This is a genomic window from Nostoc sp. 'Peltigera membranacea cyanobiont' 213, from assembly GCF_002245975.1.
In the GTDB taxonomy this organism is placed as follows: domain Bacteria; phylum Cyanobacteriota; class Cyanobacteriia; order Cyanobacteriales; family Nostocaceae; genus Nostoc.
On sequence record NZ_NOLI01000050.1, the window covers coordinates 1 to 48,590 of the forward strand.

General features: G+C 41.6%; 46 protein-coding genes and 1 pseudogene. 27 read left to right on the plus strand and 20 right to left on the minus strand.

All coding sequences use genetic code 11. The annotated features are described in order from the left end of the window. Positions 1–27: 27 nt before the first annotated feature. Entirely contained in the window at positions 28–402 is a 375-nt protein-coding gene (locus CDG77_RS15615; protein WP_094330308.1) for a hypothetical protein, read from the minus strand. Between the two features lie 198 nt (positions 403–600). Here CDG77_RS15615 and CDG77_RS15620 point away from each other — a divergent pair, with 198 nt between their 5' ends. Further along, a complete protein-coding gene (locus CDG77_RS15620) occupies positions 601–1,443 on the plus strand; it encodes a hypothetical protein (protein ID WP_094330267.1) in 843 nt (280 codons plus the stop codon). 34 nt (positions 1,444–1,477) lie between these two features. Here the strand turns inward: CDG77_RS15620 and CDG77_RS15625 are convergent, their stop codons facing one another. Then, positions 1,478–1,738 (minus strand): hypothetical protein, encoded by a 261-nt coding sequence (locus CDG77_RS15625; protein ID WP_143857035.1) that lies wholly within the window; start codon positions 1,736–1,738, stop codon positions 1,478–1,480. A 221-nt stretch (positions 1,739–1,959) separates the two neighbouring features. On the opposite strand from CDG77_RS15625, the gene CDG77_RS38545 reads away from it, so the two are divergent. Both CDG77_RS38545 and clpB read left to right on the plus strand, forming a co-directional pair. Next, entirely contained in the window at positions 1,960–2,094 is a 135-nt protein-coding gene (locus CDG77_RS38545) for a hypothetical protein (protein WP_262985159.1), read from the plus strand. Positions 2,095–2,209: 115 nt separating this feature from the next. After that, complete coding sequence (clpB, locus tag CDG77_RS15630; protein ID WP_094330269.1) at positions 2,210–4,828, plus strand: ATP-dependent chaperone ClpB; 2,619 nt, start codon at positions 2,210–2,212, stop codon at positions 4,826–4,828. A 152-nt stretch (positions 4,829–4,980) separates the two neighbouring features. On the opposite strand, the gene CDG77_RS15635 is transcribed toward clpB, so the two are convergent. Continuing rightward, the gene (locus tag CDG77_RS15635; RefSeq protein ID WP_094330270.1) at positions 4,981–5,535 is read right to left on the minus strand and encodes an SRPBCC family protein; all 555 of its coding nucleotides are present in this window, start codon (positions 5,533–5,535) and stop codon (positions 4,981–4,983) included. Positions 5,536–5,955: 420 nt separating this feature from the next. On the opposite strand from CDG77_RS15635, the gene CDG77_RS15640 reads away from it, so the two are divergent. The 7 genes from CDG77_RS15640 (at position 5,956) to lpxD (ending at position 11,937) form a co-directional block, all read left to right on the plus strand. After that, positions 5,956–6,150 carry a hypothetical protein gene (locus tag CDG77_RS15640; protein WP_012410758.1) on the plus strand — a complete coding sequence of 65 codons (195 nt, stop codon included), beginning with the start codon at positions 5,956–5,958 and terminating at the stop codon, positions 6,148–6,150. Positions 6,151–6,291: 141 nt separating this feature from the next. After that, positions 6,292–6,456, plus strand: coding sequence for a rubredoxin (gene rd / locus CDG77_RS15645; protein WP_094330271.1), 165 nt, complete (start codon positions 6,292–6,294; stop codon positions 6,454–6,456). Between the two features lie 49 nt (positions 6,457–6,505). Beyond that, positions 6,506–7,744, plus strand: a complete 1,239-nt coding sequence (locus CDG77_RS15650; protein ID WP_094330272.1) for an NAD(P)/FAD-dependent oxidoreductase — start codon at positions 6,506–6,508, stop codon at positions 7,742–7,744. 115 nt (positions 7,745–7,859) lie between these two features. Further along, complete coding sequence (locus CDG77_RS15655) at positions 7,860–8,489, plus strand: hypothetical protein (RefSeq protein ID WP_094330273.1); 630 nt, start codon at positions 7,860–7,862, stop codon at positions 8,487–8,489. Between the two features lie 15 nt (positions 8,490–8,504). Next, entirely contained in the window at positions 8,505–9,308 is an 804-nt protein-coding gene (locus tag CDG77_RS15660; protein WP_094330274.1) for a hypothetical protein, read from the plus strand. A 351-nt stretch (positions 9,309–9,659) separates the two neighbouring features. Beyond that, the gene (locus CDG77_RS15665; RefSeq protein WP_094330275.1) at positions 9,660–10,751 is read left to right on the plus strand and encodes a hypothetical protein; all 1,092 of its coding nucleotides are present in this window, start codon (positions 9,660–9,662) and stop codon (positions 10,749–10,751) included. A 133-nt stretch (positions 10,752–10,884) separates the two neighbouring features. After that, positions 10,885–11,937, plus strand: a complete 1,053-nt coding sequence (lpxD, locus tag CDG77_RS15670) for a UDP-3-O-(3-hydroxymyristoyl)glucosamine N-acyltransferase (RefSeq protein WP_094330276.1) — start codon at positions 10,885–10,887, stop codon at positions 11,935–11,937. Positions 11,938–12,047: 110 nt separating this feature from the next. Here lpxD and CDG77_RS15675 read toward each other — a convergent pair whose 3' ends face one another. Next, positions 12,048–17,489, minus strand: a complete 5,442-nt coding sequence (locus CDG77_RS15675) for a trifunctional serine/threonine-protein kinase/ATP-binding protein/sensor histidine kinase (protein ID WP_094330277.1) — start codon at positions 17,487–17,489, stop codon at positions 12,048–12,050. A 625-nt stretch (positions 17,490–18,114) separates the two neighbouring features. Here CDG77_RS15675 and CDG77_RS15680 point away from each other — a divergent pair. From CDG77_RS15680 to CDG77_RS39105, 3 genes and pseudogenes are all read left to right on the plus strand, one after another. Then, positions 18,115–18,312 (plus strand): hypothetical protein, encoded by a 198-nt coding sequence (locus CDG77_RS15680; protein ID WP_094330278.1) that lies wholly within the window; start codon positions 18,115–18,117, stop codon positions 18,310–18,312. A 23-nt stretch (positions 18,313–18,335) separates the two neighbouring features. Beyond that, the gene (locus tag CDG77_RS15685) at positions 18,336–19,997 is read left to right on the plus strand and encodes a PRC-barrel domain-containing protein (RefSeq protein ID WP_094330279.1); all 1,662 of its coding nucleotides are present in this window, start codon (positions 18,336–18,338) and stop codon (positions 19,995–19,997) included. 103 nt (positions 19,998–20,100) lie between these two features. After that, a pseudogene (locus tag CDG77_RS39105) lies at positions 20,101–20,217 on the plus strand (CHASE2 domain-containing protein); the annotation flags it as partial. Between the two features lie 89 nt (positions 20,218–20,306). On the opposite strand, the gene CDG77_RS36540 reads toward CDG77_RS39105, so the two are convergent. From CDG77_RS36540 to CDG77_RS15705, 4 genes are all read right to left on the minus strand, one after another. Further along, a complete protein-coding gene (locus tag CDG77_RS36540; RefSeq protein ID WP_190233984.1) occupies positions 20,307–20,465 on the minus strand; it encodes a hypothetical protein in 159 nt (52 codons plus the stop codon). Between the two features lie 467 nt (positions 20,466–20,932). After that, on the minus strand, positions 20,933–22,462 hold the full coding sequence (locus CDG77_RS15695) for an efflux RND transporter periplasmic adaptor subunit (protein ID WP_094330281.1): 1,530 nt from the start codon (positions 22,460–22,462) through the stop codon (positions 20,933–20,935). A gap of 68 nt (positions 22,463–22,530) precedes the next feature. After that, complete coding sequence (locus CDG77_RS15700) at positions 22,531–22,881, minus strand: hypothetical protein (protein WP_094330282.1); 351 nt, start codon at positions 22,879–22,881, stop codon at positions 22,531–22,533. A 443-nt stretch (positions 22,882–23,324) separates the two neighbouring features. Then, positions 23,325–24,236, minus strand: coding sequence for a CoB--CoM heterodisulfide reductase iron-sulfur subunit B family protein (locus CDG77_RS15705; RefSeq protein WP_094330283.1), 912 nt, complete (start codon positions 24,234–24,236; stop codon positions 23,325–23,327). 420 nt (positions 24,237–24,656) lie between these two features. Here CDG77_RS15705 and acpP point away from each other — a divergent pair, with 420 nt between their 5' ends. Next, the gene (gene acpP, locus CDG77_RS15710) at positions 24,657–24,911 is read left to right on the plus strand and encodes an acyl carrier protein (protein WP_094330284.1); all 255 of its coding nucleotides are present in this window, start codon (positions 24,657–24,659) and stop codon (positions 24,909–24,911) included. Here acpP and CDG77_RS35500 read toward each other — a convergent pair. Continuing rightward, positions 24,908–25,135: a hypothetical protein gene (locus CDG77_RS35500; protein WP_143857037.1), complete on the minus strand. Its 228-nt coding sequence runs from the start codon at positions 25,133–25,135 to the stop codon at positions 24,908–24,910. The two genes, acpP and CDG77_RS35500, sit on opposite strands and share 4 nt — an antisense overlap. 72 nt (positions 25,136–25,207) lie before the next feature. Between CDG77_RS35500 and fabF the strand changes: the two genes are divergently transcribed. The 6 genes from fabF (at position 25,208) to CDG77_RS15740 (ending at position 31,245) form a co-directional block, all read left to right on the plus strand. Then, positions 25,208–26,458, plus strand: coding sequence for a beta-ketoacyl-ACP synthase II (fabF, locus tag CDG77_RS15715; protein WP_094330285.1), 1,251 nt, complete (start codon positions 25,208–25,210; stop codon positions 26,456–26,458). 251 nt (positions 26,459–26,709) lie between these two features. After that, positions 26,710–28,737: a transketolase gene (tkt, locus tag CDG77_RS15720; RefSeq protein WP_094330286.1), complete on the plus strand. Its 2,028-nt coding sequence runs from the start codon at positions 26,710–26,712 to the stop codon at positions 28,735–28,737. A 401-nt stretch (positions 28,738–29,138) separates the two neighbouring features. Continuing rightward, positions 29,139–29,432 carry a hypothetical protein gene (locus tag CDG77_RS15725; RefSeq protein WP_094330287.1) on the plus strand — a complete coding sequence of 98 codons (294 nt, stop codon included), beginning with the start codon at positions 29,139–29,141 and terminating at the stop codon, positions 29,430–29,432. 5 nt (positions 29,433–29,437) lie between these two features. Then, positions 29,438–29,848: a PIN domain-containing protein gene (locus CDG77_RS15730; RefSeq protein ID WP_094330288.1), complete on the plus strand. Its 411-nt coding sequence runs from the start codon at positions 29,438–29,440 to the stop codon at positions 29,846–29,848. A gap of 16 nt (positions 29,849–29,864) precedes the next feature. Next, on the plus strand, positions 29,865–30,401 hold the full coding sequence (locus tag CDG77_RS15735; RefSeq protein WP_094330289.1) for a hypothetical protein: 537 nt from the start codon (positions 29,865–29,867) through the stop codon (positions 30,399–30,401). A 439-nt stretch (positions 30,402–30,840) separates the two neighbouring features. Continuing rightward, complete coding sequence (locus CDG77_RS15740; RefSeq protein ID WP_094330290.1) at positions 30,841–31,245, plus strand: hypothetical protein; 405 nt, start codon at positions 30,841–30,843, stop codon at positions 31,243–31,245. 210 nt (positions 31,246–31,455) lie between these two features. Here the strand turns inward: CDG77_RS15740 and CDG77_RS37630 are convergent, their stop codons facing one another. Both CDG77_RS37630 and CDG77_RS15750 read right to left on the minus strand, forming a co-directional pair. Beyond that, a complete protein-coding gene (locus tag CDG77_RS37630) occupies positions 31,456–31,647 on the minus strand; it encodes a hypothetical protein (RefSeq protein ID WP_094330291.1) in 192 nt (63 codons plus the stop codon). Between the two features lie 373 nt (positions 31,648–32,020). Beyond that, complete coding sequence (locus tag CDG77_RS15750) at positions 32,021–32,626, minus strand: DUF3318 domain-containing protein (RefSeq protein WP_094330292.1); 606 nt, start codon at positions 32,624–32,626, stop codon at positions 32,021–32,023. Between the two features lie 271 nt (positions 32,627–32,897). Between CDG77_RS15750 and CDG77_RS15755 the strand changes: the two genes are divergently transcribed. Beyond that, positions 32,898–33,158, plus strand: a complete 261-nt coding sequence (locus CDG77_RS15755) for a hypothetical protein (RefSeq protein ID WP_094330293.1) — start codon at positions 32,898–32,900, stop codon at positions 33,156–33,158. A gap of 75 nt (positions 33,159–33,233) precedes the next feature. Here the strand turns inward: CDG77_RS15755 and CDG77_RS15760 are convergent, their stop codons facing one another. The 5 genes from CDG77_RS15760 to CDG77_RS15780 form a co-directional block, all read right to left on the minus strand. After that, complete coding sequence (locus CDG77_RS15760) at positions 33,234–34,901, minus strand: iron uptake porin (RefSeq protein ID WP_094330294.1); 1,668 nt, start codon at positions 34,899–34,901, stop codon at positions 33,234–33,236. A gap of 128 nt (positions 34,902–35,029) precedes the next feature. After that, positions 35,030–35,665 carry a Crp/Fnr family transcriptional regulator gene (locus CDG77_RS15765; protein ID WP_094330295.1) on the minus strand — a complete coding sequence of 212 codons (636 nt, stop codon included), beginning with the start codon at positions 35,663–35,665 and terminating at the stop codon, positions 35,030–35,032. Between the two features lie 414 nt (positions 35,666–36,079). Beyond that, positions 36,080–36,748: a phosphate signaling complex protein PhoU gene (phoU, locus tag CDG77_RS15770; protein ID WP_094330296.1), complete on the minus strand. Its 669-nt coding sequence runs from the start codon at positions 36,746–36,748 to the stop codon at positions 36,080–36,082. Positions 36,749–36,776: 28 nt separating this feature from the next. Continuing rightward, positions 36,777–38,096, minus strand: coding sequence for a sensor histidine kinase (locus tag CDG77_RS15775; RefSeq protein ID WP_094330297.1), 1,320 nt, complete (start codon positions 38,094–38,096; stop codon positions 36,777–36,779). 53 nt (positions 38,097–38,149) lie between these two features. Continuing rightward, positions 38,150–38,902, minus strand: coding sequence for a winged helix-turn-helix domain-containing protein (locus CDG77_RS15780; RefSeq protein WP_094330298.1), 753 nt, complete (start codon positions 38,900–38,902; stop codon positions 38,150–38,152). Positions 38,903–39,366: 464 nt separating this feature from the next. Here CDG77_RS15780 and CDG77_RS15785 point away from each other — a divergent pair, with 464 nt between their 5' ends. Both CDG77_RS15785 and CDG77_RS15790 read left to right on the plus strand, forming a co-directional pair. Continuing rightward, positions 39,367–40,350: a hypothetical protein gene (locus CDG77_RS15785; protein ID WP_094330299.1), complete on the plus strand. Its 984-nt coding sequence runs from the start codon at positions 39,367–39,369 to the stop codon at positions 40,348–40,350. Between the two features lie 53 nt (positions 40,351–40,403). Next, positions 40,404–41,483: a hypothetical protein gene (locus CDG77_RS15790; protein ID WP_094330300.1), complete on the plus strand. Its 1,080-nt coding sequence runs from the start codon at positions 40,404–40,406 to the stop codon at positions 41,481–41,483. Between the two features lie 291 nt (positions 41,484–41,774). Here CDG77_RS15790 and hisA read toward each other — a convergent pair whose 3' ends face one another. The 3 genes from hisA to CDG77_RS15805 form a co-directional block, all read right to left on the minus strand. Further along, entirely contained in the window at positions 41,775–42,548 is a 774-nt protein-coding gene (hisA, locus tag CDG77_RS15795; RefSeq protein WP_094330301.1) for a 1-(5-phosphoribosyl)-5-[(5-phosphoribosylamino)methylideneamino]imidazole-4-carboxamide isomerase, read from the minus strand. Positions 42,549–42,669: 121 nt separating this feature from the next. Further along, the gene (locus CDG77_RS15800) at positions 42,670–42,966 is read right to left on the minus strand and encodes a DUF3593 domain-containing protein (RefSeq protein WP_094330302.1); all 297 of its coding nucleotides are present in this window, start codon (positions 42,964–42,966) and stop codon (positions 42,670–42,672) included. Continuing rightward, a complete protein-coding gene (locus CDG77_RS15805; protein WP_094330303.1) occupies positions 42,963–43,298 on the minus strand; it encodes a DUF2499 domain-containing protein in 336 nt (111 codons plus the stop codon). Before CDG77_RS15805 ends, CDG77_RS15800 begins: the two co-directional genes overlap by 4 nt. 186 nt (positions 43,299–43,484) lie before the next feature. On the opposite strand from CDG77_RS15805, the gene csaB reads away from it, so the two are divergent. Continuing rightward, positions 43,485–44,531 (plus strand): polysaccharide pyruvyl transferase CsaB, encoded by a 1,047-nt coding sequence (csaB, locus tag CDG77_RS15810; RefSeq protein WP_094330309.1) that lies wholly within the window; start codon positions 43,485–43,487, stop codon positions 44,529–44,531. A gap of 46 nt (positions 44,532–44,577) precedes the next feature. Next, entirely contained in the window at positions 44,578–45,207 is a 630-nt protein-coding gene (locus tag CDG77_RS15815; protein ID WP_094330304.1) for a hypothetical protein, read from the plus strand. A 4-nt stretch (positions 45,208–45,211) separates the two neighbouring features. Here the strand turns inward: CDG77_RS15815 and pgeF are convergent, their stop codons facing one another. Further along, positions 45,212–45,997, minus strand: coding sequence for a peptidoglycan editing factor PgeF (gene pgeF / locus CDG77_RS15820; RefSeq protein ID WP_094330305.1), 786 nt, complete (start codon positions 45,995–45,997; stop codon positions 45,212–45,214). A gap of 77 nt (positions 45,998–46,074) precedes the next feature. On the opposite strand from pgeF, the gene CDG77_RS15825 reads away from it, so the two are divergent. Together CDG77_RS15825 and CDG77_RS15830 are read left to right on the plus strand one after the other, a co-directional pair. Then, entirely contained in the window at positions 46,075–46,911 is an 837-nt protein-coding gene (locus CDG77_RS15825) for a biotin--[acetyl-CoA-carboxylase] ligase (RefSeq protein ID WP_094330306.1), read from the plus strand. Positions 46,912–47,001: 90 nt separating this feature from the next. Then, on the plus strand, positions 47,002–48,561 hold the full coding sequence (locus CDG77_RS15830) for a M23 family metallopeptidase (protein WP_094330307.1): 1,560 nt from the start codon (positions 47,002–47,004) through the stop codon (positions 48,559–48,561). Positions 48,562–48,590: the final 29 nt, after the last annotated feature.

The following is a 48,590-nucleotide window of genomic DNA, read 5'->3' on the forward strand; positions in this document are numbered from 1 at the left end:
CCCCAGTCCCCAGTCCCCAGTCCCCAGCTAAGATGTAACTAAATCCCCATTACGGGTAAACTTCTGGCAATGCAACTCACTATCTTGCTGGACGCATAGGGAAAACCATCTGATATGACTCCAGCAGGTGTTGATGTTGTTGGTAATTTTGCGCTTTTTTTTAGAAAGGCGTTGTCTTACAACTTCATTGGGGCAAAGAATTTCTAACGTACCCGTACCATCTTCGTAATTGACGATGCGAAATAGACAGTCTTGTAAGATAGCACGGCTGCTGCTGTCGAAGAAGCGCTTAAATCGCTGTAGCTTTTCGCCCTCAGTCATTTGGCTGATGGGTTTTATTTTCAAGAAATCTTCATCCTCAATGTCAAAGTCATCATCTTCAAAGTCGTAGGGGTCAATCATTTTCAGCATCCACTAGGCGACCTGGGATTATGGTAACTCTGTGTGGGGGTAGGGAAGGTTTATGCAGATGACTGTGCCAACAATTATTTAGATATATCTCAGTGAGATTCTGTAAAGTACACCTGTTGTTGTTTATATAGGCTTTATACTGTAATTAAAGGTATACTGACCACCTCTTTTAGATGCCAATCAACAGCTATGGCGTTTAATTTACCAAAAATTCCCAACTGGGTAAAAATAGTTATCAGTTTTTTAGCGTCTTTATCGCTTGCGGCTTTTAGTGGTGTTATTGGCAACCAAGCAGATAAAGTTTTTTCAGAAAAGCTATTGCCTTTAATTAACGAGCCACTACCTGTCAGACTATGGGTTTTGGTTTTAGCTTTATTAATTGCTTTGTTGCCGCTTTCATTGACTGCAATACATTATCATAAAGCGCATCAAATCGCAATCAAGCTTAACGAACTGGATGAATCTTTACTATTACTTTTGCCTAAGTTAGATGTAAATCCAAACATTAATGAATCACTCAAGCGGCTATTAGAGCAATTTATTGAAAAAACGCTTAATATCATGCAACTTCTAGATGGCTGTGGTATCGCCATTTATGCACCAGACCTTAGCGATCCAGATTTTTTAACTACTTGGTGTCAATCACATTCACCAAATGAGTATGGAAATAAAGTACGTTTTTATGTTGGTAAAGACCCTAATCAAAATCGGGGGTGTGCGGGTTGTACTTTCATTGACAAAAAACGACGGGTTGTACACTTATCACGCATAAATAATATGTGGCACGCTGACGATCCGCAATACATTTTTAGCAAGGATAGAACTGGCCGCATTTTAGATTATGTGACATTGATTACCATACCAATTATCGGAGGTACGGATAGTTTAGGTGTTTTGTGTCTCTACAGCAGAGATGTGACAACTTTTAATTCTAAAGCCACGCAAGAGTTACTATTCGTAATTGCTAATCGTCTAGCAGGAGTTATGCTAATAGCACGTAATTACCAAGTACAACATTCAATTACTAATTAAAACTATAGTTTCAGTACATAGACATAGATAGATGCTATCTGAGTTTAATTAAGTCTTGGTCTTTGTTTTGCCGCCAAGGAGATGCCAAAAAACGCCATAGCTTTGGTATAAGCTTATCTTTACTAGCTAATTCAAGGGTAACTGAACCATAATCTGTACCATACTTACGTTCAGCTTCTTGAAATTGGCTGAGGCTTTTCTTCCCGCGCATATAGTCTTTGGATTCTCTCATTAAAAGAGATTGGCGTTCTTCGGCTGTTAAACTTATAGGAAAATCTTCCACTTTTTTCATCACTATTAAATAACGATATACAATTTTACTGGTTTATATTTAGCTTTTACGCGTTTGTTGACAAGAATATTTTCATTAGAGATCCAAGTATTATACCTTCATTTTACTCAATCGCTCGATAAAATTAGCTATAACTCCCAAGAAACTCATTATATTCATTGTGCTAGCACTCTAGCAACAGAAATGTAGTGAATATCAGCAATAAGTTAATTTAAATTAAATTTATGATGATTATAGTGAAACAAGCTAGGATGCTCAGGGCAATTGCTTTGGTGTATCTTAAACTAGGAAAATTGTTTGTAGACCAACCAATAAACGGCAGAAAAACCAGCAAGGGCGGTAATACTACTACTCTATAAAGATGTGAAGACCGATCCAGCAATGAGCTTACTTTTTTTAGAATGTCTTTATGAGAGACTGTTCGTCTCTCTGTGCCTTGTACGCCTAGAGTGGTTTTTCTAAAAGTCTCCCTATATGCAACCTACTAATCCTAACCAATTTACAGAAAAAGCCTGGGAAGCGATCGCCCATACCCCCGATATTGTTAAACAATATCAACAACAGCAAATTGAAAGCGAACACCTGATGAAAGCGCTGCTAGAACAAGATGGTCTAGCAACAGGGATTCTCACCAAAGCGGGTGTTAACCTCCAAAAACTGCGCGATCGCACCGAACAATTTTTTCAACGTCAGCCGAAAGTATCTGGTAATAGTACCTCAGTATACTTGGGACGTAGCTTAGATACACTGCTAGATCGAGCAGACGTGTATCGCAAGGAGTTTCAAGATGAATATATTTCAATTGAACACTTATTGCTGGGTTATGCCAAAGATGACCGTTTTGGCAAAGCTTTATTCCAAGAGTTTGCTTTAGACGAAGGCAAACTCAAAAATATTATTAAACAAGTTCGTGGGAGTCAAAAAGTGACCGATCAAAATCCAGAAGGCAAATACGAAGCACTGGAAAAATACGGGCGCGATCTTACAGAAGCTGCGCGTAAAGGTCAACTTGACCCAGTGATTGGGCGAGATGATGAGATTCGCCGCACTGTGCAAATTCTCTCTCGCCGCACCAAGAATAACCCTGTGCTAATTGGTGAACCGGGTGTTGGTAAAACTGCGATCGCAGAAGGATTAGCCCAACGCATTATCGCAGGTGATGTACCTCAATCTCTCAAAGACCGCAAGCTGATTTCTTTAGATATGGGTGCTTTGATTGCAGGGGCAAAATTCCGGGGTGAATTTGAAGAACGCCTAAAAGCAGTATTAAAAGAAGTTACTGAATCTGGCGGCAATATTGTTTTATTTATTGATGAAATTCACACTGTTGTCGGCGCTGGTGCAACTCAAGGCGCGATGGATGCAGGTAACTTATTAAAACCGATGTTGGCGCGGGGCGAATTGCGCTGTATTGGCGCGACAACTCTGGATGAATACCGCAAACACATCGAAAAGGATGCCGCACTAGAAAGACGCTTCCAGCAAGTTTATGTCGATCAGCCTAGTGTAGAAGATAGTATTTCGATTTTGCGCGGGTTGAGAGAACGTTATGAAAACCACCACGGGGTGAAGATTTCTGATAGTGCTTTGGTTGCAGCCGCCGTGTTGTCGAGTCGATATATTAGCGATCGCTTCCTCCCTGATAAAGCCATTGATTTGGTAGACGAAGCCGCCGCGAGATTGAAAATGGAGATCACCTCCAAACCAGAAGAACTCGACGAAATCGATCGCAAGATTCTGCAATTGGAAATGGAGAAGCTATCGCTGCAAAAAGAAAGCGATGCCGCTTCTCGCGAACGTTTAGAAAGATTGGAAAAAGAAATTGCCGATCTCAAAGAAGAACAAAGAACTCTGAATACTCAATGGCAGTCTGAAAAAGATATCATTGACAAAATTCAGTCTGTCAAAAAAGAAATTGAACGGGTCAACTTAGAAATTCAGCAAGCAGAACGCGATTACGACCTTAACCGGGCTGCGGAGTTGAAATATGGTAATTTAACCAGCTTGCATCGCCAATTGGAAGCAGTAGAAGCTGAGTTAGCAAGCGCCCAAAGAAGTGGTAAATCACTATTACGGGAAGAAGTTACAGAAGGTGATATTGCTGAAATTATTTCTAAATGGACAGGAATTCCGATCAGCAAGTTGGTGGAATCTGAGAAAGAGAAACTGCTGCATTTAGAAGATGAACTGCACCACCGCGTCATTGGACAAGAAGAAGCAGTCACAGCCGTAGCTGATGCAATTCAGCGATCGCGGGCTGGACTAGCCGATCCCAATCGTCCCATCGCCAGCTTTGTTTTCCTTGGGCCGACAGGTGTGGGTAAAACCGAGTTGGCAAAAGCGCTGGCGGGCTATATGTTCGATAGCGAAGATGCGCTGGTGCGAATCGATATGTCGGAGTACATGGAGAAACACGCTGTCTCCCGCTTAATCGGTGCGCCTCCGGGATACGTGGGTTATGAAGAAGGCGGACAACTTACAGAAGCGATTCGCCGCCGTCCTTACTCTGTGATTCTCTTCGACGAAATCGAGAAAGCACACCCCGATGTTTTCAATATTTTCTTGCAAATTCTTGATGATGGTCGGGTTACTGATGCCCAAGGTCATAAGGTGGACTTCAAGAACGCTATTATCATCATGACTAGCAACATCGGTTCGCAATACATTCTGGATGTCGCTGGGGATAACGCCCACTACGACGAAATGCGCCGTCGGGTAATGGAAGCGATGCGGAATAGTTTCCGTCCAGAATTCCTGAATCGGATTGATGAAATCATCATCTTCCACGGTTTAGATAAGAAGGAATTGCGGCAGATTGTGCTATTACAAGTGCAAAGATTGCGGCAAAGATTGGGCGATCGCAAAATATCCCTCAAACTCTCGGATATCGCACTTGACTTTTTAGCTGAAGTAGGGTATGACCCAGTGTATGGGGCGCGTCCACTGAAGCGGGCGATTCAGCGCGAGTTAGAAACTCAAATTGCCAAAGCTATTTTGCGCGGTGAATTCAACAACGGCGACACCATCTTTGTAGATGTGCAAAATGAGCGTCTTTCTTTTAGTCGCTTACCTGTTGAGGTATTTAGCAGCTAATTCAGTGTGAGTTTGTAGGGGGCATTGTATATTTGTGGGATGGGCATCTTGCCCGTCCCTTGTATTTCTGGGCGGGCAGGATGCCCACTCCACAAGAATCATCTCTTGATTCAGCAATACCCACTTTTCAAATAATAGAACTACACTACTTCCTACTGCTTACAAATCACTTGTCGCATTTTCCGCATATTTGCAGGTAATTCTAAGTTCATTGCTTGTTGAATAAAAATTGATGGAATCGGAATCAGAGGTGTAGCTTGGACAGTATAAGCAAGCAAGGTGCCGTTACCGCAATCTTGGAGTTCTAAATTGGCGTTAAAATCCTCAAAAGTCCCTTTTACCATGCGAAACTGGATTTGTTGCCCCAGCACTTCTACAACGTTGAGGTAAATTTCCACTTGAGCGGTAAAAAAGAAAAAGGCTTTTTGTGCTGCTTGATATAAACGTTTGACTTCACCTTTGTGTGATATCTCGCTTTTAGTGATATCAGGAAAATATTGCACCCACCGGGGATAATCAGTTAATTGCTGCCAAACTTGCGATCGCACCATCGGCAAATACATCCAAGCTGTCACCGCGCCACCACAGGTTTTGTGCGATCGCGTTTCTACCAAAATTTCACCCTGTACCAGCAACTTTTGCTTGTCTTGACTCCAAGCCATACCTGAACCTTCAATAATTGAATCTGATATATAAGACGCAGACATAATGATTTTAGTTACTCCTCAACTCACCCACCTAAATCGAGTTAAAACTACAAGTCATAAAACTTGATTTCGATCTAACCCATTAAATTTTAGTTCCAGTGTAATGCCTATCCTTTCCGGAAAGGGTGAGATTTTGGTAATTATTTCAGTTTTTTTACTGTAAAACCTGTAGTTCCGATCGCAATTAACACAATAAATACTTAAGTAGGATTGATAATAGCAGTATTATAAATGAAAAACTAAGTTCTTAACAGCTAAAATGGCATAAACACTATTTAATATCAAGCGTCTTACCCCAAAATCTGGATAGGATATCTCTATTTTTAAGTGTTATTTCTGATGAAACTATAACTTCATCATAACTTCATATCTGATGGTAAATATCAAGTGTAATTTCTATTGAGTTGAGAGGAAAATTAGGTGAGTCAATCTTCTTTAAATCGTAGATTAATCCAGATTTTTGGTATCCTTCTTGGTGTTAGCGTAGCAGTATGGGTACTGAGAGGCTTTGGTATTCTTACTTTTATTCCAGGTGGAATTATTTTGCTACTGCTACTAGGGGCGATCGCAATCGGGATTATCAGCTACGCCCAAAGGACTTGGTGGCGTTTGTAATCTGATTTTTTATAATCTGGGAAATTTCCCCCAAAGGTAAACGTATACTCTGGTTTAAGAATTGTAGCGTAGCTATTTTTACTCACTGCCAGAAGTATTTAATAGGGAAGTAATGCCAAAAATTTACCAGAGGATAGGGACATGGCAAAGTATATATGTACCGTTTGCAGCTATGAATACGATCCAGAATTAGGCGATCCAGATAGCGATATAGCGCCGGGAACAGCTTTTGAAGATATACCAGAAGATTGGTCATGTCCTACTTGTGGTGCCACAAAAGATCAATTTGAACTAGTTGAAGAGTGAAGATAACAGCTAGCCTAGTAAAGTACGTGCTATTGAGAAATTTTAGAACTTGCTACCGTTACGAATTGTAGTTATTGGGGGTGGGGCTGCGGGATTTTTTGGCGCGATCGCTTGTGCTAAAGCCAATCCTGATGCCCAAGTTACTTTACTCGAAGCCAGTCGTCAACCACTGGCGAAAGTGCTAATTTCTGGTGGGGGACGCTGCAACGTGACTCACGCTTGCTTTGAGCCGGAGGAGTTAGTCCAAAATTACCCCAGAGGTGCAAAAGCTTTGCGGGGTGCTTTGACTCGCTTTGGCCCTCAAGATACAGTAGCTTGGTTTGCTACTGGTGGAGTCTATCTAAAAACTGAAGCTGATGGCCGGATGTTTCCTGTCACCAATACTTCAGAAACCATTGTGGAATGTCTAATAAAAGCGGTGGCGAAATCTGGGGTCAAACTCCGGATCGGTACACATGTAACTTCAGTGAACCGAACCGCAGCAGATGGGGAGTTTGATGTTCTTCTGAAATCGGGAGAGACGATTAAATGCGATCGCCTACTGCTTGCCACTGGTAGCAGCATTGTCGGTTATAAAATTGTCCAAGAGTTAGGCCATCAAATTGAACCGCCAGTCCCCTCGTTATTTACCTTCAACATTCTCGATCAAAAGTTGCGGGAGTTAGCTGGAGTTAGCGTTAACCCTGTCCAATTACGGTTATCTGCGGGCGGAAAATCCCAATTACAACAAACTGGGCCATTGCTAATTACCCACTGGGGTTTGAGTGGCCCGGCTGTTTTGAAGCTTTCTGCTTGGGGTGCGAGAGTTCTGCACGAAAGCCGCTATCAAGCCAAATTATCGATTAATTGGCTACCCCTGATGCAACAAGAAGAAGTCCGAGAAAAAGTTTTAGCAGTTAAAGATGAATGGGGTAAGAAAGCGATCGCATTACATCGCGGCGTCGATCTACCCCATCGTCTCTGGCAATATATCATTGCCCGTGCAGGCATTACCACAGAAGACCGTTGGGCAGAAATATCTAGTAAAACCTTAAATCAACTGGTGCAAGAACTTACACAGGGACAATATTTAATCAACGGTAAAGGAGCCTTTAAAGAAGAATTTGTTACCTGTGGCGGCGTCAAGCTCAAAGAAGTCAACTTCAAGACAATGGAAAGTCGGTTAGTTCCTGGTCTTTATTTTGCCGGAGAAATCTTAGATATTGATGGCGTTACCGGTGGGTTTAACTTCCAAAGTGCTTGGACAACTGGATATTTAGCAGGGATAGCAATGGCGACTAGCGATTAGTCCCGCTACAGGAATTATGACAGTTTAAGAGAGTTAGTAGTAAGCACTTTAGTGCTTAGAATATAATGACTTTAGTGCTTACTACTACTAACTTATCAATTGATAGAGGATAGTCATGAATCAAACAGAGTATCTAATTCTTGAGTTTGCCATAAAATTTTCTCCAACCTTGACGCAAGTGGCACAAGAGGAAAATCTATTTTATTCTGACGTAGTAAATGCTGCTCATCACCTGTTTCAGAACGGTGATATCTTAGCATCTTTATACTCTCGTGAAGATCCAGAAAAAGAGGAAATTTCTAATGTAGTTTTAACTTGTGATGAAATTAAGGCTAACTTAAATGGAGAACTACCAGCTGATTACTATTTAACTCCACAAGGAGGAGCTAAGTGGGAAGAACTTGCTCATCCTAATTGGAATCAGTTTGTCAGGATGTTTTTTTCTGATAATAGCGGTGAAATAATAGGTAATCAGCGACAAATGATAGAGACATTACTTGCTATAGACTGTTTTATGGATCATAAACATATTCCTGGTTCAGAAGTTTGGGAGGTGTTTGAACCTTGGGAAGCAACCTATTGGAAAACCTTAGAAAAGGGTTATTCAGTCTGTTATCAACAAGAATATAGTTATTCGTATTTAGATGAAACGTATACTCCTATCGATTGGCTTGAATCCTATGAACAAGCAAGTAGATGGTACGGAAAAATGACAAAATGGTATACAGTACCTTTGTTTGAATAATATATTTAAATCCAAATGCGCTCACTAATTTACAAGTGTCAACCTATTAAATTCATTCCTCTTGAATCTGGTTTGCTTGAGTCAGAAGAAGAATATTGTAATGGCCAACAAGATTATGAAAATCTAGACATAGCCATTATTAGTACTTGGGCAAGCTGGAAATTACCAGGAGGAAGATTAGAAGCTTTTACAAAAGACCGCTTAAAAGCTTTTCAGGAATTGCTTGACCAAGCTGAGAGGATAATCGGATTTAATAGTATCATTCTCGATGACCCACTTTGTCAAGCTAATGGAATTAACGTCAATACAAATTATGATTTACTACGTGAGATTCTAGGAGAAGTTATTAGTCTCGAACTATACACAGAATACAAAGATTATTTTCAAGGTAAAGATATATTAGCTAAATATCCTATTGTAGCTAAGTATACCTTAGAAGCTTTAGTTCAGATGAATTTGGGTGAAAATCAATTAGCAACTTATGAGTCAGATTCAGTACTTTGGCAACTTGGAGAACAGGAAAAAGTAATTAATAATTGCCTGCATCAGGTTTGGCTAATCAAGAAGCTTTATGATTTGCATACTCAGGATAGACTTTTTGATCCTGTATTTGGTAGACCCGTAAGTCGGAAATTTCCCATTCCAGTTCCTACTAAAAGTATTTATCAAAAGTTGATTGCCTTTGGACTTGGTGCCTTATTTCGTAAAGATGGGAATTATGCTTATTTGAGGAAATTTTCAGATTACGAGCATTATGCCCTCCTCTGTCGTCATATTTCGCAACCCAACACATATCCTGTCAAAGATGAGAAATGTTGAAGACAAAATTTTAGGTAATTCAGTAGCCGAGCAAGCGCTCTCTTAATTATTGTATATTATTAATCATTTCAAAACTCGAACTTTCTAGAAGATAAATAATCTACGTCTTAATTATCTGGCTAGTACAAAGTGGCAAAAGTCTACTCTTAAAACTTGTTACCAAGAACGTCTCCGTGTTAGCCTCACCACATTTACCAATTCTTTATAAATAAGCGATCGCTATTAGCTATATTTACTTATCAAAATTCATACTAATTATCTAGCATTTCTCACCTTGCCACTCCACATTCACACCAGCCACCCTAGAGAAGGCAAATTTTTCAGGGTGTATTAGTTTTTCCTAGATAATGTATGAACACTGATAAAAATACTGCGTCTGAAATTACGTTGCAAGGTAGCCAGTATATGCTACATGGCTTTCCAGTGCTTGGTATTCCTGATGATGAGCGTGCTGTAAAATACTTCAGTCTCAATCCATTTCTACCAAATGCCCAGAATCGTTGTCCGATTGAGTGTGCTTATTGTGTCTGTCATCAAGACCGTGACTGGCACCATTATCCCCAAAACTTTCAGGATGTCTTAGCTCCGATTGACCTCCTTGATATTTTGCTAGATCGCATTTTTGCTACTCAGGAGGGACAAAAGGGCTTTCCGATTTCACTATGCGACTACTCCGATCCCTTTATTCCAGCCCATCGAGAACGTGTACTGTCAATTCTAGATGCACTGATTGAGCGTAAAGCAGCCAACATAGTCTACATCACTACTAAAGTTCATCCTGGCCAATCTTTTCTGGAGCGCCTAAAAACAACTCTAGAGCAACCTCATTCCCTTCGAGTCACTGTCTTTGTAAGTTTACCTCCTTTGAAACCAGGTTATGAGCAAGCCTCAATTCAGAGTCGGGTACAGTTGCTGCAAGATTTAGTCAAACTTGGCATTCCGTGTTGTTGGTATCTACGTCCACTGGTTGAACAGTGGTTTGATGAAGCTTTAATGTGGCAATTAGCACGCACGCTACTGCCCCATATCTCCCATCATGTTATTCTGTCTGGGCTTGTGATGTCTGAAGAGATTGAAGCGAGTCTGTTAAAACAGGAATTAATCGTTCCAGAATGGGATCGTACACAACCAGGACGTAAGGAATACTTGTCATTGGAGTTCGAGTCAAAACTGCGCTCAATTCTCAGCACTGTTGCTAGCGAGCAAAATACTTCTCTCGGCCCGGTGATGGGACATCGGCTATGCGGTACTAACGGCAATCATGCTTATGGCTGCTTGATTTGCGCCAAACAAAACCGTTATTGCCAACTTTTTCAACTTCATCACTATGGTGAGACGATCGCTGCTGAAGATAATCAACGCCTCAAGACGCTACTGAAACAAGATTCGCTGAAAGTAGGCTCATCTTTACAACGAGAGCCATCAACAGAAGAATGTCGGTGAAGTCCTCTAACCTGAAGCGAAGTTAGGTATGGTCTGATTACCTTGCCACTATGTGTCTACAAAATTGGTCTATTGGAGCATAAAGAGGGAAAATTATCTTGCCATTGTAGATCAATTTTGAACACATCCAACAATGAAATTCAGCGAAATTATCCGCCAATTTGGTGATGCTGTTAGCAATCATAGTCTGATTAGCAACCCAGACTATGACCCAGAAATTACAGGGGTAGCAGCTATTGATGAAGCTACTACTGGTACTCTCAGCTATGTAGAAGGGCCAAAATTTGGATCTTTTGTCGGTAAGACCAATGCTAGTGCTTTAATTTTTCCCGAAGACGAAAAATTACAGGCGATCGCACAAGAGAGAGGTATTGTCTGGCTAGCAACTCCAGATCCGCGACTGTTGTTTGCCAAAGCGATCGCACTTTTTTACCAACCATATCGCCCTGTTCCAGAAATTCATCCCACTGCTGTGATTCACTCCACCGCAAAAGTTGGTAGTGATGTTTATATTGGCCCCCATGCTGTGATTCAGCAAGGCGTAGAAATTGGCGATGGCGCAATTATTCATCCCAATGTGGTGATTTATCCAAATGTCAAAATAGGCGATCGCACTACCCTACACGCCAACTGTACCATCCACGAACGCACCCACATCGGTGCAGATTGCGTCATTCACAGTGGTGCTGTCATTGGTGCAGAAGGCTTTGGTTTTGTTCCTACCCGGACTGGTTGGTTCAAAATGGAACAATCTGGCTATACAGTCTTAGAAGATGGCGTGGAAGTTGGCTGCAACAGTGGTATTGACCGTCCATCCGTCGGAGAAACACGGGTAGGTCGCAATACAGTAATTGACAGCTTAGTGCAAATAGGTCACGGTTGCAAAATCGGTTCTGGCTGTGCGATCGCAGGTCAGGTTGGTATGGCGGGAGGTGTTCAACTGGGAAATCGCGTTATTTTAGCCGGACAAACAGGAATAGTCAATCAAGTGAAGATAGGAGATGGAGCAATGACATCTGCTCAAAGTGGAATTCACAACGATGTTGCGCCAGGAGAAGTTGTCTGCGGAACTCCAGCCCTTCCTTACAAACTATATCTCAAAGTATGTGCTGTTTATGGTCGCCTGCCAGATATGTATCAATCGCTAAAACAATTGCAACGTAAATCTAAAAATAGCAATGATTAATCAATGAAATTTGGGAATTGGGAATTGGGAAATATATTAATAGTTATTCTCCCCCTGCTCCCTTCCTTCTTTCCCATTCCCAATTCCCTAAGCAAAGGGTTTTGTAAGTCCTAAATAGGAATGGCGATCGCAAATTGTGTACCTACACCGACTTCAGATTCCACAATGATTTGACCACCGTGTTTTTCTACCACAATTTGACGAGCGATCGCTAATCCTAATCCTGTACCTTGACCAACTCTTTTAGTTGTAAATAAATGGTCAAAAATTCTTTGTTTTACCTCTGTTCTCATCCCCTTGCCATTGTCAGCAATCAAAATATTGACATAATTATCTTGTAAAAATGTCCGAATTGTGATGCGATTAGGGTTAGCCTCAATCTCCTGATAACTACGTCCCTGATTTGATTCTTCTAAGGCATCAATGGCATTTGCTAGTAAGTTCATAAACACCTGATTCAGTTGTCCAGAAAAACATTCCACTTCAGGCAAATCACCATAGCTTGTAATAACTTCAATCGCTGGACGGGTTTCATTGGCTTTGAGGCGATGCTTCAAAATCAAAATTGTACTGTTAATGCCTTCGTGAATATCACAAGCAACTTTGTAGTATCGATCTGCCCTAGAAAATGTTCTTAAACTGGTGCTAATATCACGGATGCGACTAATTCCCAAATCCATAGATGCAATCAGTTTTGGCAAATCTTCTTCTATATATTCCAAATCAATTGCATTAATTTTATCAGCAATAACTGTATTCGTTTGGGGATATTCTTGCTGATATAAATTAAGTAAATCAAATATATCTTTGAGATAATCTAATGCTGGGGGAATATTTCCGGCAATAAAGCCTACAGGATTGTTGATTTCATGGGCTATACCTGCAACTAAATTACCCAATGCTGACATTTTCTCACTTTGCACAAGTTGCAATTGAGCTTTTTGTAAGTCTTGCAATGCTTGTTGTGACTGTTGATAAAGCCGAGCATTTTCTAGAGAAATTGCGGCTTGAGTACAAAGAAAATTAATAACTACTAGGCGACCAATTGTAAATATACCTTGAGTTAAGTTGTTTTCTAAATAAATAATTCCAACCAAATGCCCTTGATTGATAATCGGTATACATAAGGCACTTTTTGGTTTATATCGCAACATGTAATCGCCAATCAAACCACTAATTTCAGTTTGGCAATTGTCAATTACCAGAGGTTCTAACGTATGTTTAACGTATTGAATAAGCTGTACAGGAACCTCTTGACAGTCATCTAAAGGTTGTGAACTAAGAACTGTTACGCTCTGCTGATCGGTGGGATTAATAGAGGCGATCGCTTGAATTTGCCATTCGTCTTCATTTGGTAGAATTAGTACACATTTTTTTGCTCCAGCATTTTCTAAGATAATTTTAGTAAGATTAGTAATTAATTCATCTAATTGGATGCTGCGGGAGATAATTTGAGCTACTTTGATGACAGATACAAAATCTAAAATCTCAGAAATACTGGTACTAGTAGCACTAGTACTAATTGTTGATTTTGAAATTGAAGTGCCACCTGTTGCTGCTATAGTTTCTAGAGAGTTGAAGCTGAGTTTTTGTTGTTGCAGAATGGGTTGAAGTAGCTGAGGATAGCGTTTTTCTAAGTCATCAGTTTTTGCCTTAGCACCCCATTTAGCGTAACAATAGTAAGCTTCTTGCATATATGCCTGAGCTACTTTTTCTTTTCCCAATTCTAGGTAAAATTTGGCTACAAGTTCGTTTGCGAGAGCTTCTTCTTGGATATAGCCGTTTTCTTTGGCGAGGGAGATAGAGGAATCATACAATTCCATCGCTTTATTTTTGTGTTGCAAAACTCGATGCCGTTCTGCCTCAATTAAGTAAAATTTGTGTTGATAATTCATTGGGGCATGATGTACCCATTTTCTCAACTTTTTTTGATGATAAGTGACTTTTTTAATAATTTGTTTTTTCTCAATCGCGGTTGCTTTTAAATAAAGATTTAGTTGTGTTAATGCGTCATAAAAATAAACTACTGGTACTACTGCTGCCGATGTTACTCCATCTAAATAGGTTATGGCATTAATCGCCGCATCTGAAGCCGCAGCATAATTTTCAAACAGATAGCAAAGTATTAGTTCATTGGCATAGCTAAAGCTTAATCCGGTGCGATCGCCTGCTTGTTCTTGTAATTTGCGAGTATTTTGGGCATCATAAACAGAACCTGATAATTCACTAGGATTAGTAGATTCTCCTAATAAATTCTTGATGGCTTGACGAAATGAATTTATATATGTAAAAGGTTTTTCCTGTTTAAATTGCCTGTAGACTTCGGCGTAATCACCCATCTTTTTTTCTAACTCAGACAACTCTTCACCGATAAAATATCCATGAAAACTACGAGTATAACTAGCCCATGACGCATATTCAATATCTCCTGTTTCTAAACCTACTTGATAGGCTTCGGTTAATGGTGCAATTGTCTCCTGAGTATGTTGATGCCAGTGATTGACAAATGTTTCAACAATGAAAAAGGTTCTAGCTTTTAATTCCTGAGCATTAAATTTATCCAGAACTTGTAATGCTAGTTGGCCAAATTCATAACCTGCCTGAATATTTCCGATAATGCCACACTGAATCAATCCATACCAGGCATAACCAAATGCAGATTCTGCTGCATTACCATACTGCATCGATAAACTGACTTCATTTAAAATAATTGGTGGTAGCAAATCTGGACGAGCAATATAAGCAGTTGAATTAGTACTAGCCAGAATTCTAATTGCTGCTAGTTGTTCCCCTCCAGTCATGTTAGGCAAGTCAATTAAACTTAAAGGAGATTTGCCTAGCAATCGTAATGTTATTTTGCCTAAACCAAGTAATGTTTCCGTTTGACTGGCTTGGGGAGAGAGTTTAACACCTAAGAGATTCAGAAGTGCGATCGCAGTCTGAATCGAATTATCAAAACGGCTCTGAGCTAAATAAGATTGAATTTGAATCTCAATAGATTTAACCCGATCTAGTAAAACTTTAGCATGGTGTTGTACTTGTAAGGCAAACTCTTCTACCTTGTCAAATTCGCCAATCAGATAAGCAGCCGCAGCAGCTTCTTCATACAAGGCTAAGGCGAGAGCATACTTTCGTTCCCAACTATCTGTTGTCAATAGCTGAATACCAAAACTAATATATTCCATTGCCGCAGTATATGCAGTAGATAGTTTCGCTTTTTGCCCAGCTAACAGATTTAACTGTGCTAATTGCTCTCTGTCTGACTGCTGAATAATTAGCTTCACACCAATATTCAATTGATTAACAATCTCAAAAATTCTCTCTTCTTGCTTTTCAATAGGTGTATTATTTAATAGCAGGTTGCCAATTTGCAAATGAATTGCTTGATTCTCACCCTCTGGGATTAAGGAATAAGCCGCTTGCTGAATGCGATCGTGCAAAAACTTATAACTGATAGTCTGAGAGCTTTTTAACCCATCTTGTGTTTCTTGTCCTACATAAAACTTGTATATTTCACTTTGAGGTAGGATGAATCCCTCTTGCAATGCTCTCCACAAATCCGATGAGGTTTCAAGTTCTGATTGTTCAGAAACAACTGCTAAAGTTGCTAAATTAAACTGATTGCCAATACAAGCTGCAAGTTTCAAAATATTCTGCGTTTTTGTCGGTAGTTTCTGCAACTGCAATGCCATAAATTCGACGACATCATCAGTAAGACTTAAGGCTTTTACTGCTACAATATCACATTGCCAGTAACCTAATTCCCTATCAAAGACAATCAGCTTATCTTCATAGAGAGATTTAAGAAATTGTGTGCTAAAAAACGGATTACCTTTACTCTTTTGGTAAACGAGTTTAGTTAATGGTTCAGCAATTTTTAGGGAACAACTAAGTGTATCAGCCACTAACTCATTTAAACTTAATAAACTTAATTTAACTAATGTAATAGTATTAATAATAGCCTGAGTTTTCCTAATATCTTCTAAAGTAAATATCAAAGGATGAGCCGCAAAGACTTCATTATCCCGATAAGCACCAATTAATAATAAATATCCCCCGGATGATTCACTCATCAACAATTGCATCAACTTGAGAGAGGCTGAATCTGCCCACTGCAAATCATCTAAAAACATCACCAAGGGATGTTCTTTAGTTGTGAATAGCTCTACAAACTTCTGAAATAGTAAATTAAAGCGATTCTGTACCGCATTCCCTGATAATTTTGGTGCGGGTGGTTGTTGACCAATAATTATTTCTAATTCAGGAATAACTTCAATAATTACCTGTCCATTCTCGCCGACAGCTTCTAGAATACTGGTTTTCCAGCGATCTAGCTGTTGGTCAGTCTCTGTTAACAACTGCATCATTAAATTCCGAAAAGCTTGTACAAAAGCAGAAAAGGGAATATTGCGATTAAATTGGTCAAATTTACCTTTAATGAAATAGCCTCGTTGTTTAACAATGGGTTTATGAACTTCATTGACAACAGCAGTTTTACCAATACCAGAAAAACCTGCAACTAACATCAGTTCGCTACTTCCTTGAGAAACCCTTTCAAAGGCTGCTAGTAGTTGCTGAACTTCGTTTTCTCGACCGTATAATTTTTCTCTGACGAGGAAGCGATCGCACACATCCCTGGTTGCAATTTTAAAGGTTTCAATCTTATCTGTAAAATTGAGTTGTTCTCGGCAAGTTTCTAAATCATATTTCAATCCTAATGCACTCTGATAGCGATCTTCAGCATTCTTTGCCATCAGCTTCATCACAATATCACAGAGAACTTGGGGAACCGCTTCTTCGTTTTCTAATTTTGTTAGCGCAGCGTTAGCGAGTCTGCGATCGCCATTTTTAATTCTGAATCGATCGGGTTGTTTGGCAATATGACAATGTAGCAACTCCATTGGATCGTCAGTCAAAAACGGCAGTTCTCCCGTTAGCAATTCAAAAAAAGTGACTCCCAATGCATAGAAATCTGCCCGATAATCAATCCCTCGATTCATCCGTCCAGTTTGTTCTGGTGCAAGATAGGCTAATGTCCCTTCTAGAACATTGGGATTTTTAATTTCCTGGGTTTCTTTGGGTAATAAAGAAGCAATACTAAAATCGATGATTTTAACCTGCTTTGTCTCTGGGTGAATCAGGATATTTGCAGGTTTGATGTCTTTGTGAATAATTTGGTGATGGTGCAAGTAGTTGAGGATATCCGCAAGTTGGATGGCAATTTCCAAAAACTCCTTTAATGTTAGTGGTTGATTTTGAACATAGCCTCGTAGTGAAGTACCGCCAAAATCTTCCATCACTAACGCATAGCTATTGCGGTAAGTTTCTAAACTATATGGACGAATAATCCCCGGACTATCTAGATTTTTGGCAATCGTATACTGGTTACGAAACTGCAACAGTTCGCTGAAAGTTGGGTACTCGCGCAGTAGCAATTTGACTACAATGCCAAGCCGATCCGCTTCTCTTATGCCCCTATACACCACTGTTCTAGAGCCAGCATAGAGTTTTTCTATTAGTTGATATTGGGGAATTATAGCGATCGCATCCATCTGTACCTACCTTACCGCACAAGTTTTATGGCAAACATTTAATACCCTTAGTATGCCCTTTGCTTGAGTATCGATAGCAGCTAGTACGTCAATGGTATTTGCCAGCAGGTTTATAAACGTGCAGAGACGCACAACTTTGTGTCTCTACGTAGGTTGAGACTGAAAGCGTTAGATAGTAAGTAGTAACGCATCTCAATTGAGGTCTTGCAGTTACCCTGCGGCGTTCCGCCCGACCCCCTAAAAAATGCTATCTGGGTGATTAGATCGTTTTTAAATAATGTTTCAGCAAACATTTAAACAGCGTGTAAGTCGTATATTGTTTTTGCACGAAAAAACTAAATATTTAACGATAAATTATAAAAAATATTAGTTTAAATTATCCATCAAGGTATTACAATTTTATTTGCTAAGGCTATAAATAAATAAATATATTTGTTTTAAAAAAAGCTAGGATAATGGATAACTAATATATCTACTTTGAAAAATATCTTTCTGAAAGAGAAAATAATCGATGGCATATCCCAGGAGATAGATATATACGTCTAATTAATAATGATATAAACGAAGTTGTCTAACTTTTATAGCAAGCTTCGTAACCAAAAAAATAAGAAATTAAGGGGGGAAAATGCCCAGGCTCATAGGACAGCGCTCTAATACTGGAGCCAATATCACCGTTTTAATTACCCTTGTGGCTATCTTTGGGGTATTCCTTGAATACTTTGGCGTTATTGACATCGCTCCTGGTTTTGGTCGAGAGGGGCGATATTTTCAGCTAAAAATTCAGCCAACCAACGAACAAGTCACTGGACAACCCAATCAATAATAAAAACTGCGAGGAATAGATAAATGCGTAAAGGTAGTGATGTTATCGATCAAGTAGTCGTTACATCTGACAATGGTAAGAAGATTGAGCGGATTATAGACTTAATTTTTGATCAAAAAAATAATCAAATTTTGGGTTTTCTGGTTGAAGAGAAGGGACTATTTCGGAATGCCAAAGTCATTCCCCTAGAAGAAGTGCAAGCGATTGGGTTAGATGCGATCGTTGTTAACTCGAAAGAATCTGTTGTTAAGGTACATCGTGTCCCTGCAATTAAAGAGATTCTGCACCAGAATCTCGTCTTAAAAGGAACCAGAATTCTGACCACTGAGGGACTTAACCTTGGTGTACTAGTTGATTTGTTCTTTGACGAGCATAGCGGGTTGGTGGAAGGATACGAAGTTTCTGGCGGTGTATTTGCCGATGCTTACTCGGGGCGATCGTTCGTTCCCGCTCCCGAAACGCTGACAATTGGTTATGATGTTGCCTTTGTACCTCCACAAACTGCTCAGATGATGCAAGAACAGATCGGTGGTATCCGAGGAGCCGTTCAAGCAACTGAAGACAAGTTGCAAGAATCGGCCCAAACAGCTAACCGTAGATTACAAAAAGCCAGCCAGGCAGCAGGTGAGCAACTGCAAAGCTCGGTAGACAATGTGAACCGCACGCTACAGTCAGCAAGCCAGTCGGCAGGCGAACAACTGCAAGCTGCAACTGATGCTACTAGCAGCAAACTGCAAGACCTCAATCGAGATGCATCTGCTTTACTAACAAATAATCTGGTTGACCCTGCGGAGCAAAAAATATTCGTGATTGGCAAGCATGTTGAGCGGGATGTGCTGACTCCAGATGGTAGTGTACTGTTACTACAGGGGCAGGAAGTCACCATAGTCGAGGCAGAAGCTGCCGATCGCATGGGTATCCTTGATGAACTATACCGGGCTACGGGTGGCAGTCTGACTGCAAATATTAGCCGCAATTTGAAAGCAGTAACAGAATCTACTAGCAATCAAATTCAGAGCGTAACTCAAAACAGTGCTGCTAACCTACGTTATTCGGTTGATGGGCTGGCAGCACAAGCGCGTCTAGCGATTCAGCAAGTAAGAGGGCGCAGAGTCTTACAAACAGTGCGTGCTGACGATGGCTTAATTATTGCGGCATCTGGGCAGATTGTAACTGAATCCATCCTCGATCGTGCCCAGATTTACGGCAAAGAAGCAGAATTACTGAGCGCGGCTGGTCTGGCTCTGGCAACCGCAGTTAGTTCTAGCGCAAATGACACGTGGTTAGAAACCAAAGTTCAACTGCGCGATGGAGCAAGCGTTGCCCAAAAGAACCTCAACACTTTCTGGCAAACTTTGAAAGAGCAGGCAGAAAAGTTACAAGGACGCAGCACACGGGCACTGAAGAAGCAACGAATTGAACAAGCCCTGGGTCGTCCAGTTACCCGCGTCATTCTCGATCCACAAGACAATGTGATTTTGAATGTGGGTGAATTAATTACGCATCGCGCTGTGCGTCAGGCTGAAGAAAGTGGAGTTTTGAATATCTTAGTGAGTTCAGTCTATATTAAGGAGCCAGAAATATCCGATCGAGAACTGCGGGCCCAAGAACATGGAATGGCGGCTCTGGCGCATCACGGTAATGGGCGATCGCAAATTGAAGTCAAATCAATCTCAGTAAACTAATCCTCGGCTTTAATACTTGTAAACTATTACTAAATTACCGTTCCTCTGACTCTCTGTTAAAGGCTGTCGAGCAAATTACCTTAAAAGATTTGCTCAGAGGCTCAGAGGTGCGATCGATCCGAATATGGTAAAGAATCGGATTGTACTTATTGGTATTACTAACCAAAGCGCCGATGATTATTTTTCTACCCCTTACACTACTGGTACCAGTTCTGGATGAAGGTGCGCCGAACTATATGAGGAATGAACCGCAAAGGACGCAAAAGGCACAAAGAAAGAAATAAGAAGCAAAGGAAATTTGGCGCAGCTTCACAAAGAAATGGTATGAGCATAAGCAGGAAATACCAGGAGTGATGATTCAAGCCCGTCTGAAAACTTTTTTGCCATTTCAACGGCTGATATTGAAGAACTGCGGATGAGAGTAGATGCCTGTTTAACCAGTGGTTTGCGATTGCGTGATTCGATCATTGCTAAACTTTGCTTGTGAAACTAAATTTAAGTACAGCATTTTATTAATTAATTCGTAGCTAAGTAGAACAGGGTAAATAATTAAAGGTTTGTAGTGAGAACTTTAGTTCTCAAATCAGGACTAAAGTCCTTACTACGAACTGATTTTCGCTAAAGTTACATTACATAGTTTGTTTTTTTCAAGTCGTTCTACTTAATTAAATTTGGTCATACCCTGCAATGCCATTTATCGGCTTGCATTGTGAATGCATTGGCTTGCATTGTGAATGCATTGGCTTGCATTGTGAATGCATTGGCTTGCATTGTGAATGCATCGACTTGCATTGTGAATGCATCGACTTGCATTGTGAATGCATCGACTTGCATTGTGAATGCATCGACTTGCATTGTGAATGCATCGACTTGCATTGTGAATGCATCGACTTGCATTGTGAATGCGTTCTCCTGTATTAAAGGGAAAAACTGTACTAAGGGCCACCAGGAGGAGGGCCACCCATACCGCCAGGAGAAACACCCCTGTTAGTGTTACTATTTTTCTTAGAATCCGCTGGCGCACTCACCAAAATCTTTTCATTTCCTTGTAAACCTGATTGCACAACGGTTTTGTTATTTACCGTAGCTCCAGTTTTAATTGGCACAAATCGAGTGCTGCCATTTTCTGTAAGCACCTGCACTCCCGTACCGTTGCTCTGACGAGCGATCGCCACCGTTGGGACAACAAGCACATTGTTTAATTCGCCTGCATCGAATTTCGCATCAACATTCATGCTTGGAAGCAGCAGAGTCTCAGGATCGGTGAAATCCACTTTAACTTTAACGCTGGTAACATTGGTTGCCACAGTTGCCTGAGCCGCAACCTGGGCAACTTTTCCCTTAAAGGTTTTGTCAGGATACGCATCGGCTGTAATGCTTACCGACTGCCCTACCTTAATTTTGCTAATATCGGTTTCGGCAATATTTGCTACAACCTGATAGGTTGATGCCAGCGACAGAATCGAAGAAGAGGTCGATCCCGAAACCGAACTCCCAGATGTTGTTGGTGTAACGAAATCACCTGGATCGGAATACTTGGAAGTCACAATCCCACTAAATGGGGCACGAATTACTGTGTCTTGAATTTGTGTTTGAATCGTTTTTAGACTGCCCTGTTGCTGAACTACTTGAGCGCGTGCGGCATCAATATCTTCCTGACGGTTTCCTGCTTTCAGTAGTGCTAAAGCTTCCTGTTTTTCCTTAACTGCTGCCTTTAGTTGCTCGATATTTTCTTTGCGCGATCCAGCTTTTTGCAATGCTAGCGCTTGCTGGGTTTCATTTACGGAAGCTTTGGCGCTATCGCGGTCGGCACGTTTTTGGTTTAAAGTCTGAAGGGAAATAGCACCGGCGTTGTATAGTTCCTGATTGCGGCTTAAATCATCTTCGGCTTTTGTTAAACTTGCTTGGGCGCTTTTTAAACGTGCGTCAGCTTGAGCAATATCTTGAGAGCGATTACCTGCTTCTGCTTTTTCTAAAGTCGCTTGGGCTTGTTCTAATTGTGCCTGTGAAGCAGCAATATCTTGAGGACGATTACCAGCGATCGCCTTTTGCAAATTTGCTTGAGCAGCAGCCAGAGAACCCTGAGCTTGAATTAATTGCCCTTGCAGATTTGAGTCATCCATATATGCCAGGATTTGCCCTGCTTTCACAGAGTCACCTTCATCTACTAGCAATTTCTTTAGCTGTCCAGAACTTTTGGGGCTGACGTTGGTCGATTGTTTGGCTTCAACAGTACCATTGGCTGAGATTGTAATCGGTAACGTTTCTCGCTCGACTGGAATCGTCTGCATTTTGCTTCTGGCTTCTTGAGTGGAAGAAATCACCGTCTGACGGTAAACGAGGTATCCACCACCTGTAAGTGAACTGAGTATCAATAACCCCATCAGCCATTTCGTCAGTTTGCCTTTTATCAAACCTTCTTTAAAAGGTTTGAGTGTAATTTGTTGGGGAGAATTAAGTGTCATAGGTTATGAATGCACCTTGGTTGTAAACAACAATTGAGTCATTGCGATTGACTCCTGCAAGCAATTGATTAATTGCTCAAAGGACGTGACGGAATCCCCAACGCTTCCCGCAATTTCTCTTCGGTGACACCAAGCTTTGTAGCTGCCGCTTTCAGGTCGGGACGGCGACGCTCTCCATCTGGTGGATTGGTTGAATTAGTGGGTACTCCCAAAGCTTCTTTTAACTTGGCTTCGGTAACACCGAGTTTTTGAGCCGCAGCTGTAAAATCAATCTGACGGTGCGATCGCCTTCCTTGCGGCGATCGCTCACCCGCTTGAGAGGGATTTTGGGCGGTCAGATTTGGGTTACTGGCTGCTTGACCACAGGATGCAAGGGTGAGGGAAATGGCTGCCAAAGCTAGAAATTGACGAATAATCATAACAATCAATCTTGTTTTGCTGAGATTGGAAAGAGTTGATAGTTTTAATTACACCAGCCCAATATGACAGCTTTCCCTTTGTCTTAATTACAATTTTGTAATAATAGCGATTCTCATTTGAATGAGTTATATGGCTAGGGGCGCACAGCTAGCTGTGCGCCCCTACCTGGTTAATTATTTCTTTCTGAGCCGTTCGGAAATTTGCGTAGGCGTATATTTCTAGATGAGACAGGAGTTTTATTAGGTCTGGTAAGAACTCATGCGCGTTCGTAACAAAGAACAAGAGCTTACGACCAAAAACCATATTTACGCGAAGCGACGGTCGCGGCTACACGAGACTTTACCTAATAACCTTTGATTTTTCAACTATAGAGGAGAAACAAAGCAAGCTTTTGCTTAAGTTAATACCAATCAACTTGTGCCCATAGCTTGTACTCCACAAACTAAAATCCTAATTTCTCCAGCACTGGCTTGGTGGAAACAACATGGCGTTCTAAACCCAGTTCTTTTGGACTAACCCCAAGTGCTAAAGCAATTAACTGGGGTAAATGCAACACTGGTAAACCTAACTTTTGCTCAATAACCTTTTCCACCTCTGGCTGACGCGAGTCTAAATTTAAGTGGCACAGCGGACAAGGTGTAACTATACAGTCAGCACCAGATGTTAAAGCATCCTGAATATGCATCCCCGCCATTTTGAAAGATTGGGTAGTCGCATAGCTAGCTAAGGGCCAACCACAACATTGTGTCCGGCCTCGGTAATAAATTGGTGTTGCACCCACCGCCCGAAACATATTTTCCATCGCCTCTGGTTGAAAAGGGTCGTCATAAGGCATGGATTTTTGGGCGCGGAGGAGATAGCAGCCATAAAAAGCCGCACATTTTAATCCACTTAACTTTCGGGTGACACGTTTGGTAATTTCCTCTAAACCGTAATCTGTCACCAAAGCGTAGAGGAGATGTTTAACATCAGTACTGCCGCGATAAGGCGAACAGCCTTCTTTATGCAGCAAACCATTAACCTGTTCAATGTAAGTAGGATCAGTTGTTTGGCATTCTTTCAGGTGTTCGTTGACATGACCAATAACACCCTGACAAGTACTGCAATGAGTAAGTAAAGGTAAATTTAATTCTTCAGCTAAAGCAATATTTCTAGCGTTGACTGTATCTTCCAGCAGTTGAGAATCTTCTTTAAATGTGCCGGAACCGCAGCAAGCAGCTTTTTTAAGTTCAACCAATTCAATACCCAGTGCTTTGGTAAGAGCTTGAGTTGACTGATAAAGTTCCCGACAGGCCCCTTGGGCAACACAACCAGGGAAGTAAGCGTATTTGAGTTTGAGTGTCTGAGATAGCATAGAGGTATATTTGGGTTAGAGCGATCGCTCTAAACAATAACTGTTTTATTACTCCTTGTTAGCACTAAAGTTCTGATGTTTGACATTCAGTGACCCTTTAACCGTCTAGGTTAAAAGCCACAGCGTCTATATATTATGATTGCTAGCAAGGCTGTGAATACTGACCAAGACATTGTAAAAAAATTTAGTAATAATTAGACAACTGAAGCATTTACACGGTATCGGTGATGGCGTAACCCGCTCCCCTACCCAATTCCCAGAAAACTTACCCTATCCTTTTGAGGGATGAGAGGGGTTTTCTCAGAGAAAAACCCTTGGTAGTGTACGGGCGATCGCGCTTGACGATAAGATGTATATGCTCAAAACAATGTCTCCTGTAAAGAGCAGAACCTCGCAACTGGTTAAGGACTTTTACTATTTATGAGCCAAACGGAACTTTTTGATAAGGTCAAGAAAATTGTCGCCGAACAACTGAGTGTTGACGACCCTGCCAAAATCACACCCCAATCAAAGTTTATGGACGATCTAGGAGCAGATTCCTTGGATACCGTTGAACTGGTGATGGCTTTGGAAGAAGAATTTGATATCGAAATTCCTGACGAAGCTGCCGAGCAGATTATATCGGTTCAAGACGCAGTAGATTACATCAATAACAAAGTTACCGCATCAGCTTAAAAAAAGTTTTGAGTCTTTGTTGGCCCTTGGCGTTTCCCCTTCTGCCAAAGGGAGAGGCTAGCGCCAAAGGAGAAGTTTAGATGGCTTTGTCTCACCCCCTCTGGGCGTTGATGGCAAAAACCACTGCTTTGACTTTTCACTGAGTGCTGAACAGTTAAAAGTTTAAGAGTTAGAGTTTTAGGAGGCAAAATTTTGGAGTTTTCTCTATCTTTGGGTGCTTCCAAAACTCACAACTCACAACTTGAAACTCAGCACTGTTTAATGCCTGCTGCTTTTTCGCCACATTTAACTGAATCATGACAGATCATACACGTAAACGCGTTGTTGTAACTGGTGTTGGCGCGATTACACCTATAGGTAACACAGCAACAGAATATTGGGATGGATTATTGAGTGGACGCAATGGCATTGACTACATCACATTTTTTGATGCGTCTCGCCATGATTGCCGGATTGCTGGTGAGGTAAAAAACTTCGATCCACATGATTATTTAGAGCGCAAAGACGCGAAGCGCATGGATCGATTTGCCCAATTTGGGGTTTCAGCAGCAAAACAGGCTCTATCTAACGCGCAGTTAGTTATTAATGAACTGAATGCAGAACAGGTAGGTGTCATGATCGGTTCTGGCGTTGGCGGCATTAAGGTATTAGAAGACCAGCAAACTATCTACCTCAACCGCGGGCCCGATCGCTGTAGTCCATTCATGATACCGATGATGATCGCCAATATGGCAGCAGGATTAACGGCAATTCACACGGGTGCTAAAGGGCCAAATTCCTGCCCAGTAACTGCCTGCGCTGCTGGCTCCAACGCTGTTGGCGATGCTTTTCGCTTAATTCAAGGGGGATATGCCCAAGCGATGATTTGCGGCGGAACCGAGTCAGCTGTGACACCATTATCAATGGCTGGGTTTGCCGCTTGCAAAGCCCTCTCTTTTCGCAATGACGATCCGGCTCATGCTTGCCGTCCCTTTGACCGCGATCGCGATGGATTTGTCTTGGGTGAAGGTTCAGGAATTTTAATTTTAGAAGAACTGCAACACGCCCTGAGTCGCGGCGCTCACATTTATGCCGAAATGATCGGCTATGGTATGACCTGTGACGCATACCATATTACTTCCCCCGTCCCTGGTGGACTTGGAGCCGCTAGAGCGATCGAATTAGCGCTCAAAGATGGCGGTATCGCTCCCGAACAGATTAGCTACATTAATGCTCACGGCACTAGTACCCCAGCTAATGATTCAACTGAAACCTCAGCCATCAAAAAAGCCTTGGGAGAACATGCTTATAAGGTGGCAATTAGCTCAACCAAATCGATGACAGGTCATTTATTAGGCGGTTCTGGAGGTATTGAAGCAGTAGCAACAGTACTGGCGATCGCTAATGACCAAATTCCTCCGACAATCAATCTGGAAAATCCCGATCCTGAATGTGACTTAGATTACGTGCCTAACTCCAGCCGCGCTCAAAAAGTCGAGGTGGCAATATCCAATTCTTTTGGGTTTGGCGGTCATAATGTCACACTGGCCTTTAAGAAATACGTCTAAAAATTTCCCATTTTATCGCTGTCAGTTCTCCTGAAATGACTGCGCTAAAAGTATCAGAAATATCATTCCGATATAACTTAAGCGTTCAGCATGACCCAATTATCAGCTTGATTTATCACTAGAAACTCAGGAGATCCCGCTTGTCCATCGACAAGTGGGAATGGGATGATGAGGATACTGTGGGGAATCTAAAATAACCCCAGCAAGAGAAGCTACAAAGAGTGCTAACCCGTCGTTAAAAACAAGAGATTATGACTGTTGCAACCCAATCCCTCAAAGAACTGTCCCTCGAAGAACTTTGTATTAACTCGATCCGCTTCTTGGCTGTTGATGCCGTAGAAAAGGCAAAATCGGGACACCCAGGACTGCCAATGGGCGCGGCTCCGATGGCTTTTGTCCTCTGGGATCGATTTTTGAAGTTTAATCCCAAGAATCCTAAATGGTTTAATCGCGATCGCTTTGTCTTATCTGCCGGTCATGGCTCGATGTTGCTGTATGCCTTACTCTACTTGACAGGCTACGATAGTGTAAGCATTGAAGATATCAAGCAATTCCGTCAATGGGGTTCTAGAACTCCCGGACACCCAGAAAACTTTGAAACCCCAGGCGTGGAAGTCACAACTGGCCCCTTGGGTCAAGGAATCGCCAATGGAGTTGGTTTAGCGATCGCCGAAGCACACCTTGCCGCTAAATATAACAAACCCGATACCAAGATTGTTGACCATTACACCTACGTAATTTTAGGTGATGGTTGCAACATGGAAGGAATTTCTGGTGAAGCTTGTTCTTACGCAGGACACTTGGGATTAGGCAAACTCATTGCTTTGTATGACGACAACCACATCTCCATCGACGGTTCCACAGATGTGGCATTCACCGAAGATGTTTCCAAGCGCTTTGAAGCTTACGGTTGGCACGTTTTACATGTCAAAGATGGTAATACAGATTTAGCAGCGATCGCTAAAGCAATTGAAGAAGCTAAAGCTGTCACCGATAAGCCATCAATGATTAAGGTGACAACCACCATCGGTTATGGTTCCCCTAACAAACAAAACACTGCTGGCGTTCACGGCGCTGCTTTGGGTGCAGACGAAATTGCCTTGACTCGTAAACAACTTAAGTGGGAATACGAGCCTTTCGTTATTCCAGAAGAAGCCCTCAACCACACACGGAAAGCAGTTGAGCGTGGCGCAGGTTACGAAGAGGAATGGAACAAAACATTTGCCGACTACAAAGCTAAGTATGCCCAAGAAGCAGCTGAATTTGAACGCTACATTAGCGGCAAACTACCCGACGGTTGGGATAAAGTACTACCAACCTACACCCCAGAAGACAAAGGATTGCCCACCCGTAAGCACTCAGAAACCTGCCTCAACAAATTAGCAGCAGTTTTACCTGAATTGATTGGTGGTTCGGCTGACTTGACCCACTCCAACCTTACCGAAGTCAAGGGCAAAGGCGACTTTCAAAAAGGGCAATACGAAAACCCCAACATCCACTTTGGTGTCCGGGAACATGCTATGGGAGCAATCTGTAATGGCATAGCGCTGCACAGTTCGGGATTAATTCCTTACGGTGCTACCTTCTTAATCTTCACAGACTACATGCGTGCTGCCATCCGCTTATCCGCCCTTTCCCAAGCTGGCTCGATTTGGGTGATGACTCACGATTCCATTGGACAAGGTGAAGATGGCCCAACACACCAACCCATTGAAACTCTGGCTTCCTTGCGTGCCATTCCTAATTTAACGGTGTTTCGTCCCGCAGACGGTAACGAAACCTCTGGCGCTTATAAAATAGCGATCGAGAAAGCCAAGCAAAATGCTCCGTCTCTGTTGGCGTTAACCCGTCAAAACGTCCCCAACTTGGCAGGTACATCAATTGAAAAGGTGGCCAAGGGTGGATACACGGTGGTGGATTCTGAAGGTACACCAGAGTTGATTTTAATTGGCACTGGTTCAGAATTGAGCCTCGCCGTCAGCGCAGCCGAAAAACTCACGGCTGAAGGAAAGAAAGTCCGTGTTGTCTCACTACCTTCATGGGATCTCTTTGAAGCACAAGATGCAGCCTATAAAGAGTCTGTTCTACCGAAAGCTGTCACCAAGCGTTTGTCTGTAGAAGCTGCTAGCAGCTTCGGCTGGCACAAATACGTTGGTACTGAAGGCGATTGCGTTAGTATCGATCGTTTTGGTGCTTCGGCTCCAGGCAATGTTTGTCTAGAGAAGTTTGGCTTTAGCGTTGATAATGTTTTAGCTAAAGCTAAACAATTGTTGGGTTAATAGAAACAGAATATTCTCAAAATTTTGTGGGGTGGGCTGAAATGCCCGCCTTTTTTTAACGCAAAGGGGCGCTGAGTGAGATTGTTTATAATTCAATCCGGTTCAGTTAAGCATTTTTCTCTCTTTGCTTCCTTCTCTACGAGACGCTACGCGATTGCGGTTCGTCAAAAAATTGATTTTGGCAAAGAGTTTTAGCCTTAACTGAGAGGTTGTTTGAAAAGGGTTGGCTTGAGCCTCAAGTATGACTCAGTGGCGCGATCTCAAATACCAAAACTCCGATTCTCTCGTAGCATTTTCTCGGTAGCCAGGGTAGTGAAACACACGCTTGAGGACTTTTGAAACATCCTCTGAATTGTATTGGTTTATAATTGAGGTAATTAGTTAAATATTGGGAGGAAGTTATGCAAGAAGTTTCTAGCTATCATCAAGAACTTATCAATCGGATATCGCCAATTGTGGAAAATTTATTTAAAGGTAATAGTTTATATGAAGTAAAGTTAAATAAACTGGAAATAAGCCAAATGTTAGTTGAACTGTTTGGGCAATTCTCACGAGAAGAAATGAGAGAAATTAAAGATGATGATTTGATAGATAGAATAGATAGTATTTTAATTTTAGAGGCAGTTTCAGGTACGTTAAACGATTTAACACCGGAGCAAATCAAAATGTACGATGAAGCAGTAAAGCGAAAATAGACAAAGTGACTTATTTATTAGATACAAACATTGTTAGTTATATTTTGAAGAGAAATGTAATTGTAGATCGGAAATTTCGGGAAGTCCTGCGTCTGAAACAAGATGTGTTTATTAGTTGCATAACTTACTATGAAGTCAAACGAGGCCTTTTAGCTATCAATGCAACTAGACAGTTAGTTGAGTTTAATAAATTTTGTCAAGTATATAAAATTATATTAATAGATGATTTAGAGATTATTGAACTAGCATGTGAAATATATGTGGACTTACAACGCAGAGGGTTTACTATCCAAGAGCAAGATATATTGATAGCGGCTACAGCGATCGCACGCGGATTAATTCTGGTTTCTAATGACTCTGACTTGCTGCGAGTGCAAAATATTAATTTAGAAAACTGGCTGCAAACTGATTATTAAAATATCTTTATTTATTATGGATAACACTTCTTTACCTCAAAAAGATTTATTATCAAATATTACCTTTTTTGCAGGGATTGTAATTGGAGTTATAAGTGCAAATTTAATCATTTTTTTGATGAAAGAAAGTACTAATCTGGATTTAGTCATCACAGGATCAAAAGTAGGAGCTATTTTTGTAATCTTAACTGTAGTCATTGTTTGGAATATACAGTGGCTTATTAAAAAAGATTTTTATATTAATATATTCTCTTGGTTAGTAACAGCATTGATCGTAGGAACTATAGTAGGGCTAATTATTGAAGATAGAATTGGAACTATATTTGCAGTAGGATTTACATTGGGTATTGTAGTAATGACTGCTACTTTAACTTTATGTGGTTATGTCACTATTGGTATTTTATCTATTGGTTTTTACCCTAGATGTGTTATTTGGGTAAATTCGCTTGAGGCTATTAGAGTATTCTTAACTACGCTAGCAGTCAAGCTGGTAGTAATTATCTTTTTCCACGGTATTGATATACACAGCATAAAGTCTTATTTGCTTTGGTGAGCGATGCCTACAACGGGCGATGCCTACGCAACGCTTGACTACTAAACCGAGAGAATTAAATATTAACCCCGCTTGCTGAGTTTAATTATTTTGTCAACTATCTTTAGACAGATAGGGGAAATACTACGCGGCTGGTCGTCAGAAACGGCTTGCTAGTAATGAAAAAATGAAATTTGCATACCAGAGAATATTCTGTGGATACTGAATTTATTTTGTCAATGTGTAATCTTTAGCATGGTTTATTCAATCAGCAGGGCCTTCTGTGGACTTAATCTATATTCATGCTTTCAGTGGATGCAGTTATGACTTTATAAATGCGACTATATGTATGTCCTCAAACAATAGATAGTTGCTGTTGTCCAATTGAAAAAATATGATTTTTCTGACTCCAGTAACTTTAGATTTATCTAATTGTTTGATGTTTTGAGAAGGTAACACAATGAATAACATCCTAAAGCGCACACTTTTACCCAGCCTCATGGCTGCAAGTTTAGCTGGTGTAACTTTGGTTCCCGCTAAACCGGCTGCTGCTGATGACCAAGTACTACGAGATGCAGGTATTGGGGCTGTTACCAACGTTGTCACTGGAGCCGTTAGAGGAAATGGTAATGTATTAGGCAATGCCGTCAAAGGTGGTGTCACTGGTGCAGCCGTTAACGGTGCAAATGGTCTGAGAAACACTCGCAATCGCCGTCACCGCAATATTGGTCAAGATGTTGGAGTCGGTGCAGGTGCTAGCGCAGTCACTGGCGTAGTTACTGGCGATGGCAGAGATACTCTTGGGAATGCTGTTGATGGTGCAGCTGTAGGTGCAGCAATCCATCTGCTCACCAATGGCAAATAATTCGTAAATTCATCAGCAAAAATACTTCCCAGATGTTAACAAGTTGCACTTGTAAACACTACGAACTTATCCCTCCCTTAATTCCTCTCCTTTTAGGATGAGCAAACACAGCCCCCTTTCCCTAATAGAGAAAGGGGGCTGGTGGGTTAGATTTATATTGGGATATGTGCCACCGTCAGGTTCAGATGACTTTAAACTTAATAGTAAACTCTAGCCCTTCAACGCTTTTCTAAAGTTTCGACGATAGGATTGATTTGTAAGAAACAAAGCTGGCCATAGCAACGATAAACCAATGCGATTGGTCAAAGTTGGATTAAAATTAGTCCGTCCAAACCCGTTCCAAAATTTCCAAACGCCCCCTCCGTAAACCCCTATCAAGCCAATAACAATTAAAGTACCCATTCCTATCAACCCCGTTAGTAACTGACAGAATTTAAGTTAAGTTTTACCACACTAGGTAAGCACTTCATAAGTAACACCGAGAAGGTATGATAGAACTCCCCATTTACATCTAAGTCAGTTAAACACACATTCTCTTATTCCAGTGTAAGATAGCCCCATGCATTGCAGCTAGTTGGAGGCTCATGTCTCGCACTTTGTTAGAAGCCTTGAGCTAAATACACAAAACCGTATTTGTGGCCAAAAACTTGCTGTAGTGAGGAATAAAGTATAAATCATGCTAAAAATTAAGCTTAGACAATACCAAAACCTCATCTAAATTTTAGATGTCTTGGGAGCGATCGCTCTCAAAAACCCATATCCAGAAACATTTATTCTACTTATCATAACTTTCTGGCATACCCACTGCTGATAAACCTGCGATCGCTCTGAGATTTTGGCAACGAATCAACTCAGTAAAATTTAAACCAGAACGCCCTTCAATTTTGGCTACCGCTTCAATGGCAGATAACAGGTGCTGCGCTGCTTCCGCTTCGGAATAACCTCGCCGTTGTGCTATGCGAATTGCTGCTGCATCGGCATTTAACTCTGACTCAAGAGATTTATTAGTCCGCCAGATCCGAAAAGCAGCGATCGCACTTAATCCCCCTGCTACGGCGACACCCACTACATCTGACTGTGATGCTTCCAATAATCCACCTAACAGACCCGCCAGCACCACACCTTGATAAATGTCTGGTTTAAACCACTTCACCCCTGTCAACCAGCTAACCATCTGCAACAGCAGCAAATCTCGTTGCGGCTTTGCTAGGCGAGGCCATAAATCAAAATTAATATATATCGGTCGCGCCTGATTCCAGGGTTGGGGAAAGGAGGCGTAAATTACTTTTGCTTGCTCTGGCTTACTAACGATTTTTGTCGTCATCCGACCAGAAGCAGGCATCACATCTAATAAACGGCGAATTTCAACATTTGGCTCCATAAATTTAATTATTAGCCATAATGTGCATAGTAATTATTTTAGTTACCATTTGTGTTAACCTTTGATTTGTGAGATGCTCTCGCAGTCTTTCTAAATAGTTATTCTCTTAGTGAAAATCTCTATAAATGGCGATTTGTAAATAGTTCAGACAAAGCCATAAGAATATTGATTAAGCAGTTCGATAGTGTGGCGGGATTTTATAGTATCCGTTTGCCCCTAAGTTCAAAACCTCAAAGTTTTGGATAATCATTGATACTAAAGTTGTAACGACATGGACGCTTTTGCTACCCTCCCACCTGAATGGACGAATAAGGCAGTACATGCATCTGAATTTTGCTGTCCTAACTGCCACTCAACTAGCCGAGAAGCTGAAAAAGTTTGGCTAAATCGGCGATCGCCTGTTTTTACAGAAGACCGTCGTCGCAAATGGCAAGAGTTCTACTCCTGTCACTGTAGTACTGTGTGGTGGGCTTGGAGTAGCGATCGCCCCCCAAAAGATATATCTAATCAATCAGATTATAATCCCACATAACTAATTTTTCCTGAACAAAAGCCCACCTTAAGGCGGGCTTTTGTTTATCTAATTCTGAGCTTTAGATTGCCAATTTTAGAAGCTGAAAGTAGTACGTAGAGTACCTACATATTCAGTGCCGTTAGCGTCGTTGTGCTCTGGATTGAAGATTACCAACAAGCCAGGTGTTACCTGAATATTATCGGAAATCTTGTACTTGTAAAGACCCTCTAAGTGATAAGAGGTATTGTCGTCGAAGGTAGTATTACCAGCGACATTTTTGATGCTACCACCAGTAACTTTGGGTGGTTGACCAAAGATGATACCTAAAACGTTGCCTTCGCCACCAAAGTCTTTCAAAGCAAGCGCTCCAGCCCAGTACCAAACGTCTGCATCTGTACCTGCATTAGCACCAGTAATCGCATCAGCAGTTGTATAACCTCCCCAACCACTAATAGCTAACTTAGGACTAAATTGGAAGGTAGCTTCTACACCGTAGTTGTTGGATATAGTACGAGTGTTATTCCCAAAGGGATTGTTAGCAAAAATACTACCTGTACCTTGGAAAAGGTTATTGTTAACAGTATTGTTAACAAGATTAGTTTGATAAGTACGAGCGTAAGTTAGACCAATATTAAAGGCTTTGGTGGGTTGGAAAGATAACTGACCAAAAATAGCGTTATCACCATCCAACAACCCATTATTAAGGCTAGGGTCATTAGCAGTCCTAGCTAGATAAGCACCACTCAAGCTGATAGCGCCTTTAGGATTGAAGGTAACAGTTACACCACTGCCACCTTGACCTTGGCGATATATGGGGCTGAAACGTCCATACCGTGAGAGCGCACCTTTACCAGAGCTTGCAAAGTCAGAGTTGAAGTTATTGACGTTTTCATATAATTCAGCACCAGTAGCATCAACTTTGACACGCACTGCGTCACTAAAGTTGAAAGCATAGTTAATTTTATCGATGCTAACGCTGTTGTCGGCGGGAGCGCCTACATCAAAACTCAAGCGGCTCATATTGGTACCAGTACCAGTACCCAATGCATCATTACCACGATTGGAGACGATATTGCCAGCAGTCAGCCGGATTTGCAACTGGTCTTTACCAGTGAAACTGCTGTACAAGTTCAAACGAACGCGATCGCTAAAAGTGGTGTTATTATTCAAGTCTTGAGTAGGATTACCACCACGAGCGGCTCTATTGTCGCCAAAAACATCAGACACTGCGAAAATTGCTTCTCCAACCAGCTTGGTGGTAGTGGAGAACTGATTGGCTTCTAATTCAGAAGTGCGGGCTTCTAATCCATCGACACGACCGCGCAAGGTTGCTAGTTCAGCAGAATATTCTTCTTGTAAGCGCTGTAAAGTAGCTAAATCTTGTTTGCTGACCAAATCAGCAGTAGCTGTAGCAATCAGTTCGTTAACCCGATCTAAACAGGCATTCAAACCTGCTGCAAATTCATAACGGGTCAAAGCACGGTTCCCACGATAAGTACTATTGGGATAACCTGCAATACAGCCGTAGCGTTCAACTAGAGATTGTAAAGCTTGGAATGCCCAATCTGTGGGCTGCACATCAGAAAATTGCGAAACTGATGTTACCTGATCGATGCTGTTAGAGTCTTGAACCTCAGATAATTGGGTAACATTTGTTACTGGTTCGTTTACTTCCGCAGCTAAGGCATTATTCGTAGCAAAAAATGTCGCAGCTAGAACAACTGGACTAACCTTAATCAGATTCCAGAATCGTTTTGTCATGTTTTTACTCTCACTCACACCTAGATAATCCAGTCATAATAAAATGCTTAGAGCACTTTAATTTCGGGGATTCTACACACATTCACAGCGATGATTATACCTTATATCTTCTGATTATTACAAGCAATTTAGTTAGATACTGCGGAACCATAATTTTTAATTAACTTACCACTTGGTAAACGCAAAATAATGCGGCGTTTGTAACGTAAAACTGTTCCTTCTTCCTCCAACTGTTGTAGTATTCGGGTAATTGTTACTCGTGTAGTATTTAAAACTTCAGCAATATCTTGATGTGTAACATTTAAATCAATTAGCTTCCCCTTATCTACATCACGGTCAAATTTTTCGCTTAACCACACTAAAAACTGCCACAAACGGAGCGAAATAGGTTTTTGATGCACAATGCTTAATAGATCCTCTGCCTGTTGAATATGAGACAACAAAGCATTAATATCTTGATGCCACAAATGAGGTGGCACAATGCTTAGTTCCACGCCTGTGAGACATTCAATCTGGTAGGGCTTGACTCTAGACAAAGGATAGCCAATCAAATCTCCTAATCCCCAATAACCAAGAGTGATGAATGTTCCATCTTCACTCCACGTTAGGGTACGAACTGCACCGTATTCAATACGCCAAAGTACGTCATTTTGATGTGGAATTACTTCCCTACGGGTAAATATCTGCTGGGGTAATTGTCCGCTTAAAGCAGAGCTATTTGACACGGCAGAGAAATTTGAAGTAGGAGTTGTGGAATATATCATTAACCGTAACTACATAATTATCAGGAAATCTCGCTATTTACAATGATTAAGATACGCTAATAATTTGTATCAAAATTTACCTATGTAATTTAATGGCACTCTTCTTAGTTTGAGCTAGTCCCTAGCTCAAAATTTTCCGATGGTAACAACTTCTGATTTTAGATATCTATCAATGAGATAGAACAAAACTTTTCAGTTATTTATTTGTTACTTTAATTGTGCAAGTTTAAGAAAAGGTAAGCTTTTAGTAAAATATTTGGTTAACTTATTTTTAATTCTTGAGGGTTTTCTAAATACTAAGTAAGTGTGTAGGCACAAATAATTATGAAGAGACTAGGGTGAAATGGTGCTTACTTCACATAGATTTAGATCCCCGACTTCCTCAAAAAGTGGGGGATTTGGGCAACAATTCAATTAAGAGCGTTGACCGGTGACAATATATGCTACTCTCTGACCGATATTAGTAGCATGATCTGCCATCCGTTCTAGACAACGAATTGCCAGTGCTAGCAGCACAATTGGCTCGACTACACCAGGCACATTCCGTTGTTGGGCTAAAGTTTGATAAACGCGATCGTAGGCATCGTCTACAGTATCATCTAGGTGCTTTAAACGGCGACCACCGCCTTCATCAAAATCTCCTAAAGCCTTCAAGCTAGTTGCTAGCATCGCCTGCGCGTGAAGGGACATAGCTTCAATCTCAGATAAACACGGATGAGGCGCATAAGGAAAAATTTTAATCGCAATCTCAGCTAAATCCTCAGCATAATCACCAATGCGCTCTAAGTCTCTCACTAACTGCATAAAAGCACTCAAGCAGCGCAAATCTTGAGCCGTAGGCGCTTGCAGCGTCATAATCGCCGTACAGTCTGATTCGATTTGACGATAAAAGCGATCGATCTTTTTATCTAATCGGGGGAGTTCCTCAGCTGCTGTTAAGTTACGAGCAAATAACGCTTGGTGGCTGAGGCGAAATGATTGTTCTACCAAGGCACCCATGCGTAATACATCGCGTTCTAAGCGCCTAATGGCTCGTGCGAGTTGTGGTCTTTGAGGATTGGGAGTATAATCGACAGCTTTCACACTTGTTGTCTCAAACGTGAAGATATTACTAACTATAGTCTTGGCTTAAGGAGTTTGCCATAACTTCAGGAAATTGGAGTTGCATCCACGCACCCCCAGTTTCTGGATGGTTCATTGCTTTGATTGAACCACCGTGGGCGATCAGAATTTGCTCAACGATCGCTAATCCTAAGCCATTGCCAACGATCGCGCCGATGGAGTTACTATCTTGTGGGGAATGGGTTCGCGCCTTATCTCCTCGATAAAATCGCTCAAAAACGTGGGGTAAATCTGCTTCAGAAAACCCAACTCCAGAATCAATAAGATTTATTTCCAGAATTGGAGAAGCCCCATCATTATCTTTTGTTGATAAGATTTTCGCTTCAACGTGAATGCTTGTAGAAGGAGAACTGTATTTAATACTGTTGTCTAGCAAGTTGAGAAAAACTTGGAAAATCCGGGCTTTATCTGCTTTAATCCAGAGATTTTCTGGGCCAGAATAAGAAAGAGATAGATGTTGACGCTGTGCTAAGGGTTCTAGTGTTTCCCAAACAGATGTAATTAGCGATCGCAATTCTACAGCTTTGGCTTGCAATTGCATGGTTGGGTTTGCTTCCATTTGGGTCAAGTCTAACCAGCTTTGCACTAAGTTAATCAGCCGATCGACTTCTTGCATCAAACGGTTAACCCAACGATTGAGAGGTGGTTCCAAGCGGATTTGTAACGTTTCCACAACCAAGCGAATGGAAGTTAAGGGCGTTCTGAGTTCGTGGGCTAGATCGGAAAAAGAGCGATCGCGTGCTTGATTTATATCTAATAGGGGTTGACGATTTTCTAAAAATACTCCCACTTGTCCATTGGGTAAAGGCAAACTAGATGCCCGCAAAGCCAGAGATTTTATTGTTTGCATCTCTGCTGCATCATCACAAGATGGATGAAATATCCATTCTCCCCTTTGTGGTTTTTGGCGATCGCGAGTTTGCTCAATTAAATGGTCAAGTTCGTAAGACCTTACTAACTCTAATAACAAGCGTATCTGTTCTGGTTGCCACCTTTGCAGATACAAAATTTCTTGCGCCTGCCGATTGCACCACAGCAGTTGATTTTCTTCATCCACCTGCAAATATCCCACTGGTGCAAAATCTAGCAGGTCTTGGTAAGTTTGCAATGACTGCTGCAAATCTTGCCGTTGCTGCTTCACCATCGCTATTTCCTGCCGCAACCCAGGAATCAGCAGCAGTCCCATCTTGGAGGAATGGGAGGTTAACGGTCGGAGTAAGCGCCCCAGGTAGCGGTTAAGTTGAACCTGTTGCCAAACCCAAAACCCAATGCCTACCGCTAAACCCAGAGAAAATCCCAATAAAAGCATTTGAGTTGTTAGTTTCTTGGTGACTACTAAAAACTAACAACTATCTAAACTAATTATCCAAACCTATAGCCAAAACCTCGCACAGTCACAATATATTCGGGATGACTGGGGTCTTGCTCTAGTTTTTCGCGCAACCACCGAATATGAACGTCTACAGTTTTACTATCGCCGACAAAATCTGGCCCCCAAACCTGATCTAGTAATTGTTCTCGCGACCATACCCGGCGGGCGTAACTCATAAACAGTTCCAGCAAGCGGAACTCTTTGGGAGAAAGACTCACTTCTTGACCGCGAACTAGCACCCGACATTCTTGAGGATTCAAGGTGACATCCTTGAATTTTAATACTGGTATTGGTGGTAAATTACTTAGGCGTTGGCGGCGGAGTAAAGCGCGACAACGAGCCACTAACTCACGCATACTAAAAGGTTTGGTCAGGTAGTCATCTGCTCCCACCTCTAACCCCAGAACGCGGTCAGTTTCACTACCCTTAGCACTGAGCATTAAAATAGGTATTGGGTTGCCTTGATGACGCAGCAAACGGCAAATATCTAGCCCATTGATTTGCGGTAGCATCAAATCAAGAACGATCAGATCGAAGGGAACTTCCCCTGAGTTGGTTTCAAAACTTTTGAGATACTCTATAGCAGACCGCCCATCGGGGGCAGTTATCACCCCGTAACCTTCCTCTTCCAGGGCTACAGCTAGCATTTCCTGGATTAATTCTTCATCTTCTACTACTAGAATACGGCTGGTTTGCCCAATGTCCGTTCTGGCAGGGTATTTGGTCGATTCAGTGGTATACATTGATATCACAAAAGTCTAGGACTGTGCTTGTATCAATTAGCATGATTAAATCTATTATCTCGTCTTAGTGCAACGGCGCTTCTGCTAGAGTTAATTCTTTTAGATTTTCTTTACAAAAAGTGACATACACTACATCACTCTCCTAAATCACTATGACTGCCAGCTTTTAATGCTTTGTTGTGTGGCGCAATTATAGGAAGCATTATCTTGACAAGAAGAGATTATGTTGGGTATATTTATTTTAGTACACAAGTACTATAAAGCTCAAAAGGAAAACTATACCTGAAAAATAGAAGGACATATCTGTGGAAAATTCGGATCGCCTAAGTGTTCTCTATCGATCATTTCAGTATTTCCACTGCGTTAAAAATGTTGATTCAAAGCTACTCTGATGTCTGCATGGGGTAGTCCTTGGTATGGCTTGCTACCCAATAAATCATTTGCCTATTGAAGGGAGTTGGAAGATGACTACAGTTGGAGTCAAGGACAGCAAACAACAACTAATGCAAGCATTTCAACAAATTATTATCCAAAGAAAAAAGCTGGAGTCTAAAATAGCAACCAAACAAGAGGAAGCAGACAAGGCAAAAAGTCAAGAGATTCTGCAAGTAGCTTCTGCATATACGGTTGATAGTATTGTCAAAGGTTTAGCTGATTTACAATTAGAGTTTGGCAGTATTCTCAACGGATTATCTGAAAAACTAGCTCAGGAAAATTCTAAGTTAGATGAATTGAACCGAGCTATAGAAATTGAAACGCAACGCTTACAAGAGCTTCAACAAATCAGAGTTGTAGCGGATACTCTAGACATTTTAAGTCAAGAACACCAAGAGAAATTAAAAACCCTAGAACAAGATACTATCAGCAAAAGGGAAGCATTAGAGAAAGAAATTACAATTAGGCGGAAAGAATGGCAAAAAGAACAAGCCGAGTATGAAGAAAAACTGCAAGCATATAATGATTTATTAGCTAAAGATCGCCAGCAAGAACAAGAAGAATCTCTATATAAGTTAGAAACTAATCGTAAACTCAATACAGACAGCTACGAAGCAATAAAACGCCAACAACAAAGAGAAATACAAGAAAATTCTCAAAAGAAAGAGAAAGATTGGGCAGAACGAGAAAAAATATTTGCTGAACGCCAACCACTGTTTGCAGACTATCAACAAAAGGTAACTACATTTCCTAACGAACTGGAAGAATCGGTTAAGAAAGCTAGGGAAGAAGCAATTAAAGAAACAAGCCAAAAAGCTAAAGTTGAGGCTGATTTATTTGAGAGAGAATGGGAATCTAACAAACAGAGTTACGAGCAAAAAATTCAATCTCTGGAAGAAACAATTAAGAAACAGTCTGAGCAAATAGAAGGGATTTCTGCTCAATTGCAAACAGCATTAAAACAAGCACAAGACTTAGCTATGAGGGCTTTTGGTAGCTCTAATCCTAAATAGTTACGAGTTCTTAGCATCTTAACCATTTTTAATTCCTGAAGAGGAGGTTTGTTGTGGTGGTGAAAAAGCCGACTGATAAGAATACTAAAGTAGAAATTCTTCAGGCATTTGAGGAGTTAGCTAAAGAAAAAGCAGCGCTGAAATCGGAACTTGAAAAAGTTGCCAAAGAAAACCAGCCTGGAACTAAAGAACAGCCAAAATTAGAACAAACAATAGCTATGAATCAGCTTTCTAGCGTCCAACAGAAGATGAACAATACAATTGAAAGCTTGGCGAAGATTCAATTAGGTTTTGGCAGCGCTGCTAATGAATTATCCGAACAGCTAACCACAAAAGCCTCTAAGTTAGAAGAAATCAGGCGAAATTTAGAAGAAGAAATCCAACAATTAACACAACTGCACAAGTTGGAAGTTTCTGATGATATATTGGATACTCTCATCCAAGCTTATGAAGATAATACGAAAGCTTATCAGGAAGAATATAGCCAGCGTTCTGAAGTGTTATTCCAAGAAATATTAGAACAAAGGAATACTTGGGTAAAAGAACAGGAGGAACAGCAACGGACGATAAAAGAACGAAATGAAAACTTGAATAAAACTCGGCAACGCGATGCATCAGAGTATAAATATAATTTAGAACTTCAACGTCAGCTACAAAGTGACGAATACGAACAACAGCAGAAAGCACTATATAAACAACTGGAAGAATTACTACAAGAAACAGAGAAACAGTGGGCTGAACGAGAGAAAGCAATTGCTGAAAGAGAGAAACAATTTGAAGAATTAAAAGTGAAGGTAGAGGCTTTTCCGAAAGATAAAGAAGCAGCTATCAAGAAAGCTACAGAAGAAGGCAAAGGCATCGCCCACTACCAAGCTAAAGTAAAATCAGATTTATATTCTAAGGAAGTAGAAGGACAAAAGCGGTTTTATGAACAGAGACTGCAATCTCTAGAACAAACTATTACTAACCAAGAGACGCGGATTCAAAATCTTTCTAAGCAACTTGAATCTGCTCTCAAACAAGTTCAGGATTTAGCAGTGAAAGCGATTGAAGGTACTTCAAATGTTAATTCCTATCAGGCAATCAAAGAAATAGCTTTAGAACAGGCAAAAACTCAAGCGAAAAATAAATAAGCTGATTTCTTTTTGATGAGAGTAGTAAAGACTTAATTTAAGTTAAGTCTCTACTACGAACTATAATGCTTGTTATTCGGTTTTCTTTGGTTTTTTGATGTCTGCGGGAGGTTGTAGTTTCTTCTTTGTTCCGGTGGACTGTGTTTGCTGAAATGCTTGCTTAGAATTTGGTTCTTGACTAGACATAATACTGAATTTGAAAATTTACTACAATATTATCTACATCACGGGTATTGTTGATTACAGAAATATATCATAGAAAATTTAAGTTTCGCTTGGTAGATTTACATGTCAAGCAAAGCTAGAAAAACCTAGATTGGGTGGAATATCCTGAATCCGCCCAGGCCCGATCGCTCGTAATGCTTCTTTGAGTAAAATATCCCCAGTATACAAGGCACGTCCGACAATCACACCAGTCACGCCTTGAGGTTCTAACGCTAACAAACTCAACAAATCGGTGATAGAACTTACCCCGCCAGAGGCAATTATCGGGATGGAAATTACCGATGCAAGTTCTCGCAAAGCTTCTAAATTGGGGCCGATGAGAGTACCATCGCGGTGAATATCTGTATAAATGATGGCGGCTGCACCCAATTCTTGCATTTGTACAGCCAGTTGAGTTGCTAAAACTTCCGAAGTTTCTAACCACCCGCGAGTAGCAACTTTGCCGTTACGGGCATCAATGCCAATAATAATCTGTTCGGGAAATTCTTCACACAGTTGTTGTACTAGCTGGGGTTGTTCTACAGCAATGGTTCCGAGAATTGCCCACTGTACGCCTAGATTGAATACTTGTTGCACGCTGGTGCGATCGCGCAATCCTCCACCAATTTCAATGGGTATTGACACTGCATGAGCGATCGCTTCAATTGCTGCCAAGTTTACTACTTTACCCGCTTTAGCACCATCTAAATCAACTATATGCAATCTGGTAGAACCTTGATCTACCCACTGTTTGGCAACATCAACGGGATTTTCGCTAAAAACTTGCGAGCGATCGTAGTCTCCCTGATACAGTCGCACACAGCGACCTTCTAGTAAATCAATCGCTGGAATTACATCCATTTACTTCTTCCTCATAACTCAATACAATCAAAACTTAGCTGTGACGCATTTAAACTGTATATTGGCTTGTTTAAAGATCGTCCTTTGCCCTTAGTCCTTGGTAATTTGTGTTTACAAAGCACTAATGACTTTTGATTTTTAATTGCCTTACAGCTTGTCCAAAACCCAGCACCAGCAAGATGTTAGAAAGGGTCAAAAATAGTTCTGCACCACCGTGCAACCAATCGACATTGGCCAAAGACTCACCGTAATGTAATTGGGCGTAAATTCCGGCTGGGATGGTGATGGCAACGAAGACGAGAGTACCGTAAAATCCATATAGCGCTAAACGCGGCATTTGCGGACTGCGGCTGAGAAACCACAAGAAACCCAAATAGGGAAACAGTGAAAGTGCAAACAGGGTTTCTTTAGAAATCATGGCTCTGATTTAATAGGTTTTGGTTCAACAGTGTCAGGAGATTTGGTAGAACGCCAAATCAAAAACGCCGCTGCCCAAAGGGTAAAATTACCAACTAAGGTCATGGTAGCTTGAAGTGTTACCAGCCATTCTAGAGATTGGGCGTTGTCGAAATAATGCCAGGTACAGGCACACATAGCGCTAACTAAAGCTGGTAACATGGCCAGGGACAATCCCCACCAATTACGATTATTAGTGAGTTCGCCGTAAGTCCAGATTAACCAAATGGCGACAATCCACTCAATAACGCTAGAAATATGAATAATCCAGGTGGGAATCGATAGGGCGTGCATAAGAAAGTTAGGAGTTAGGAGGAGAGACACGATTAATCGCGTCTGTACAAGAGTTAGGAGTTATTTCTATCTTCCTTTGTTACGAAGTTTGAAAATAGAATTTGTGAATGAATCTACTATCTGTTGTAGCAATGACAGATATTCTGTATAAAAAAAGTTGTTAATCTAAAATCTAAAATGGTTAAGATGCGGGCGTTATTGTCTGGATATTACGGTAAAGGTAATGGTGGTGACGAGGCTTTGTTGGCGACGCTTTTGCAAATGTTACCATCTCACGTAACACCTGTGGTACTTTCGGGTAATCCAGAGGAAACTCGCGATCGCTATAATGTAGAAACTTGCGATCGCATGGCTCCTTTACCTGTACTGCAAGCTTTACGCTCTGGCGATGCTTTGATTTGGGGCGGCGGGAGTCTTATTCAGGATGTTACCAGTACTATCAGCCCATTTTATTATGGGGGACTGATGGCATTAGCTCAGAAAATGGGTTTGAAAACTGTTGCTTGGGCGCAAGGTATTGGCCCCTTAGTGCGTCCGCAAACTCGTTGGTTGGCAAAGCAAACCTTTGGTAATTGTACCAAAATTAGTGTCCGCGATCGCGCCAGTGCTGCTTTATTATCTGATTGGCAAATCCCTTGTATTATAGCTCCTGACCCGGTTTGGGCGTTGGAATCTAAACCAGTCCCAGGACTTTGGGATTTACCTGCGCCGAGAGTTGCGGTAACGTTGCGATCGCATCCCCAACTTACAGAAACACGTCTGGCAAACTTAACTCGCGCTTTGGTTGACTTTCAAAAAGCTACACAGGCTTTTATTTTACTACTACCGTTTCAAAAAAGTGAAGATTTAAGTATTGCCGAAGCCATTCAACCACATCTTAAAGATGTCAGCCAGATTTTGTGTCTGTCAGATCCGCAACTTTTAAAAGGTGTGTTTCGCGGCGTAGAAATGGCAATTGGGATGCGCCTACACAGCTTGATTATGGCTGCATCTGAAGGTTGTCGCTGCTTCGCTCTCAGTTACGATCCCAAAGTAAATCGTCTCATGGAAGACTTAGAAATGCCTGGATGGGATTTAGCAAGTTTACCCGACGATCCCAATTTGATTAGTTTGACTTGGATGGAGCATTATGCCAATGGTGAGCCGTTATCATCAGAGAAAATTCAATCTTTGGTGGATGGTGCATTAATGCATCGTGATGTTTTGAGTGAAGCCTTAGTTTCTGTACCCTAACTAAGGCGTGTGGATTTATAAAGGGTAGGTCAGAGGTAAACGAATTATGCCTACGATCGGTTATTGGATTAAGAACCTTGATGACGATCAATTTCTGGCACCGCAAGAGGTTGCGGGAAAACTAGCACCAGATATTGCCAAACGGGTGGTTGCTTACCTTTGTGCAGGAAAGCTATACGCACAATATCGTGGATTATCGTGGTGTAGGTTTATGCATGGATGTGCTAAAGCATTCATGGGAAGTTCAGAATTAACTGATGGTTACTGGATATGGCCTGAAGGCTTGGTTCACTATGTGGAAGTGCATAGAGTTGCGCTTCCTGAAGAATTTCTAGCAGATGCTTTAAACAAGTTAGTGACAAGAAACAAAAGTATTGAGCTAGATTCAGATATTGCTTTCTGGGTGAATTGGTGTTCACAAAACCAAGATCCAGTTTTTAGGAAACAGCTTCTTGCTGCACGTCAGACTCCGCCGCAAGAAGTACAAGATGCTTTAATAGCAGAGATTAATGCTTTACAGCTTAAATATGGTTTGTCTGAACAACTCTGTCTGTGTGATGGATGCAGGGAAAGAGCCTTACAAAGCCAAGTAGTCTGTGTTAAACACTTTCTAGGTGATGAGCGTTGGGAAAGAGGTTGGAGATCGGGTTTTCACTCACTGTTGTACGACTTCTGATAAACTACTGATTCGTTTTACCGCTAACAATCCCTGACCATTGAATTTTTTTCTCTTTCTCCCGGCGGTAAGAAAAGAAATGCTCTGGAGTTTGGAAAGTACAATAAGGTGCGATCGCAATTTGTTCTGCACTAATCCCCATATTTTCCAGTTGTAAGGTATTCACTCGCCGCACATCCAACTTTACTTTTCCTGGATCAGGATCTTCTAGTAAAGGTGAATTTGGTAATTCATGCAATGCTTGAATTATTTTTTGTTCTTCATTATGTGATATAATACTAGCCCCAATTTCGGCAGCCACTTCGATGGAGACTTGGTAAACCTCACCAGCGATCGCTGGGCCTAACGCAATGCGTAAATCATCAAGTTTGCTGCCTTGAGATTGTAGCCGAGCGATCGCTTGGGGCACAATTTTTTGAGCAGTCCCCCGCCAACCAGCGTGTAATGCTGCTACTTGTCCAGTTTTCACATCCCCAATTAGCACGGGTGTACAATCTGCGCTAGCTACCCAAACAGCTTGTAGAGGCTGCTCGCTGATTAAACCATCCGCCGATGCTAAATCCTCGTCAGCAGAGCTTAAGAAGCTTTCAACTTCTTGGGGAGTGAGAACAGTATTGCCATGAACCTGCTTTAAGCGATAGACTGATGCCTCTGGTTGCAATACTTCTGTGATAACTTGTGGCGATCGCGGCCAAAACTGCTGGGTAAAGAAGCCGTGATGCCAATGTTCCAGAATACTACAAGTTAAAAAAGGCAGTCCTTCCGAATTGCGCCAGTGCCAAGTGTGCATCTTCAACCAAACCTAAAGAGAAATCACTCATCAGCCAATCAATGCTAACTTGAACAACGGAATTTGGCTTAACTGCTGTGGGATTTAATCTGCAAAACTTGGAAACAGCCTTGAAAGCAGGGCAAAAGTCTAATACATATTTACCATTTTCCCTTCATTTTTTTGAAAGCGTCTCCTCAACAAACCAAACCCTCTGGAACTTACTCAACCAAGGGGCGATTTCAGGAACAGTAGTCATCGCAGGTGTACAATCTGCTGGGCGCGGACAATGGGGACGCGAGTGGATTTCTCCAGTTGGGGGATTGTATCTTTCCGTGGCAACTTCTTTCGACCATAAACCTTTTGACCAAAAAATAGAGGCTACTGACAGCTACCAGCTAACTTTCGCCACTGCTTGGGGAATTGCGTCTCAATTGCGCCAGCGCGGTATAAATGTTGGCATAAAATGGCCCAATGATTTAGTTTTAAATGGTCGCAAACTAGGCGGCATTTTGACAGAAACCAAAGTAAACAAAGGACAAATCACTCAAGCAGTAATTGGTGTTGGTATTAACTGGACAAATCCAGTACCCGAAACTGGAATCAATTTGGAATCGTGGCAAGCTTTGCAAGATTTCAGACCAATTTCTTGTCTGGAAATGCTCACCTCTACCGTCTTGCTGGGAATTGAATCCGGTATGGAGTGCCTTTGGCAAGAAGGAGTAAACATACTCTTGTCTCGCTATCTAGATTTGCTTACAAACATGGGCGATCGGGTGTATGTCAATAATCTTTCAGGTACAGTAGTTGGAGTGACTCCTCAAGGAAATTTACGAGTTGATTTAGAAACACATGATACAAAGGAACTAATTACACCGGAAATTTATATTCAACCCGGTACAATCAGTTTGGGGTACCATAAATCTTCCGTTTAAATTTGAGGTTTGTTCAAAATTTCGCTCTTTGGGCAAGACAAACCACTAGCATCATCTCTTTAGGCTAATTACACACAACTGAGAGAACAAATGACGCAGCGCAATAATTCTGCCCCACATCGTTTGCATTACTTATGGCAGCAAGGTCTGACAAAAAAACGTTTTGCCTCAACGCTACCAGCCCAGAGCCTCTGCTGGCTGAGTAGCGTTAGCCTCCTTAGCGGCGGCTTTGTGTTTGCCCAAACGGAAACACAAGTAGATAATATCGTTCCCACTGTTGAAACTTCCCAGCCAACAGCATTTACAAATCCAGTTAAAAAACAGGCTGTTGCACCCGAAGGCGTTCAAGCCCAACCGGAATTTTCCCAACGGCGAGCCAGACTCAAACAGAGATTGCGTCAGCCAGAGGTTGCTCAATCAAAGGAACCAGTTAGGCAATCTACGCCCAAAATCGAAGCTGCTGAACCTGTTGTGATTATCAGACAGGCAAAACCCAAGGTAGAAGCCTCCCAGGTTACACCTGTAAGGGTAAGACAAGAAAAACCTAGTACTCCCACCCGCTCTTTACCTGAAAAACTTCCAGAAGTTGCTCAACCATCAAATAACTCTAACAGCCCTGTCAGTGCAACTACAGGGAAAACCAAGGATTATAATAACGCTTATATTGATCCTAATAGTTATGACAGTGGTACCACAGGTACTTATCAAGCACCAAATTCCGTAATTCTCACAGAACGCTCCAGTGGTTGCCGAGCCATTTTACCGTCAGGGCAAAGCGTGTTAGGCGGCGTTTGCGCCAAAGCACCCCAAAGGAGTGTAGCTGATTCTAATGGTAAAGTAGCACCTACTTGGCTAAGAAGAAGTCAAAACGCCCAATTACCACCAGTAGTTCCACCTGTCCAACAAGTTGCAACTACTGGCAACACCAGCAGGTGGCGTGCTGTTCAAAATACTTCCGGTGGTGACACCAAGAGCGCATTTCGCCCGAATCGGTTTATTCCGAGTCCTAGCGAGTTCAGCCCCACAACAGTGAGTGCAACTCCCATCGCACCGAGTGGTGGTACTTTACCCCCACCAATGGCAGATGGTAACATTGCACCCCGTCCCAGCAACGTAGCTTATGACTTCTCACTAGCATCAGTATTGCCGCAAATCCCCTACACAGGGAGAGTTGCCTATAGTGGTACGGGAATGATGTATCCATTGTCTATTCCCGCTCCCATTACCTCGTTGTTTGGTTGGCGAATTCATCCAATCACAGGTACTCAACGCTTCCACGCTGGTACAGACTTAGGTGCGCCTACAGGAACACCAGTTTTAGCAGCTGCTGCTGGTCAAGTAGAAACTGCTAACTGGGTTGGTGGTTATGGTTTAACCGTTATCCTGAATCACAAATCTGCTGAACAAACTCTCTACGGTCACATGTCAGAAATCCTTGTTCAACCTGGTCAATGGGTACAACCTGGAACTGTCATTGGTCTAGTTGGCAGCACCGGGAATTCCACAGGGCCTCACCTGCACTTTGAAGTCCGCCACCTTACACCGAACGGGTGGGTTGCTACTAACCCAGGTGTGGAATTACAAAGTGCCCTCAGCCAGTTAGTAAGAGGCTCGCAAAGCGCTCAGATAAGCCAACAACCAGGTAGCTGAGGTTAGCGAGTGGGGATTGGGGATTGGGG

Bases quoted from the DNA above. Each gene is read 5' to 3' on its own strand.
- CDG77_RS15805 (WP_094330303.1), bottom strand. From the start codon at position 43,298: ATGCACGCCCTATCGATTCCCACCTGGATTATTCATATTTCTAGCGTT.
- CDG77_RS15755 (WP_094330293.1), top strand. From the start codon at position 32,898: ATGGACGCTTTTGCTACCCTCCCACCTGAATGGACGAATAAGGCAGTA.
- CDG77_RS15665 (WP_094330275.1), top strand. From the start codon at position 9,660: ATGAACACTGATAAAAATACTGCGTCTGAAATTACGTTGCAAGGTAGC.
- CDG77_RS15750 (WP_094330292.1), bottom strand. From the start codon at position 32,626: ATGGAGCCAAATGTTGAAATTCGCCGTTTATTAGATGTGATGCCTGCT.
- CDG77_RS15775 (WP_094330297.1), bottom strand. From the start codon at position 38,096: ATGCTTTTATTGGGATTTTCTCTGGGTTTAGCGGTAGGCATTGGGTTT.
- CDG77_RS15620 (WP_094330267.1), top strand. From the start codon at position 601: ATGGCGTTTAATTTACCAAAAATTCCCAACTGGGTAAAAATAGTTATC.
- CDG77_RS15680 (WP_094330278.1), top strand. From the start codon at position 18,115: ATGCCCAGGCTCATAGGACAGCGCTCTAATACTGGAGCCAATATCACC.
- CDG77_RS37630 (WP_094330291.1), bottom strand. From the start codon at position 31,647: ATGGGTACTTTAATTGTTATTGGCTTGATAGGGGTTTACGGAGGGGGC.
- CDG77_RS15765 (WP_094330295.1), bottom strand. From the start codon at position 35,665: ATGATATATTCCACAACTCCTACTTCAAATTTCTCTGCCGTGTCAAAT.
- CDG77_RS15830 (WP_094330307.1), top strand. From the start codon at position 47,002: ATGACGCAGCGCAATAATTCTGCCCCACATCGTTTGCATTACTTATGG.
- CDG77_RS15740 (WP_094330290.1), top strand. From the start codon at position 30,841: ATGAATAACATCCTAAAGCGCACACTTTTACCCAGCCTCATGGCTGCA.
- CDG77_RS15760 (WP_094330294.1), bottom strand. From the start codon at position 34,901: ATGACAAAACGATTCTGGAATCTGATTAAGGTTAGTCCAGTTGTTCTA.
- CDG77_RS15700 (WP_094330282.1), bottom strand. From the start codon at position 22,881: ATGATTATTCGTCAATTTCTAGCTTTGGCAGCCATTTCCCTCACCCTT.
- CDG77_RS15780 (WP_094330298.1), bottom strand. From the start codon at position 38,902: ATGTATACCACTGAATCGACCAAATACCCTGCCAGAACGGACATTGGG.
- rd (WP_094330271.1), top strand. From the start codon at position 6,292: ATGGCAAAGTATATATGTACCGTTTGCAGCTATGAATACGATCCAGAA.
- CDG77_RS15685 (WP_094330279.1), top strand. From the start codon at position 18,336: ATGCGTAAAGGTAGTGATGTTATCGATCAAGTAGTCGTTACATCTGAC.
- CDG77_RS15705 (WP_094330283.1), bottom strand. From the start codon at position 24,236: ATGCTATCTCAGACACTCAAACTCAAATACGCTTACTTCCCTGGTTGT.
- CDG77_RS38545 (WP_262985159.1), top strand. From the start codon at position 1,960: ATGATGATTATAGTGAAACAAGCTAGGATGCTCAGGGCAATTGCTTTG.
- CDG77_RS15635 (WP_094330270.1), bottom strand. From the start codon at position 5,535: ATGTCTGCGTCTTATATATCAGATTCAATTATTGAAGGTTCAGGTATG.
- lpxD (WP_094330276.1), top strand. From the start codon at position 10,885: ATGAAATTCAGCGAAATTATCCGCCAATTTGGTGATGCTGTTAGCAAT.
- csaB (WP_094330309.1), top strand. From the start codon at position 43,485: ATGCGGGCGTTATTGTCTGGATATTACGGTAAAGGTAATGGTGGTGAC.
- CDG77_RS15785 (WP_094330299.1), top strand. From the start codon at position 39,367: ATGACTACAGTTGGAGTCAAGGACAGCAAACAACAACTAATGCAAGCA.
- hisA (WP_094330301.1), bottom strand. From the start codon at position 42,548: ATGGATGTAATTCCAGCGATTGATTTACTAGAAGGTCGCTGTGTGCGA.
- clpB (WP_094330269.1), top strand. From the start codon at position 2,210: ATGCAACCTACTAATCCTAACCAATTTACAGAAAAAGCCTGGGAAGCG.
- acpP (WP_094330284.1), top strand. From the start codon at position 24,657: ATGAGCCAAACGGAACTTTTTGATAAGGTCAAGAAAATTGTCGCCGAA.
- CDG77_RS15725 (WP_094330287.1), top strand. From the start codon at position 29,139: ATGCAAGAAGTTTCTAGCTATCATCAAGAACTTATCAATCGGATATCG.
- fabF (WP_094330285.1), top strand. From the start codon at position 25,208: ATGACAGATCATACACGTAAACGCGTTGTTGTAACTGGTGTTGGCGCG.
- CDG77_RS15655 (WP_094330273.1), top strand. From the start codon at position 7,860: ATGAATCAAACAGAGTATCTAATTCTTGAGTTTGCCATAAAATTTTCT.
- tkt (WP_094330286.1), top strand. From the start codon at position 26,710: ATGACTGTTGCAACCCAATCCCTCAAAGAACTGTCCCTCGAAGAACTT.
- CDG77_RS15615 (WP_094330308.1), bottom strand. From the start codon at position 402: ATGATTGACCCCTACGACTTTGAAGATGATGACTTTGACATTGAGGAT.
- CDG77_RS15695 (WP_094330281.1), bottom strand. From the start codon at position 22,462: ATGACACTTAATTCTCCCCAACAAATTACACTCAAACCTTTTAAAGAA.
- pgeF (WP_094330305.1), bottom strand. From the start codon at position 45,997: ATGCACACTTGGCACTGGCGCAATTCGGAAGGACTGCCTTTTTTAACT.
- CDG77_RS15735 (WP_094330289.1), top strand. From the start codon at position 29,865: ATGGATAACACTTCTTTACCTCAAAAAGATTTATTATCAAATATTACC.
- CDG77_RS36540 (WP_190233984.1), bottom strand. From the start codon at position 20,465: ATGATCGAATCACGCAATCGCAAACCACTGGTTAAACAGGCATCTACT.
- CDG77_RS15815 (WP_094330304.1), top strand. From the start codon at position 44,578: ATGCCTACGATCGGTTATTGGATTAAGAACCTTGATGACGATCAATTT.
- CDG77_RS15660 (WP_094330274.1), top strand. From the start codon at position 8,505: ATGCGCTCACTAATTTACAAGTGTCAACCTATTAAATTCATTCCTCTT.
- CDG77_RS15800 (WP_094330302.1), bottom strand. From the start codon at position 42,966: ATGATTTCTAAAGAAACCCTGTTTGCACTTTCACTGTTTCCCTATTTG.
- CDG77_RS15675 (WP_094330277.1), bottom strand. From the start codon at position 17,489: ATGGATGCGATCGCTATAATTCCCCAATATCAACTAATAGAAAAACTC.